Source organism: Trichothermofontia sp., from assembly GCF_053493415.1.
The window spans coordinates 1-50,467 of the sequence record NZ_JBRCAD010000032.1 but is presented as its reverse complement, the minus strand read 5'-3'; the positions used below and the strand labels follow the sequence as shown (position 1 = coordinate 50,467).

General features: G+C 54.3%; 50 protein-coding genes. 34 read left to right on the top strand and 16 right to left on the bottom strand.

Annotated features, from left to right (window positions below; translation table 11 throughout):
* Positions 1-242: 242 nt before the first annotated feature.
* Positions 243-1,886, bottom strand: a complete 1,644-nt coding sequence (locus ACWIUF_RS03280) for a bifunctional pantoate--beta-alanine ligase/(d)CMP kinase (RefSeq protein WP_448570784.1) — start codon at positions 1,884-1,886, stop codon at positions 243-245.
* Between the two features lie 102 nt (positions 1,887-1,988).
* Here ACWIUF_RS03280 and gatA point away from each other — a divergent pair, with 102 nt between their 5' ends.
* The 3 genes from gatA to ACWIUF_RS03265 all read left to right on the top strand — a co-directional run bounded on the left by gatA (position 1,989) and on the right by ACWIUF_RS03265 (position 5,274).
* Entirely contained in the window at positions 1,989-3,440 is a 1,452-nt protein-coding gene (gatA, locus tag ACWIUF_RS03275) for an Asp-tRNA(Asn)/Glu-tRNA(Gln) amidotransferase subunit GatA (RefSeq protein WP_448570783.1), read from the top strand.
* An 84-nt stretch (positions 3,441-3,524) separates the two neighbouring features.
* Entirely contained in the window at positions 3,525-4,814 is a 1,290-nt protein-coding gene (locus tag ACWIUF_RS03270) for a glucose-1-phosphate adenylyltransferase (RefSeq protein WP_448570782.1), read from the top strand.
* A gap of 280 nt (positions 4,815-5,094) precedes the next feature.
* Positions 5,095-5,274 carry a hypothetical protein gene (locus ACWIUF_RS03265; RefSeq protein ID WP_448570781.1) on the top strand — a complete coding sequence of 60 codons (180 nt, stop codon included), beginning with the start codon at positions 5,095-5,097 and terminating at the stop codon, positions 5,272-5,274.
* Between the two features lie 18 nt (positions 5,275-5,292).
* Here the strand turns inward: ACWIUF_RS03265 and ACWIUF_RS03260 are convergent, their stop codons facing one another.
* Positions 5,293-5,865: a Uma2 family endonuclease gene (locus ACWIUF_RS03260; RefSeq protein ID WP_448570779.1), complete on the bottom strand. Its 573-nt coding sequence runs from the start codon at positions 5,863-5,865 to the stop codon at positions 5,293-5,295.
* A 100-nt stretch (positions 5,866-5,965) separates the two neighbouring features.
* On the opposite strand from ACWIUF_RS03260, the gene ACWIUF_RS03255 reads away from it, so the two are divergent.
* Complete coding sequence (locus ACWIUF_RS03255; protein WP_448570778.1) at positions 5,966-6,175, top strand: hypothetical protein; 210 nt, start codon at positions 5,966-5,968, stop codon at positions 6,173-6,175.
* 20 nt (positions 6,176-6,195) lie between these two features.
* Here the strand turns inward: ACWIUF_RS03255 and ACWIUF_RS03250 are convergent, their stop codons facing one another.
* The 3 genes from ACWIUF_RS03250 to ACWIUF_RS03240 all read right to left on the bottom strand — a co-directional run bounded on the left by ACWIUF_RS03250 (position 6,196) and on the right by ACWIUF_RS03240 (position 10,988).
* The gene (locus ACWIUF_RS03250) at positions 6,196-6,777 is read right to left on the bottom strand and encodes a thioredoxin family protein (RefSeq protein ID WP_448570777.1); all 582 of its coding nucleotides are present in this window, start codon (positions 6,775-6,777) and stop codon (positions 6,196-6,198) included.
* Positions 6,778-6,814: 37 nt separating this feature from the next.
* Positions 6,815-8,122 (bottom strand): carboxyl-terminal processing protease CtpB, encoded by a 1,308-nt coding sequence (ctpB, locus tag ACWIUF_RS03245; protein WP_448570775.1) that lies wholly within the window; start codon positions 8,120-8,122, stop codon positions 6,815-6,817.
* A gap of 289 nt (positions 8,123-8,411) precedes the next feature.
* On the bottom strand, positions 8,412-10,988 hold the full coding sequence (locus ACWIUF_RS03240; RefSeq protein WP_448570774.1) for a single-stranded-DNA-specific exonuclease RecJ: 2,577 nt from the start codon (positions 10,986-10,988) through the stop codon (positions 8,412-8,414).
* Between the two features lie 327 nt (positions 10,989-11,315).
* On the opposite strand from ACWIUF_RS03240, the gene ACWIUF_RS03235 reads away from it, so the two are divergent.
* On the top strand, positions 11,316-12,221 hold the full coding sequence (locus tag ACWIUF_RS03235) for a hypothetical protein (RefSeq protein ID WP_448570773.1): 906 nt from the start codon (positions 11,316-11,318) through the stop codon (positions 12,219-12,221).
* Positions 12,222-12,272: 51 nt separating this feature from the next.
* On the opposite strand, the gene ACWIUF_RS03230 is transcribed toward ACWIUF_RS03235, so the two are convergent.
* A complete protein-coding gene (locus tag ACWIUF_RS03230; protein ID WP_448570772.1) occupies positions 12,273-13,013 on the bottom strand; it encodes a histidine phosphatase family protein in 741 nt (246 codons plus the stop codon).
* 219 nt (positions 13,014-13,232) lie between these two features.
* On the opposite strand from ACWIUF_RS03230, the gene ndhM reads away from it, so the two are divergent.
* Positions 13,233-13,568, top strand: coding sequence for an NAD(P)H-quinone oxidoreductase subunit M (gene ndhM / locus ACWIUF_RS03225; protein WP_448570771.1), 336 nt, complete (start codon positions 13,233-13,235; stop codon positions 13,566-13,568).
* Positions 13,569-13,587: 19 nt separating this feature from the next.
* On the opposite strand, the gene ACWIUF_RS03220 is transcribed toward ndhM, so the two are convergent.
* Complete coding sequence (locus tag ACWIUF_RS03220; RefSeq protein WP_448570769.1) at positions 13,588-14,991, bottom strand: UDP-N-acetylmuramoyl-tripeptide--D-alanyl-D-alanine ligase; 1,404 nt, start codon at positions 14,989-14,991, stop codon at positions 13,588-13,590.
* 732 nt (positions 14,992-15,723) lie between these two features.
* Between ACWIUF_RS03220 and ACWIUF_RS03215 the strand changes: the two genes are divergently transcribed.
* From ACWIUF_RS03215 to ACWIUF_RS03170, 10 genes are all read left to right on the top strand, one after another.
* Positions 15,724-17,007 carry a hypothetical protein gene (locus ACWIUF_RS03215; RefSeq protein WP_448570768.1) on the top strand — a complete coding sequence of 428 codons (1,284 nt, stop codon included), beginning with the start codon at positions 15,724-15,726 and terminating at the stop codon, positions 17,005-17,007.
* A gap of 410 nt (positions 17,008-17,417) precedes the next feature.
* Positions 17,418-19,055, top strand: coding sequence for an acetolactate synthase large subunit (locus tag ACWIUF_RS03210; protein ID WP_448570766.1), 1,638 nt, complete (start codon positions 17,418-17,420; stop codon positions 19,053-19,055).
* 291 nt (positions 19,056-19,346) lie between these two features.
* The gene (gene ppk1, locus ACWIUF_RS03205) at positions 19,347-21,509 is read left to right on the top strand and encodes a polyphosphate kinase 1 (RefSeq protein WP_448570764.1); all 2,163 of its coding nucleotides are present in this window, start codon (positions 19,347-19,349) and stop codon (positions 21,507-21,509) included.
* A gap of 469 nt (positions 21,510-21,978) precedes the next feature.
* Positions 21,979-23,049, top strand: coding sequence for a chlorophyll a/b binding light-harvesting protein (locus ACWIUF_RS03200; RefSeq protein ID WP_448570762.1), 1,071 nt, complete (start codon positions 21,979-21,981; stop codon positions 23,047-23,049).
* A gap of 222 nt (positions 23,050-23,271) precedes the next feature.
* Positions 23,272-23,535, top strand: coding sequence for a hypothetical protein (locus ACWIUF_RS03195; protein ID WP_448570761.1), 264 nt, complete (start codon positions 23,272-23,274; stop codon positions 23,533-23,535).
* 99 nt (positions 23,536-23,634) lie between these two features.
* Complete coding sequence (gene fldA / locus ACWIUF_RS03190) at positions 23,635-24,147, top strand: flavodoxin FldA (protein ID WP_448570759.1); 513 nt, start codon at positions 23,635-23,637, stop codon at positions 24,145-24,147.
* Positions 24,148-24,271: 124 nt separating this feature from the next.
* Entirely contained in the window at positions 24,272-25,777 is a 1,506-nt protein-coding gene (locus tag ACWIUF_RS03185; protein WP_448570758.1) for an ABC transporter ATP-binding protein, read from the top strand.
* A gap of 169 nt (positions 25,778-25,946) precedes the next feature.
* Positions 25,947-27,401: a bifunctional orotidine-5'-phosphate decarboxylase/orotate phosphoribosyltransferase gene (locus ACWIUF_RS03180; RefSeq protein WP_448570757.1), complete on the top strand. Its 1,455-nt coding sequence runs from the start codon at positions 25,947-25,949 to the stop codon at positions 27,399-27,401.
* A 128-nt stretch (positions 27,402-27,529) separates the two neighbouring features.
* Positions 27,530-28,315, top strand: coding sequence for a Uma2 family endonuclease (locus tag ACWIUF_RS03175; protein ID WP_448570756.1), 786 nt, complete (start codon positions 27,530-27,532; stop codon positions 28,313-28,315).
* A gap of 184 nt (positions 28,316-28,499) precedes the next feature.
* The gene (locus ACWIUF_RS03170; RefSeq protein ID WP_448570755.1) at positions 28,500-28,817 is read left to right on the top strand and encodes a hypothetical protein; all 318 of its coding nucleotides are present in this window, start codon (positions 28,500-28,502) and stop codon (positions 28,815-28,817) included.
* Here ACWIUF_RS03170 and ACWIUF_RS03165 read toward each other — a convergent pair.
* On the bottom strand, positions 28,792-31,461 hold the full coding sequence (locus ACWIUF_RS03165; RefSeq protein WP_448570754.1) for a TolC family protein: 2,670 nt from the start codon (positions 31,459-31,461) through the stop codon (positions 28,792-28,794). The two genes, ACWIUF_RS03170 and ACWIUF_RS03165, sit on opposite strands and share 26 nt — an antisense overlap.
* A gap of 474 nt (positions 31,462-31,935) precedes the next feature.
* Between ACWIUF_RS03165 and ACWIUF_RS03160 the strand changes: the two genes are divergently transcribed.
* The 4 genes from ACWIUF_RS03160 to ACWIUF_RS03145 all read left to right on the top strand — a co-directional run bounded on the left by ACWIUF_RS03160 (position 31,936) and on the right by ACWIUF_RS03145 (position 36,214).
* Complete coding sequence (locus ACWIUF_RS03160; RefSeq protein WP_448570753.1) at positions 31,936-32,874, top strand: NAD-dependent epimerase/dehydratase family protein; 939 nt, start codon at positions 31,936-31,938, stop codon at positions 32,872-32,874.
* 272 nt (positions 32,875-33,146) lie between these two features.
* On the top strand, positions 33,147-34,628 hold the full coding sequence (locus tag ACWIUF_RS03155; RefSeq protein ID WP_448570752.1) for a family 10 glycosylhydrolase: 1,482 nt from the start codon (positions 33,147-33,149) through the stop codon (positions 34,626-34,628).
* Positions 34,629-34,868: 240 nt separating this feature from the next.
* The gene (locus ACWIUF_RS03150; RefSeq protein ID WP_448570751.1) at positions 34,869-35,546 is read left to right on the top strand and encodes an alpha/beta hydrolase; all 678 of its coding nucleotides are present in this window, start codon (positions 34,869-34,871) and stop codon (positions 35,544-35,546) included.
* Positions 35,547-35,566: 20 nt separating this feature from the next.
* Complete coding sequence (locus ACWIUF_RS03145) at positions 35,567-36,214, top strand: alpha/beta hydrolase (protein WP_448570750.1); 648 nt, start codon at positions 35,567-35,569, stop codon at positions 36,212-36,214.
* A gap of 157 nt (positions 36,215-36,371) precedes the next feature.
* On the opposite strand, the gene ACWIUF_RS03140 is transcribed toward ACWIUF_RS03145, so the two are convergent.
* A complete protein-coding gene (locus tag ACWIUF_RS03140) occupies positions 36,372-36,629 on the bottom strand; it encodes a hypothetical protein (protein ID WP_448570749.1) in 258 nt (85 codons plus the stop codon).
* A gap of 181 nt (positions 36,630-36,810) precedes the next feature.
* On the opposite strand from ACWIUF_RS03140, the gene ACWIUF_RS03135 reads away from it, so the two are divergent.
* The 3 genes from ACWIUF_RS03135 to ACWIUF_RS03125 all read left to right on the top strand — a co-directional run bounded on the left by ACWIUF_RS03135 (position 36,811) and on the right by ACWIUF_RS03125 (position 41,017).
* The gene (locus ACWIUF_RS03135) at positions 36,811-37,290 is read left to right on the top strand and encodes a universal stress protein (protein ID WP_448570748.1); all 480 of its coding nucleotides are present in this window, start codon (positions 36,811-36,813) and stop codon (positions 37,288-37,290) included.
* 246 nt (positions 37,291-37,536) lie between these two features.
* Positions 37,537-38,166: an SRPBCC family protein gene (locus tag ACWIUF_RS03130; RefSeq protein ID WP_448570747.1), complete on the top strand. Its 630-nt coding sequence runs from the start codon at positions 37,537-37,539 to the stop codon at positions 38,164-38,166.
* A 283-nt stretch (positions 38,167-38,449) separates the two neighbouring features.
* Positions 38,450-41,017, top strand: coding sequence for a sugar phosphate nucleotidyltransferase (locus ACWIUF_RS03125; RefSeq protein WP_448570745.1), 2,568 nt, complete (start codon positions 38,450-38,452; stop codon positions 41,015-41,017).
* Here the strand turns inward: ACWIUF_RS03125 and ACWIUF_RS03120 are convergent.
* The 4 genes from ACWIUF_RS03120 to ACWIUF_RS03105 all read right to left on the bottom strand — a co-directional run bounded on the left by ACWIUF_RS03120 (position 41,014) and on the right by ACWIUF_RS03105 (position 42,421).
* Complete coding sequence (locus ACWIUF_RS03120; RefSeq protein WP_448570744.1) at positions 41,014-41,223, bottom strand: hypothetical protein; 210 nt, start codon at positions 41,221-41,223, stop codon at positions 41,014-41,016. The genes ACWIUF_RS03125 and ACWIUF_RS03120 overlap by 4 nt on opposite strands.
* A 353-nt stretch (positions 41,224-41,576) precedes the next feature.
* A complete protein-coding gene (locus ACWIUF_RS03115) occupies positions 41,577-41,795 on the bottom strand; it encodes a hypothetical protein (protein ID WP_448570743.1) in 219 nt (72 codons plus the stop codon).
* Between the two features lie 27 nt (positions 41,796-41,822).
* A complete protein-coding gene (locus ACWIUF_RS03110) occupies positions 41,823-42,170 on the bottom strand; it encodes a type II toxin-antitoxin system RelE/ParE family toxin (protein WP_448570742.1) in 348 nt (115 codons plus the stop codon).
* The gene (locus tag ACWIUF_RS03105; protein ID WP_448570741.1) at positions 42,167-42,421 is read right to left on the bottom strand and encodes a hypothetical protein; all 255 of its coding nucleotides are present in this window, start codon (positions 42,419-42,421) and stop codon (positions 42,167-42,169) included. Before ACWIUF_RS03105 ends, ACWIUF_RS03110 begins: the two co-directional genes overlap by 4 nt.
* A gap of 61 nt (positions 42,422-42,482) precedes the next feature.
* Between ACWIUF_RS03105 and ACWIUF_RS03100 the strand changes: the two genes are divergently transcribed.
* Together ACWIUF_RS03100 and ACWIUF_RS03095 are read left to right on the top strand one after the other, a co-directional pair.
* Positions 42,483-42,686, top strand: coding sequence for a type II toxin-antitoxin system HicB family antitoxin (locus ACWIUF_RS03100; RefSeq protein WP_448570740.1), 204 nt, complete (start codon positions 42,483-42,485; stop codon positions 42,684-42,686).
* Between the two features lie 14 nt (positions 42,687-42,700).
* Complete coding sequence (locus ACWIUF_RS03095) at positions 42,701-42,907, top strand: type II toxin-antitoxin system HicA family toxin (RefSeq protein WP_448570739.1); 207 nt, start codon at positions 42,701-42,703, stop codon at positions 42,905-42,907.
* A 270-nt stretch (positions 42,908-43,177) separates the two neighbouring features.
* Here the strand turns inward: ACWIUF_RS03095 and ACWIUF_RS03090 are convergent, their stop codons facing one another.
* Complete coding sequence (locus ACWIUF_RS03090; RefSeq protein ID WP_448570737.1) at positions 43,178-43,375, bottom strand: heavy-metal-associated domain-containing protein; 198 nt, start codon at positions 43,373-43,375, stop codon at positions 43,178-43,180.
* Between the two features lie 99 nt (positions 43,376-43,474).
* Here ACWIUF_RS03090 and serS point away from each other — a divergent pair, with 99 nt between their 5' ends.
* On the top strand, positions 43,475-44,749 hold the full coding sequence (gene serS / locus ACWIUF_RS03085; protein ID WP_448570736.1) for a serine--tRNA ligase: 1,275 nt from the start codon (positions 43,475-43,477) through the stop codon (positions 44,747-44,749).
* A 230-nt stretch (positions 44,750-44,979) separates the two neighbouring features.
* Here the strand turns inward: serS and psbN are convergent, their stop codons facing one another.
* Positions 44,980-45,111 (bottom strand): photosystem II reaction center protein PsbN, encoded by a 132-nt coding sequence (psbN, locus tag ACWIUF_RS03080; protein ID WP_448570735.1) that lies wholly within the window; start codon positions 45,109-45,111, stop codon positions 44,980-44,982.
* 93 nt (positions 45,112-45,204) lie between these two features.
* Here psbN and psbH point away from each other — a divergent pair, with 93 nt between their 5' ends.
* From psbH to ACWIUF_RS03055, 5 genes are all read left to right on the top strand, one after another.
* The gene (gene psbH, locus ACWIUF_RS03075; RefSeq protein WP_448570734.1) at positions 45,205-45,393 is read left to right on the top strand and encodes a photosystem II reaction center phosphoprotein PsbH; all 189 of its coding nucleotides are present in this window, start codon (positions 45,205-45,207) and stop codon (positions 45,391-45,393) included.
* Positions 45,394-45,637: 244 nt separating this feature from the next.
* Positions 45,638-45,982: a TatA/E family twin arginine-targeting protein translocase gene (locus tag ACWIUF_RS03070; RefSeq protein ID WP_448570733.1), complete on the top strand. Its 345-nt coding sequence runs from the start codon at positions 45,638-45,640 to the stop codon at positions 45,980-45,982.
* A 42-nt stretch (positions 45,983-46,024) separates the two neighbouring features.
* Positions 46,025-46,699 (top strand): aminoacyl-tRNA hydrolase, encoded by a 675-nt coding sequence (gene pth / locus ACWIUF_RS03065; protein ID WP_448570732.1) that lies wholly within the window; start codon positions 46,025-46,027, stop codon positions 46,697-46,699.
* Positions 46,700-46,947: 248 nt separating this feature from the next.
* The gene (locus ACWIUF_RS03060; RefSeq protein WP_448570731.1) at positions 46,948-47,292 is read left to right on the top strand and encodes a hypothetical protein; all 345 of its coding nucleotides are present in this window, start codon (positions 46,948-46,950) and stop codon (positions 47,290-47,292) included.
* Positions 47,293-47,310: 18 nt separating this feature from the next.
* A complete protein-coding gene (locus ACWIUF_RS03055) occupies positions 47,311-47,574 on the top strand; it encodes a DUF3146 family protein (protein ID WP_448570729.1) in 264 nt (87 codons plus the stop codon).
* 127 nt (positions 47,575-47,701) lie between these two features.
* Here the strand turns inward: ACWIUF_RS03055 and ruvX are convergent, their stop codons facing one another.
* On the bottom strand, positions 47,702-48,139 hold the full coding sequence (ruvX, locus tag ACWIUF_RS03050; protein ID WP_448570728.1) for a Holliday junction resolvase RuvX: 438 nt from the start codon (positions 48,137-48,139) through the stop codon (positions 47,702-47,704).
* A gap of 323 nt (positions 48,140-48,462) precedes the next feature.
* Here ruvX and ACWIUF_RS03045 point away from each other — a divergent pair, with 323 nt between their 5' ends.
* From ACWIUF_RS03045 to ACWIUF_RS03035, 3 genes are all read left to right on the top strand, one after another.
* A complete protein-coding gene (locus ACWIUF_RS03045; protein ID WP_448570727.1) occupies positions 48,463-48,723 on the top strand; it encodes a hypothetical protein in 261 nt (86 codons plus the stop codon).
* A gap of 265 nt (positions 48,724-48,988) precedes the next feature.
* Entirely contained in the window at positions 48,989-49,885 is an 897-nt protein-coding gene (locus ACWIUF_RS03040) for a septal ring lytic transglycosylase RlpA family protein (RefSeq protein WP_448570726.1), read from the top strand.
* A gap of 318 nt (positions 49,886-50,203) precedes the next feature.
* On the top strand, positions 50,204-50,467 hold a 264-nt coding region (locus tag ACWIUF_RS03035), incomplete at its 3' end, for a hypothetical protein (RefSeq protein ID WP_448570725.1).

Below are 50,467 nucleotides of genomic sequence, written 5' to 3'. Positions count from 1 at the left end.
CAGGCTTAGTTTTGCGGTGCTTAGTTTTGCGTGCTTAGTTTTGCGTAACGGCTGCTTCGCGGGAAATTAACAGCCTCAACTCCAACCTGAAAACTCAAAACCCAAAACTTTCGCCTGCCTCTCTCCTCTCTCCTCTCTGCTCACTACTCTTTAACCAATGGGACGATTATGACACTGTGCTAGGGACCCAACTCAAGCGATTCTTGGGCAAAGATGCGATGTGACTCTCTAGATGTGACTCTCTAGGGGAGACGCTCTGCAAAGGTACCGAGACCTTTCTCGCGATAGAGGCTGACGATCTTGTCTACAACGGCTTCAATGCTGAGATCGTCGGTGATCACTTCGATCGCGTCGGCGGCTTGGGTCAGGGGGGCAAGGGTGCGGGTGCTGTCGAGGTGATCCCGCTGGGCGATCGCCTGTTCGAGTTCAGCTTGGGAAAGCTGGGCTTGGCCTTGACTAAGCAATTCCTGGTAACGGCGGCGTGCCCGCTCCTGGACGGAGGCGGTGAGGAAGATTTTTAACTCGGCCTGGGGAAAGACGTAGGTGCCCATATCCCGGCCTTCGGCGACGATCCCCCCCTGTTCGGCATAGCGTTGTTGCTGCTGGACGAGAAAGCGACGCACGGCAGGTTGGGCGGCGATCGCCGAGACGTGGGCCGTCACCGCTAAGCTACGGATGGCCTGGGTCACATCTTCACCGTTAATCATCACCGTCAGTGGCCCGGTCGGCCCCCTGCCCAGCTTTTCAATCGGGTGGGCCGGGACCAATTCAATCACACACTGGCTCACGGCTTCGGCGATCGCGGCCTCATCATCCAGCGCTATCCCCGCTTGCAGCACTAACCAGGTCACCGCCCGGTACATGGCCCCCGTATCCAAATACATCAGGCCCAAACGATCGGCCACCTGCCGCGTCACCGTGGATTTCCCAGCCCCCGCCGGTCCATCGATCGCCACGATCGGTTTCCGGGCATAGAGCAATTGATTATCAATCAGGCGGGTAGTCCCTAGATAGGCGGCGACCCCCAGGAGACCCTGGGTTGTGACCTCAGTCAGGGGAGTGAGGGTTTGGGGATGAACGAGTTCGGCGTATTCCAAACGGAGATCAGGTACGGTACTCATGGTTTGCTTAACGGTGTGGATCAGGGGGGCAGCTTGGCGTTCGCCGGCGCGAAATTGGGTCACGGCGGCTTGCAGGCTGCGGTAGAGTCCGGTGGCGTGTTCCCGTTCTGCCGGGGTGAGGTACTGGTTGCGGGAACTGTAGGCCAGTCCCGATGCTTCGCGCACGATCGGACATCCCACAATATCAACGGGAATATTTAAGTCGGCCACTAATCGCCGGATAATCGCCAACTGTTGGGCATCCTTTTGGCCGAAATAGGCGCGATCGGGCTGCACCAGTTGTAAAAGTTTGGTGACGATCGTCGCTACGCCCTCAAAGTGACCGGGACGGTGGGGACCACACAGCACCGCCAACATAGCAGGTGGCGGCACGACCTGGGTGTAAGCGCTGCGATCGCGGGCGGCGACACCCAGCAATTCCGAGGGAGAGGGGGCAAAGATCACATCAACCCCCAGTGTTTCGCACAACTGCTGATCGGCCTCTAGGGTTTGGGGATAGCGATCGAGATCTTCCTGGGGACCAAACTGCAAGGGGTTGACAAAAATACTGACCACTACCAGCCCATTCTCGCGACGGGCTTGGGCGATCAAACTCTGGTGTCCCGCGTGGAGTGCCCCCATCGTTGGGACTAGGCCAACTTGGGGGTCATCGGGGTGCAATGCCTTTGGCGCATCAGGCCCTGGCGCAACCAGGGAGAACAGCTTCCCGGCCCGGTATTGGTCCAAATAGCACCGCAGGGCGGCGATCGTGGTAAATAGACGCACGGATTTTCCTAACTCCCCGATTATGTAGTCTACAGGTCCCACTACCAGTACCCTAGATCAAGACTGGAGATTCAGACTAGCGACTGAGGTTGAGGTTAAGGCATGGCATCCATCCGCGAACTGCATCAACAATTGATCACCAAAGAACGATCCGCCGTTGAGATCGCCCAGGACTATCTGGCGCGGATGGAACGCCTGGAACCCCAGCTACACGCCTTTCTGCAAGTAACCCGCGATCGCGCCCTAGAACAGGCCCAACGGGTGGATGCCCAAATTGCCGCTGGTGAAGAAATGGGTCTACTGGCGGGGATTCCGATCGGGATCAAGGACAATCTGTGTACCCTGGGGATTCGTACCACCTGCGGCTCTAAGATTCTGGAGAATTTTGTGCCCCCCTACGAGTCTACGGTAACCTCGCGTTTGGCAGCAGCAGGGGCGGTGATGGTGGGGAAAACGAATCTCGATGAGTTTGCAATGGGAAGTTCTACCGAGAACTCGGCCTACCAACTCACTGCCAACCCCTGGGATATAACCCGTGTACCGGGGGGATCATCGGGGGGATCGGCGGCGGCGGTGGCTGCTGGGGAATGCCCGATCGCCCTGGGGTCCGATACGGGGGGATCAATTCGCCAACCGGCCTCCTTCTGTGGCGTGGTGGGGCTGAAACCGACCTATGGGTTGGTATCCCGCTATGGGTTAGTCGCCTATGCCTCGTCGTTGGATCAGATTGGTCCCTTTGGGCGATCGGTGGAAGATACGGCAATTCTGTTGCAGGCGATCGCGGGTCATGATCCGAAGGATTCCACCAGCCTAAACATTCCCATCCCTGACTACACCCAGTTCCTCACCACCCACCTCACGGGTAAGAAAATCGGCGTGATCCGGGAAACCTTCGGCGAAGGGCTAGACCCGGTTGTGGGGGATGCCGTTCAGGCAGCCTTGCAGACCTTGGAAAAATTGGGAGCCACCGTCCAGGAAATCTCCTGCCCCCGCTTCCGCTATGGCTTACCCACCTACTACATCATTGCTCCGTCCGAGGCATCGGCGAACCTGGCCCGCTACGACGGCGTGAAATATGGCTACCGCACGGCGGACGCGGAGAATTTGCTGGAAATGTATATGAAAACCCGTGCCGAAGGCTTTGGGGCGGAGGTGAAACGTCGGATCATGATCGGCACCTATGCCCTGTCGGCGGGCTACTACGATGCCTATTACCTGAAAGCCCAAAAGGTGCGGACCCTGATCAAGCAGGATTTTGAGCAAGCATTTGGCCAAGTGGATGTGCTGGTCTGCCCCACGGCACCCACGACGGCCTTTAAGGCGGGGGAGAAAACCAATGATCCCCTCAGCATGTACCTATCGGATTTGATGACGATTCCCGTTAACCTGGCTGGGCTGCCGGGGATGAGCTTGCCCTGTGGGTTTGACGATCAGGGGTTACCGATCGGGTTACAAATCGTGGCCAATGTGCTACGGGAGGATCAAATCTTTGCCGTGGCCTCAGCCTATGAAAACGCGACCGAGTGGCACTTACGCACCCCGGCATTGGACTAAAACGGGCATTCTGTCGGCGGGAGATCTTGTCAAGGGTACCTAACCATCAGACACTAAACATAGCTGTGACCGATGAGGTAAGGCGTGAAGAGAGTACTGGGAATCATTCTGGGCGGCGGCGCAGGGACCCGCCTTTATCCCTTAACCAAACTCCGGGCAAAACCCGCTGTGCCCCTGGCAGGGAAATATCGTTTAATTGATATTCCAGTTAGTAACTGCATTAATTCCGATATCCTGAAAATCTATGTCCTGACGCAATTTAATTCGGCATCGCTCAATCGTCACCTGGCCCGTGCCTATAACTTTGCGGGCTTCCAAGAGGGGTTTGTTGAAGTCCTAGCGGCGCAGCAAACCACGGAGAATCCCGGTTGGTTCCAGGGCACTGCCGATGCGGTGCGTCAGTATCTCTGGCTCTTCAATGAATGGGATGTGGATGAATACCTGATTCTGTCGGGAGATCATCTCTACCGCATGGACTACCGCCACTTTATTGAGCGTCACCGGGAAACCAAGGCCGATATCACCCTGTCGGTGGTGCCGATCGATGAACGGCGGGCCTCGGATTTTGGCCTGATGAAAATTGATGCCAATGGTCGTGTAGTTGACTTTAGCGAGAAACCGAAAGGGGAAGCGCTGAAGCAAATGCAGGTGGATACCACTGTTTTAGGGCTAACGTCTGAGCAGGCACGGCAGCAACCCTACATTGCGTCGATGGGGATTTATGTCTTCAACAAGGACGTTATGAACGACCTGCTGAAGCGCTATCCCGATCAAACGGATTTTGGTAAGGAGATTATCCCCGCCTCGTCGGACACGTACAATTTACAAGCCTATTTGTTTAATGGCTATTGGGAAGATATTGGGACGATCGCGGCCTTCTATGAGGCAAATTTGGCCCTGACCCAACAGCCCCAACCGCCCTTTAGCTTCTACGATGAAAATGCGCCGATCTACACGCGATCGCGCTTCCTGCCACCGAGCAAGTTGTTAAACTGCCAGGTCACGGAGTCGATTATTAGTGAGGGCTGTATCCTCAAGAATTGCCAGATCAGCCATTCGGTCCTGGGGGTGCGATCGCGGGTAGATGCCGACTGTGTGGTTGAAGATGCCCTGCTCCTAGGGGCCGACTTCTACGAGCACTATGCGGAACGGCAACGCAGCTTGGCTGAACGACGGGTTCCGATCGGCATTGGCGCGGGTAGTGTGGTGCGGCGGGCGATCGTGGATAAGAATGCCCGCATTGGCAGCAATGTTCGCATTATCAATAAGGACCACATTGAAGAGGCCGATCGAGAGGAATTGGGCTTTATTATCCGCAGTGGCATTATTGTCATCCTGAAGAATGCCGAAATTCCTGACGGGACAGTGATTTAAATTAACTGTCTGGAGACAGCCGAGACGGTAATTCTGTAAGGTTTGTAGTGCGTGGCTTTAGCCTGTAACGACTGAAGTCGTTACTACGAACGTTGCGCAACTTGATGTTTACGGTACTAGCTCCCCTGGGTTTCCCTGGGGAGTTTTTGCTTTAAACCCAGGTAGGGCAGACTGAAGGCAGGCGATTAGCGGCAATTTGCGATGACCCTGACGACTTAGAAACTCACCCTGGCCGGAATACCTCGCCTACTATGACGGTACCGACAATCGCTATGAACGGGTGGCAGGTGAATTAAAATTCACAACAACCGTAGATTTGGTCGATCAATGTGTCACGATCTGTGTACTTGAGGAAGGCAGTTATACGGACTTTATCTTCATGGGCGATACCACGATCGCAGCTCCCATCTTCCCCAATCTACAACTTACAGCAGCCCAAATTCTCGCAGGTCAGTGTTAAGAAATGAATTTTAGTAAGCTAATGACCAGCCCTTAAAATTTGCCCAGCGGTTAGCTGTAAATCTGGATAAAGGGGAGACACCATTCCCTCATCACCCCGGAAAACCTGATCTTCGTATAACCCATCGACCCATCGCAGAAGGGTGACCTTAGCCGCGATCGGATCAATAATCCAATATTCAGGAATATTACGACCCGCATACTCAGTCCGTTTATGGCGGTAATCCCGATTTTCCTGACCCGGACTCACAACTTCAACCACTAACAAGGGTGGGGGCATATCATGGGTAATCGGGGATTGTTTTCGACCCTCTAGGGCAGCGACAGTTGCCTCGGACAGCACCATTAAATTGGGTTCGCGGACAGTTGCTCTTGAGCCACTCACGGCAATCTGAGTTTTGATAGCAATCTGCTCTTCAGGAATGCCTAATTTGAGCAATTGGGTTAGCAGGAAGATAGCAATTTTAATATTCAGGCGGCTCTCCGGTGGCATAGGCACCCGTTTTCCATTGACCAGTTCATAGCGGGTATCGGTGCCATCGTCATAGTTGAGATATTCCTCAAGGGTCATGGGTGTTGTCGCGATCGTCATAGGCAGGCCACACCAATGGGAATACCCTGATCATAACAGCGTCATGTTTGGGATAGGATGAATTGCAGCTTGAGTACCGATTCCAGATTTGACAGTCTGTATGCATGATGGCAGTATCGCGACCCTGGCGGAAGTTCTTGCCCACTATGCCGCCGGGGGACGTACCCTTCATCGCGGCGACTATGCTGGCGTGGGTCGGGACAGTCCCCTGAAAAGTTCATTTGTACAAGGCTTTACCTTAAGCACAACCGGACAAGTAGAGCATACTGAAGGTACGCAAATGACCTTCCTGGCTGGCATTAAACCCTAGGGAAATTTCTCGCCGATTAACTAACCGTAGTAATCCGGTTCATTCCCCGGTTTCCACTTAATATTGCAGCCAATACTCGGCTTTTGTTCCGCAGAAACAGGTTCACCCTTCAAAACTGCCGCGATCGCCCCCCGCAGATCAACCCCATTAACGGGCTTGTCATTTCCGGGCCGACTATCATCCAATTGCCCGCGATACACTAGCCGCCGATCGCCATCAAAGAGGAAGAAGTCTGGGGTACACGCCGCCCGATAGGCTTTTGCCACTGCCTGCGTCGCATCGTAACAAACGGGAAATGTAAACTCCAAGCGTTCTGCCATTGCCTTCAGGTGAGCGGGATCATCCTGGGGATAGTTGTCAATATCGTTTGAAGAGATGGCTACGATCCCCAAGCCCTGACTGCCGTAGTCCTGTCCAATCCTAGCCAGTTCCGCCTCCACATGTTTCACAAACGGACAATGCTGGCAGATAAACATCACCAACAGCGCCGGACGATCGGCAAAGGTAGCCAACGAAATCGGGCGTCCCGATATCGTATCCGGGAGTTGAAAATCGGGTGCTGCCACACCGAGGTCAAGCATGGTAGACGCGGTTCTAGCCATAGATCCTCATGGGTTGGAGACTGAACGCCGGACTGGCCTACTTAATCGCTACGGGGACCGTTACCCCACGGGCCGAGAGTAGCCGCACTGCCTGACTATATTGGGGATCACGCGGGGTACCTAACAGTTGGGGTTCTGAGGACAACTGCCGCCGCTGATCCTCCGTCAGATTAATGGCAATATCCGGCGTAATCCCCTTCTTGCTGATGTCGGTGCCGTTCGGTGTGTAGTAGTGGGCGATCGTCACTGCGACCCCCGATCCATCCGACAGCCCATGCACCGACTGCACTAGGGCCTTGCCAAAGGTTTGGGTCCCAATGACCGTGGCCCGCTGGTTATCCTTCAGGGCACCCGTCAAGATTTCACTAGCACTTGCCGAGTTGCCGTCTACCAGAATTGCCAACGGCAGATCCGTAAGCGCTGTCCGGTTGGCCATGATCCGTTCATCGTGGTTTTCCCGATCGACCGTTTTGACGATCGCGCCTTCCTTCATCCACATGCGGGCAATTTCAATACTGGCATGGAGCAACCCCCCCGGATTCCCCCGCAGATCCAGTACAAACGCCTGCACATTTTGGGATTCTAGATTCCGAATCGCCCGCCGCATTTGATCGGCGGCATGGGCGTTAAACTCACTCAGGCGAATATACCCAATGCGCTGCCCCCCCTCTTCCCGCAGGGTATAGCGCACCGTGGGGAGTTCAATTCGAGCACGGGTGAGGGCCACCGAGAAAGATTTGCCGGCTTCCCGCTCAATGACCAGTGTCACCTGTGTCCCCACGTCCCCCCGGATTAACTTGGCGGCAGCCTCCGCAGTCATGCCACGGGTAGATTGGCCATCAATCGCTAGAATGCGATCCCCTGCCTGTAGGCCCGCCCGGATGGCGGGGGAATTTTCGATCGGCTCCGCCACCTGAAGCACCTGCCGTGTTTCATCCACCTCCAAGCGCAACCCCACCCCCGACATTTCCCCCGCGGTTTGACTGGTCAATGCCTGGTATTGGCTGGGAGTCATAAATCGCGTGTAGGGATCACCCAATTGCTCCAGCGCCTTGTTGAGGGCCTCATAGGCTTGCTCCTGGGAGGTATAGTTGCGGCTGAGGAGTTCCTGGCGGGTACGCTGCCAATCCACCTGGTTAAAGTTGGGATCAACATACTCGCGGTTCACAATTTGCCATGCTTCATCCAAGATCGCCTTGGGGCTGTCTTGCAGTTCGGTGGGGGCAGCATAGCTGGGACTCGCCAACCAAAGCGAGACGGCAGTGGTCGCGATCGCTCCACTGGCGACGGCAGCACTCAGGAGGGCAAGACGAGAAAGGCGCGGAAAGGTGACAACGTGGTTCATGGAAGTCCTGGCAGTTGAATTGAGAAGGGGATGTTTGGGGTTTGGCGCAACCCGTGGCCCTCATAGCCGAGGCAGGCGTTGCCCAGGCGAATGCTATTTGGGGGAGCCAGTTGCGATTCTGGGGAGGAACAACGTTTGCTTAGCCAAGCTTGTGTGATACTTTAGCGAATTTTTTTAGAAGGTGTTGGGTCTATTATGTAACAATTCATAACCTTTGGTTTTAATTATGAAAAGTATGGAATTTGCTAAGGCGGGCTTGGTTCTGCTCCTATTGAATCGCACGTGGGGTCTAAAAGTTCCCGATCGGGGCCAGATTCTCGGCTGTCCCTAAGGGCGTGTCTGGCCGTGACGGCTCCGGGCGGAGAGATCCCTGCAACATTTGGGTGGCCATTGCCTGAATGGTTGACCACGGGGCTTGATAAAAATACCGTTGTCGGAACTGGTTTTCCTGAAAAGCCGTGAAAAACCGATCGATCGCGGCCCGAATGACGACCTCTGGTTGTCGTGCTTCGGCTGACCACTGGAGCACGATCGCAGGGGCTGTCCCGGCGATCGCAGTCCCCGTCTCCATCCCCCCCTCGGTGACTCCCTCCCACTGAAATCCCAAGGTGATTAAAGCCCCTAGCCCGGTTGACAAAACCGGTAACGGGATGCCCAGCGCCTCTGCCCAAGCGGCGAGTGTAATGGTTTTTTGAGTACGGGCCAGGTACTTCGCCATGCCTAGTAGTTGTGTCCAAAGGGTTGAGGGTGGCACCGCCGTCGGGGCGGGAAATGCGATCGCCAGGGGCCGCTCCGTCGCAAGTGCCTGGGCTAGCCAGGGAGCCAAGTCCCCCCAGTGGTTGGGGTAAGTCGTCACCACTAGCGGCGCGATCGTCAAGGGCATCGGTTCCGGAACGCCCGCCCGCCAGTCTAGTAACCAATCGCTTCCCCCCATGCCGTGCCTTGCTGCGGTGTTTAGGCCAGAGAGGGCTGCCATTGGGGCTGAGGTTTCTGGGGCTGAGACGACCCGCAGATCAATCAGCCGGAAGTGATAAGCCTTGTGCTTGGCATTAAAGTCCAATTCCCCAACGACATCGCAGCGATCGGATGGTAGGTCGCTCACCGCATGATCCCACCAAACCCCTGGAAATCCCGCTGTGGTGGTGGCATCTCGGATGAGAAATTCCGTTTTGAGATAGCGCAATTTTTGGCCTGTTTGATCTTGAATATGGGCGTTCCGGGTTTGTTCAAACCAGACATTTTTCAACAACAAACGGGGGACGGGATTCCCCATGCCACAAGGTTCTAATAACTTAAGCTCCTGAAACAAGCTTTTGCCTAAATCAGCTACCGTAACCGTTAGGTCAACCATCAACCTCGGCTTAGGGGGGGTAATCATTTGCTGGCGCAATTGTTGGTTAATGGCCTCCGTAAACAGGGGCAAATTTTCCACGGGCAAGGCCAGACCAGCCGCAAAGGGATGCCCCCCAAAGCTCGTCAGCAGGTGGTCTTGGCCTTTGACCAGTTGATAAAGATCAATCTGATTCACCGAACGGGCTGACCCACGGGCGAGGGGAGCAGAATTTTGAATTTTGAATTTTGAATTTTGAATTTCTGAACCTTGAATTTCGTCGTCGCTGCTCTTGCTGGCAGGGGGGGTGGGAGCGAGGCTGAAGAGAATGGTCGGGCGTCCGGTTTGTTGAGCCACTTGGCTGGCAACCAACCCCAGAATACCCACCGGCCAGTCCACTTCCGCAAGGACAATCACATGGGTGGTGGACAGGTCCAAGTCAGCAAGCTTGACGATCGCCTGTTCCAGAATATCTTTCTGGAGGGCCTTACGGCGGGTGTTCAGGAGTTCCGCTTGCTCAGCCAGTGCATAACCGCGATCGCGATCGCGGCTGGTGAGCAATTCCACACAAAAATGGGCATCGCCCTGGATACGGCTGACGGCGTTAATGCGGGGGCCTAGGCCAAAGGCAATATCGGTCGGGCGATCGCCCGTGCGGCAGCAGAGTTTGAGCAAACGGTGAACCCCGGGACGACGACTGGGGTCCTGGCTGTGGGTTTGCAGAGCGGCGATTCCCCGCTGGGCCAGATAGCGGCAGTCTCCCTTTAGGGCCACCAAATCGGCAATCAGGCCGATCGCGACGAGATCGAGGACATCGGTTAGGGGTTGGGCGTCCCGATCAGGTAGGGCTTGATAGAGGGCTTCCAGCAATTTATAGGCAACTGCGACACCGGATAAATGGGCTAGGGGATGATCCGTGGGCAGGTTGCGGGGATTGACGATCGCCACCACCGGCGGTCGTTCGGCGGGGAGGGTATGGTGATCGGTCACGATGATCTCGATCCCCAGGGTTTGGGCATACGTGATCTCCGCCCGGTTAGTGCTGCCCGTGTCACAGGTGATGATCAGACGACAGCCGTGATCGGCCAGGGCATCCAAACCCGATCGCGATAGCCCGTGGGACTCGTGTAGACGATTGGGAATGTAGTAGTGTAATTGTCCGGGTTGGGGGAAAAGGGGACGTAACCCCTCCCACAGCACTGCCGTTGCCGTCACCCCATCCGCATCAAAATCTCCCCAGATCGCCACGGTCTCCTGCTGCACAATGGCCTGCTGCAGGCGGGCGACCGCCCGTGACATCTCTAACCCAAATTCAGCGGGATTTGTGGGCAGATAGGCATGGGGGTCAACAAATTGGGCAAGGGCACTGGCTGTCTGAATGCCGCGCTGCCAGAAGATTTGGGCAACAAAATGGCCGGACGCAGCCCCACGTGACCCCTCCGATGCGATCGGAATATGGGTCCGCACAGCTTGGACAAACCATGTGGGCGGTTCAACCGGAGTGACCAGTTGCCATTGGGGAGGGGGAGGAGACATAGCCCTATTGTGTGCTAAAGTGCCCCAGAATTGAGGTGGAGAGTCACCCAATTGGCCGCATGACTTGTAGCCAAGCCTGGAGTAAGATAGATTTTTGTTACGGCAATGGGCAGAACTAGGGAGAGTTTGGTATAGGATTCAGTCGTCACTGCTGGTCGTTAGTCGCGATCGGAGCTACGGTAATCCGAGCTGCTGTCACTCACCGCCGCTCACTCCCCTCCTAGGCTATCAACATCGCCCCATTGAGTAAGCAACCTGACTCTGTCCACCCCCACCCTGTTTTATGGACTCCCTGAATGAATGGTAGATATCGCAGCTAAAGGCAAGATGGTTAATTCATCCGAGGGCATCGCACAGCAAGCGCGGCAGGGGAGCGTGGCCGCCATCATTCAAATTCTGAATGAACGATTGGCGGTTTTCGGAGTGCGGACGCGGGCGATTTTTGCCGATGGGGTGTTGCAATTGCTCTGTGAGGCGGCCACTGTAGACCAGTTGGCGCAGGCTTCTCTCGTTAACCAGATCCGCGAGATTCTAGAAGCGATCGCGCCCCGCAATATTCGTCGGGTCAACATCAACAGCCGCCTTGCACGGGAGCAACAACTGCTCTGGTTAGAAGAGATCAGCCGTGATCCAGAGAACCAATTGCTCTGGTCAGAAGAAATTACTCTGCGCAAGCCTAACCCGATCGTCCTCTGGCTGGAAGATCTCAAGACACCTAAAGTGTCCGCTTCCCCCCTGTCTTCTGCCCAACCCATCCCGCCTCACTACCACCGCAATCACTATCCCTTCCGGCGAGGGCTGCTAGGGGGAATCGGTATCACCCTACTCCTGGGGTTAGGGGGGTGGGCCATCTGGCAATGGCGGCCCCCATCCCGCCTCGCGACGCGATCGTCCCCCCCCGCGTCTGCCCCGACTGTGACAACGGCAGTGACAGACCAGCTATTAGCCCCAGCTCCGAATCCGGCCCCCGCGATCGTCCCCCCGACTGATCCCTTTGCCGACGCGGTTCGCATTGCGGAACGGGCCACTGCCGAAGGAAAAACGGCTCAACTCCCAGCCCAGTGGTTAGAACTCGCCGCCCGCTGGCAACAAGCCTCGGATCTGATGGCCACCGTGTCCACCCAGGACCCACGGTATACTGTCGCCCAGGATCGCACCCAACGGTATCGCCAAAATAGCGAACTGGCGTTGCAAGAGGCCCAGAAACGCCGCGCTGCACCGACTCAAAACTAAACTTTCAACCTCAAGCCCCAAACCTCAACTCCCAAACCTCAGCACAAGGCGCTAACCGAGGTGCCGACAATCGTTAAAACGGTGAATTTGCCAAAGCTCCGTATTAAAGCGCTGGTTTTCATCCGTGGCATACCAACGGTTGCGATCGAGCCAAAATTCAAACAGGGCGGTATTTTTCGCATGAAGTCGCCAGGAGCGATCACAGTTCATCAGCGCGGCGATCAGGTGTTGCAGAATCCAACTGTGGGACACAATCCAAATGCGATCGTCATCCGTATGCCGACCCAGTAACCGCTGGATAAATTGCTGTGCCCGATCGCGGGCTGTGGTTAAACTTTCCGCTTCCGGAATCTGAATCCAGTCCAGGGAAGCCCCTAGGCGTTGGCAGAGGTCAGGATACCGGTGCTGTGCCTCTGCCCAGGTCAGTCCCATAAAAATCCCATTCTGAAACTCCATCAACTCATCCGCATACTCCACCGGGATTGGGGGACAGAGCCCCGGTTTGGTGCCACTGTCTAAGGGGGGAGCATCGGCACTGTCAATCAAATCACTCACCGCCGCTGGCAGGGGAGCCGTTTGGAAGTGGTTTAGCAAAATGGCTGCCGTTTGTGCTGCCCGCTTCAACGGACTGCTATAGATATAGGTGGGAACCCAAGATTCGGCCAGCAGACGTTGAGCTAGGCGTTCCGCCTGACTCTCCCCCTCCACAGAAAGGGCAAAATCAGCATGTCCTTGCATCCGCTTCTCCTGATTACCGATCGACTGGGCATGGCGAATAAATAACAGTTTCATAGTCATTCCAATTAAGCGATTCAGCCTACTCACGGCAACAAGAAGCGATCGTGACCGTCATGGGTACCCCGCACAAGGACGGCCTTATGGTTAAGGGTAAGTAGATCCACTTAGGGGCGGGTAGCATCGTCCTGAAGATGTTCCCGAAAAGATCGGCAACAAAGAGGGTACTGGGAACTTACAATAAAACCTAGTTCACCTTGCGTCATTACACTTGCCATGCTGCTGAAGTCCACAACTCGCCATATCCGCATTTTTGCCGCCGAAGTTCAAGACGGCGAGTTAGTTCCCAGCGAGACTGCCCTTAGCTTGGATATTGATCCAGACAACGAGTTCAACTGGACCGACACGGCACTGCAAAAAGTCTATCGTCAGTTCGATCAGCTCGTCGATGCCTACGCCGGACAAGATCTCACCGACTACAATCTGCGGCGAATTGGTTCCGACCTGGAACACTTTATTCGTGCCCTCCTGCAAAAGGGGGAAATCTCCTACAACCTTAACTGCCGTGTGCTTAACTACAGCATGGGCCTCCCCCAGGTTGCGTCAGAGTAAAGGGTCCGTCGCGTTGAGCCTAGGGAGCGAAGTCTTCCACGGTGGGAAACCAAGTTTTAACCTGGTCAACCACTTGATCGAGCGCTACCGCTCGTGAGGCTTTGAACAATAGGCGATCGCCCGGTTGGATCAAGGCTTGCAGGCGGGCAAGTAAGGCCGATGCATCCGGAAATGCCTCCGCCACGAGGGGAGCCGCTCCCTCGGCCAGGGCAGCCGCCTCTGGCGGATCGGCCAGGATGAGGAGGTGATCTAAATTCAGGCGCTGGACCACCTGACCAACCTGGCGATGTAAGGGCACTGACCACTCGCCCAACTCGCGCATGGTGCCCAGAACCGCAATCCGACGCTGCCCAGGGGTTTGGGCCAGCAGGTGTAATGCCGCTGTCATCGACTCCACCCCTGCATTGTAGGTTTCATCCAGCAACACAATATCCGGCTCCAGGCAATAGCGCCGTCCTCGTCCTCCCGGTAACTCCACCGATATGCCCGCTTGCAGGGGGGCGAGATCTAACCCTAGGGCATGGGCTACCGCCAGAGCAGCCAGGTAATTCAAGGCTTGGTGTTGGCCGGGGAGGGGAACTGGGAATTCCAACCCTTGCCACTTGAGGGTATGGGCTGGGGTCAATTCGGCCCGGAAGTTGCCCGCCGTTAGCCCATAGCTGAAGACCGTCCCTGACCAAACCGTTGCTGCCGTTGCCATCAGGCGAGGATTATCGGCATTGAGGATCGCGATGCCAGTTGGGGGTAAGGTACTCAGCAGTTCACATTTGGCTTCGGCGATCGCCTGCTCCGACCCTAACCGCTCGATATGGGCTGTCCCAACATTGGTAATCACGCCCACATCTGGACGGGCAATCTCACCCAAACGGGCAATCTCACCCCGCCCGCGCATCCCCATTTCAATGACGGCATAGGCGTGTTCGGGGCCCATCTGCAAGAGTGTTTTCGGTACGCCAATCTCATTGTTGTAGTTGGCCTGGGACTTGAGGACCTCGCGATGGGGCGGGGTGCCGATCGTCCGTAATACCGCCGCAATCAGTTCCTTAGTGGTTGTTTTTCCCACCGATCCTGTGACAGCGATCACTGGAATTTGCCAGTGCATACGCCACCATTGGGCTAGGGTCTGATAAGCGATCAACGTGTCTTTAACCCGTAGCAACGGCACTTGGGGCTGGGGCAAAGGGGGAAGGTTAACCGCTGCATCTACAATGATGGCAACTGCGCCTCGCTCCTGGGCCAACGGGATGAATTGGTGGCCATCAAAGGTTTTCCCCTTAAGTGCCACAAATAGTTCACCAGGCTGGAGACTGCGGCTGTCCGTTGAAATACCCTTGATCCCGCTTTCATTTCCTGATACAAGATCAGGGGCAATGGGCAAGTTAAGCGCCTGCTGGATATCTGCGAGGGAGATCTGACCAGTCATACGATCGTCCATGGACCTAGGTAAATACAGCATACTTAACGGAGGGAGAGAGGGCGTTACACACAATCTTCATTAAAAAGGGGAAGTTGAGCCGGGTATCTTCATGGCTACTTTACACAAGTACGGGGGTGTCACCTGAAGTTCAACAATAATAGTACTAAAAAGTCCGTGGTTGCTCCGATGTGCCTTGGTAATCAGTGACTCCTACCGTTGGGAGTCAAATTCCCTTAAGCACCGGGCTAGAGGGATTCAGCTAACTCTAAGGTCCAGCTCAACCCGACAATCCGACCTGAGCAACACCCCGACTCAGCTCAACCTAAGCTCAACGGTGAAACACCACCAATACTTTATCTTTTCATTAGTTTTTGGTATGTAATTATGCTTGACAGACCTTGCCTGCTAAATTAATTAGAAAACTTTAAGCGACCAGTGAAGGCGGTGTGGGAAGGCGTTGTGGCCCCGGCATCATTTAAGAAAAAATATTAGACCCATCAATGAGGTAAATCGGGCACTACCATCCGTAATTTTCAATTCGTCTGTGTAACCCTTTAATAGTCCCTAGAAAAAGTGGCTAGGTAGGGATGTATACTGGAAGAAGTACGAGCTTTTCCACTCAGCTTGCTGGGCCTCGTTTAAGACCCGAATCCTGACAGTTTCTGCATCATGGAGCATGGCCAGTCTAAGTCCCGATATCTGGCATTAAGAGCGAAGGCGTAGGAGCGTGTAATCCAAGTGGCTACTTTGTTTGAACAACACTATCGGCAAACTACGGTGGATGAGCAAAAGTTATATGATCATCTACTCTATTGGTCACAGTTGGAGTCGCCAGCCCGCCTGATTGAGCGCTTCCGGACATTGTTCCTGGGCAGTGGCAATTACCCTGATATGGAAGTTGCGGCTGCTCTTGAGCGCATCGTGAGTTCCCGCGAAGTCAACCAACGGTTTCACTTCATCATTAACCGTTGCTGTCACATCTTAATTAACCGCTGGCAGATGCAGCCCCAGCACTTTGCGGCCATTCCTGAATTGATCTCCCTGTTCGAGCAGCCACCGGGTAATCCACGCGCTGGCCTGTATCGCTCCCGCTCTGCCCGTCGCCTGCAAGAGTTGATCCAACACTTTCTCCAAACGGAGCAATATACAACCCTGAAGCGGTTAGCGCGGGTGATGAGTCAGGCGATCGAAGCCCGCAATGGGTCGCGGTCCCTTGGCACGCTGATCCAGCGTTATCCCTATCTCTACCGCCATTGTCTGCTGAGCGAAGACAGTTCCTACGAACAACAGCAGGTTATTGATCAGCTTGAACAGCAGCGACAACGACAGTTTGAGGTAGATCTCTCCAGATATGTCACCTATCAAATTCGGCGGGCCTATCCCGCCTCTAGGGATAAGGCCAATGCGACAAACTTGATTCGACCGGTCAGTAACCCCACCCTGCTGAACGATCGTGAACTTTACTTAGCCCTGAAGCAATTTGTGGGTCGGGTGGATAGTGGCTATAGCTACCAGGAAATGGCTCGTCATTTTACCGCCCATAGCTCCCAGATCCAGACCTACCGGGCTTTCAAGGAGGATTTCTATCGCTACATTACCTCCTCGATCGCGGCGGAGTATGGTAAGCGCCAGTTTTACAACCAACTGTATGGCTATCTGCAAAATACCCTACCCCAGAGCGACTCCCAACGTCCTAGCGACTTCCTAGTGGTGCGGACCTGTAGCCAACTGTTGAACTTTCTGGTGGTTGAAAGTGCGAATCAACCCCAGCACTATGTGTTTGTGGACCTACTCTCGAATCTAGGTCCAGCAGCGACCACTGGCTTGCTGCTCAAGATTATCCTCGTTTGCCGCAAGGTCAAGCCCTACCTAGAGAAGCGGTTCTCAATCCTCTTCAACCACTACGAAAATTTTGATGACGATGCTGTCCAGTGGTTAGTCAAGGCATTGGAAAATATGAATCTAGCCCTGACAACCAATTTTGGTGCGATCGATCTGTCCCTGATTAAGCGGATTGTTTAAGGTTCCAGCCATCTGGCTAGGGTGGCCCATCAATCATTGGGGTGCCCGATGCTGCTGAAGCCTTCCCCCCTGAGCTACTCAACGGGGACAACCGGCAACTAGCCATGTCACGAAAAGCTGAAAATCAGGGCCAACTTTCCTCGGCAATGTTCCGTATTTTTGCTCAAGCTGGAAGGTAGGAAGACGCGCTGGACGAGTTGGGTCATGATGCTGTTGGCAGACGCTGCGATCGGCGGACGAGTCAGAGACAGGCTGTCTCAGGAGTCCGTGGATTTGGGGTCGAGATTTTTCTAGTGCTGGTGAGGCTACGGCATTCCCAGGGCATGCTAGGAAAAGGGGTGGCTCACCAATTGTCAGGCGTTGTCAAGGTTGGGATTGGGGATGCCAATCATTAAATGGAGAATAGCCCTATGAATACCGCTGAGTTGCTTGTGCGCTGTTTGGAGAACGAGGCCGTTGAGTATATCTTTGGCCTGCCGGGGGAAGAAAACTTACAAGTACTGGAGGCGATCGAACAATCGTCGATCCAGTTTATTACGACCCGCCATGAACAGGGGGCAGCCTTTATGGCTGATGTCTATGGCCGCCTGACGGGGAAGGCGGGGGTGTGCCTCTCGACCTTGGGACCGGGGGCAACGAACCTGATGACGGGAGTGGCTGATGCCAATTTAGATGGGGCACCGCTGGTGGCGATTACGGGACAGGTGGGGACCGATCGGATGCATATCGAATCCCACCAGTACCTCGATCTGGTGGCTATGTTCAGCCCGGTGACCAAGTGGAATACCCAGATTGTGCGGCCCAGCATTACGCCAGAGGTGGTGCGACGGGCCTTTAAGCGGGCACAGACGGAAAAACCGGGGGCGGTGCATATTGACCTGCCGGAAAATATTGCGGCGATGCCTGCGACTGGAGAACCCCTGAGGCGGGATGAACTGGAAAAAACCTATGCGGCCTACCAGAGCATTAATCGGGCGGCCCAACTGATTTGCCATGCCAAAAATCCCTTGATTTTGGCAGGGAACGGGGCCATCCGTGCCCACGCCAGTGAGGCCCTGACCGAGTTTGCCACCCGCCTGAATATTCCCGTCGCGAATACGTTTATGGGTAAGGGGGTCATTCCCTATACCCATCCCCTTGCCCTGTGGACGGTGGGGCTACAACAACGGGACTATATTAGTTGCTCGTTTGATCAAACGGATCTGGTCATCGCGGTGGGTTACGACTTGATCGAGTACTCGCCTAAACGTTGGAACCCCAATGGGGAGATCCCAATTATTCACATTGGCGCAACCCATGCCGAAATTGATAGTAGCTATATTCCCCAGGTGGAAATTGTGGGGGATATTTCCGACTCGCTGGTGGAGTTGTCGCGACGGGCCGATCGCAGTGGCAAACCTGATCCGGTGGGTCTGCGGCTGCGCAGCGATATCCGTGCTGACTATGAGCAGTATGCTGCCGATGATGGCTTTCCAGTGAAGCCGCAAAAACTGATTTATGACCTACGGCAGGTGATGGGACCGGAGGACATTGTAATTTCCGACGTGGGGGCACACAAAATGTGGATGGCCCGCCATTACCATTGCGATACGCCCAATACCTGTTTGATTTCCAATGGCTTTGCGGCGATGGGGATTGCGATTCCTGGCGCGATCGCGGCGAAACTGATCTACCCGCAGCGTAAAATTGTGGCGGTGACGGGGGATGGAGGGTTCATGATGAACTGCCAGGAGTTGGAAACGGCGCTGCGGGTGGGTACTCCCTTTGTGACGCTGATTTTCAACGATGGTGGCTACGGGTTGATCGAGTGGAAGCAGCAGAACCAATTTGGGAAATCGACTTTTGTTAAGTTCGGTAACCCGGACTTTGTGCGCTTGGCGGAAAGCATGGGGCTTAAGGGTTATCGGGTGGAGGCGGTAACGGAGTTGGTGCCGGTTTTGAAAACGGCTTTGGCTCAGGAGGTCCCGGCGGTGATTGATTGTCCGGTAGATTACCGGGAGAATCTGCTGTTCTCGCAGAAGTACGGGGATTTAAGTTGTGCGATTTAGGGGAGTGATTGAATCCATGCCGGACTGAACCACTAAGGCACCAAGGTCACTAAGGTTCGCAAAGTTTGGGGTTACCTTTGTGTCTTCGTGTCTTGGTGGTTTTTATATGGGGTCTGGTCGCAGGGATGAGTTCACGCCTGTTAAATTAGGCTTAAACATCCCGTGTTTAAGTAGCCTCAATGACTGAGTAACAACGGACCTGTGGTGGTAGGCGAGGTGTGAGTGTGCTGGTGGTAGGCAAGATGCTTATCCCCCAAGTCTGGTTTTTTACCTTTTTATAATGACCTGATTATGCCCAAGACCCAAAAAACCGCGATCGCGAATAAGCTGAGCCAAGGTAACTATTTATTAAATCGGGAGTTAAGTTGGCTGGAATTCAATGGTCGCGTCCTGCATGAAGCTAAGGATGAGCGCAATCCGCTGTTGGAGCGTCTAAAATTCGCTGCAATTTTTAGTGCGAATCTTGATGAATTTTTTATGGTCCGCGTTTCTGGGCTGATGGAGCAGGTGGATGCGGATGTGCGTAAGCTGACCCCGGATGGACGATCACCACAAGAGCAGTTGGATGAAATCCGCGATCGCTTAAGCCAGACGGTTACAGAACAGCATCGCTATTTTGAACAGGAATTACGCCAGAAATTAGTTGAGGTAGGGGTTCATCTGCTCAACTATATTGATTTGAACCAGGAACAACGGGGATATCTCCGCCATTTTTTTGAAGAACGGGTATTTCCAGTCCTCACACCCCTTGCAGTCGATCCAGCCCACCCCTTCCCGCGTCTTTCCAATCTCAGCTTGAATCTGTTAGTCGTGGTGCAAGATCCGGAAACGGGCAAGGAACGTATAGCACGGGTTAAAGTGCCCAATATTTTGCCTCGCTTTATTAGTTTTCCCCCACAATTACAACAGCATGGCGAGGATTGTGTCTGGGTGGGGGTGCCCCTGGAGCAGGTGATCGCCCATAACCTGGAGTTTTTATTTCCGGGGATGAATATCCAGGAATATTACGTGTTTCGCATTACCCGTGATGCTGATTTTCCCGTGCAGGAAGATGAAGCGGATGATTTATTATTGGCGATCGAGCAGGAAATTAGTAAGCGACGACTCGCCGGGTTTGTTGTGCGCCTAGAGGTGCAATCTGCCATGCCTGATCACCTGCGAACTGGATTAATGCACGAATTAAAGGTGGGTGAGCAGAATGTTTATTCCCTGGAAGGCTTACTGAATCTTAAGGATTTAATGTACTTCCTTACCCTGCCCCTACCTGATCATCAAGATCCCCCTTGGGCACCTGTGGTTCCGCCCCGGTTTCAACGGTTTAGTGAACTGGAAAGCAGTCATGAATCCCTAAGCCCAGAGGATACGGAGGCATTTTTTGCTATTATTCGCGAGGGGGATATTCTGGTTCACCATCCCTACGAATCCTTTGCCGCATCTGTCCAACAGTTTATTACCTGTGCCGCCTATGATCCCCAGGTATTAGCGATTAAAATGACCTTGTATCGGACTTCTGGCGACTCTCCGATCGTCCAGGCTCTCATTGCTGCTGCGGAAAATGGCAAACAAGTTGCTGCCCTCGTTGAGTTAAAAGCTCGCTTTGATGAGGAAAATAATATTAACTGGGCGCGGCAATTAGAAAATACTGGAGTGCATGTTGTTTATGGTGTGGTCGGTCTGAAAACCCATACCAAGACTATGTTAGTTGTGCGTCAAGAAGGCGATCAGATCCGTCGCTATGTTCATATTGGTACGGGGAACTATAACCCTAAGACGGCAAAGCTCTATACCGATTTAGGTTTACTCAGTTGTCGTGAGGAATTGGGAGCCGATCTGACCGATCTGTTCAACTACCTCACGGGATATTCCCGTCAACACAGCTATCGCCAGCTACTCGTTGCCCCGGTCAATATGCGCGATCGGATGTTGGCCTTAATTCAGCGGGAAATCGATCAGGTCCAACAAGGCTATTGCGGGCGAATTATTGCCAAGATGAACTCTCTGGTGGACCCGACCATGATTGCTAAGTTGTATGAAGCCTCCCAAGCGGGCGTTGAGATTGATCTCATTATCCGAGGAATCTGCTGTCTACGTCCCGGTGTCCCAGGGGTCAGCGATCGCATTCGGGTGATGAGTATTGTTGGGCGGTACCTAGAACACTCGCGGGTTTTCTATTTTGACAATAACGGCGATCGCGAAGTTTACATTGGCAGTGCCGACTGGATGCCGCGCAACCTCGATCGCCGCGTCGAAGCCATCACCCCGATCGCCGATCCGGAATTAGCTACCCAATTGATTGATCTGTTGCATCTCATGCTGGCCGACAACCGCCTTGCCTGGGATCTGCAACCCGATGGTAGCTACCTTCAACGCCACCCCCAACCGGGCGAACCCGAACGCAACTCCCAAATGCAACTGATGGAGCAGGCCGAGCAAACCCTGAAGCAACGTCTCTAAAGAGCTGCCTAGCCCCTAAGCCCCTAGGTTTGGTGAAGGCTTCAGCGTCCCAATCTGGATCAGCCAAAAGGTGCCCAGTCCTGAGCGATCGGGCCAAGCCTCCGCTTGACTCCAATCAAACAACCCAGAATTTGCTCAACGGATTGGCGCTAGTCTTGGCTCTAATAATTGATTAAATATAGCGATTTTATAAAAGATTGCTCCAGAGCTGCATCCCCTGCCTCGTCTATCCTAGACAAGTAATTATATAGTTCATATATACCAAAAAGGCTGTAGATTATTCCTTCCTGCAAAGCCTGAAATTCCTATCATGACTGGCTTTTACTCCTTTAGCATGGATTGATTCAGAACCAGAGAGTACGGTTCCGTTTACATTTCTTTATATTTTAAGATTGACAACTATTGTGATTAAGCCTAAATTGAGACCAGGTACTTATTGAGAATAATAATCAATAAGTGAGCCTTGACCATGAACTATAACGAGCTAACCAAACGTATGCAGACTTACGATAATCCGAAGGTCAAGTATGACTGGTGGGCAGGGAATGCCCGGTTTGCCAATCTTTCCGGTCTTTTTATCGCGGCTCATGTTGCTCAAGCTGCCTTGATCGTTTTTTGGGCCGGAGCGATGACACTATTCGAGATCTCGCGGTTTGATCCGAACCGATCGCTGGGGGAACAGGGGTTGATCCTGCTCCCACACCTCGCAACCTTAGGGTTAGGCATTGGTAAAGGCGGTCAGGTTGTGGACACCTATCCCTACTTTGTGGTTGGGTCTGTTCATTTAATTGCGTCAGCCGTGCTGGGTGCCGGTGCGATTTTTCACACCATCAAGGCCCCAGAGGATCTCAAAACAGCCGATGGACAGGCGAAGCGTTTTCATTTCGAGTGGACTGATCCCAAGCAGCTAGGACTGATTTTGGGGCACCATCTGATTTTTTTAGGGTTGGGTGCTCTCCTATTAGTCGGTAAGGCCATGTACTGGGGTGGGCTATATGACGCAGCCAGCCAAACGGTGCGGGTAGTGACGGAACCAACCCTGGACCCGCTAACGATCTATGGCTATCAAACGCATTTTGCCAGCGTGGATAACCTCGAGGATTTAGTGGGGGGGCACATCTATGTTGGCATCATGCTGATTGCGGGGGGGATTTGGCATATCTTAGTTCCTCCCCTGTCTTGGGCGAGGAAGGTACTGATCTTTTCGGGTGAGGCGATTCTGTCCTATGCGCTGGGGGGAATTGCCCTAGCGGGTTTTGTGGCGGCCTATTTCTGTTCAGTGAATACACTGGCCTATCCTGTAGAGTTTTATGGCCCGGTTTTAGAAGTGAAGTTAGGGATTAGTCCCTACTTTGCGGATACAGTCCATTTGCCGATGGGTGCCCATACTCCACGTGCTTGGTTAGCGAATGCCCACTTCTTCCTGGCATTCTTCTTTTTACAAGGACATTTGTGGCACGCATTACGAGCGATGGGATTTGATTTTCGTCGGGTTGAAAAAGCCTTGAGTGCAATGGAAACCGTCCAGACAAAAGCTTAGTTTGCAGTACCAGTAAGCAGCTATTGAATGGATAGGAAATTATAATAACATATTCTATCCATTCATTCCTTCTTAATCTCTCGTGCTTTAGGTTATTTGCTTTCGTGTTTGACTTGCTAGTTTTTTTTATTAAGCATGAATTGTATTTGTTGTTCTAGTCAGCTACTCCGTTACATTGGCTCCGAGGGCCTGTACTGGTATTGTCGTGAATGCCACTTTCAGGTGCCGATTCCATCTGTTAAACCCGAAATTACGACATCTGCTTCTCTAGCGCACCCTAAATCTACAACTCAATCTATAACATCTAACTTGATCACCGATTATGCCGCTATGGCTGATGCTCATCATCAAGATGTTTCTGATGCTGATGTGGCTTTAATTAATGGACAATGCCAACAACAAGATAAGCGACAATGTATTCGACCAAAACTCTGGATTTATATCCCACATTACCCAGGAGAAAAATCGCTTAAAAAATCTGCTTGATGTTAGGCTTCTCCAATAGGCAATCAGTTGATCGGTCGGTACTATTAAGGTTCAAGAGAAATCTAATTTAGTTCTGACGATGTAATTGTAGGAGTCAATATGGCTAAAATTGGTCTATTCTACGGTACTCAAGCAGGGACAACAGAAGCGGCGGCTAAGTTAATCCAGAAAGAGTTTGGTGGTCCTGAAATTGTTGATCTACATAATATCGCTGAAGCCAGTGCTAGTGACTTTGAACGTTATGAATGTATTATCATCGGTTGTCCAACCTGGGATATTGGTAATCTTCAGAGTGACTGGGAGTATTTTTCTAATGGGCTAGATACCATTAGTTTTATTGGCAAGAAAGTTGCTTATTTTGGCGCTGGCGATCAGATTGGTTATACTGATAATTTTCAGGATGCAATAGGCATCTTAGAGGAAAAAATCACAATTCTAGGCGGAATAACCGTTGGCTATTGGCCAGCAAATGGTTATGATTATAGTGCTTCAAAGGCGGTCAAAGATGGAAGGTTTGTTGGTTTAGCGATCGATGCACATAATCAATTCGAGTTAACCAATATTTGTATTAAAGCCTGGGTTGCTCAACTTAAGCAGGAGTTTGATGTGTAGAGGACCGGTACAGATCTCCTGCTGTGTTTGAGTCATCCCCGATCCCACAGCTAGCGATCGCTAAATCAGTCATAATTTTTAAGAATAATCTCCCTAGCCCCTAGCCAATCCGAAACGATCGCCCATGCAGGTTGAACTGATTGACATTACCAAACGCTTCGGTCCGGTGCTGGCCAACGATCGGGTTTCCCTGACCGTCCCCGCAGGCAGTATTTGCGGCCTCCTCGGCGAGAACGGTGCCGGTAAAAGTACCCTGGTCAAGGTCCTGAGTGGCTTTATCCGGCGCGATGGGGGCGAGATCCGACTCAACGGGCGAGTCGTTGCCATCCGTTCCCCGGCAGACGCGATCGCGGCGGGGATTGGGATGCTCCACCAGGACCCCCTGGACTTTCCGCCCCTGTCTGTCTTAGAAAACTTCTGCATCGGACAAACGGGACCCTGGATCCTGTCGCGTCGGGCGGCGCGTACCCAGTTGCGTACCCTCGCCGACTCCCTAGGCTTTATCCTTGACCCCGATCGCCCCGTTGCCAGTTTGACGGTGGGGGAACGGCAGCAACTTGAACTCCTGCGCCTCCTGGCCCTTGGGGTCCAAACCCTGATTTTAGATGAACCCACCACCGGGATCTCAGCTAGCCAAAAACAGGCGTTGTTTACCGCGATCCAGGCACTCGCCAAGACCGGGCGATCGTTGATCCTGGTGTCCCATAAACTAGCGGACGTGCAGCAACTTTGTCACACGATCACCGTCATGCGCCAGGGGCAGGTCGTCGGCTCCCGAACCCTTCCCTGCCCGACAGCGGATCTGGTCAGCCTGATGTTTGGGCGTGAGTTGGCCCAACCCACTCCCAAATTAGCTTCCAGGGGCGAGTCAAGCCAACCGATGCTTCAGTTACAGGACCTCATTTGGCAAGACCCCCCCCTAGCCCTTCAGATGCCTGACTTGCGGGTCCAACCGGGGGAGGTGATCGGGTTAGCTGGATTAGAGGGGAGTGGCCAGCGATCGTTCTTGCTGCTGTGTGCTGGGTTACTGGCAGCACAGGCGGGCACCCTACGGGTGAATGGCGTTGATCTGACCCACCAACCCTACCGAGCCTATCAACAGGCCGGGGTGGGTTTCCTCCCTGCCGATCGCCTCAAGGAGGGGTTAATCCCAGGGCTGTCAATTCAAGAGCATGTGGCGGTCCGGACGGCTGCACAACAATGGTTTGTTAACTGGCGACAGGTGTTAACGGCAACCCAGGAGGCGATTGCCCGGTTCAATATTCGCGGACGCCCCAGCACACGGGTGGAAACGCTCTCCGGCGGGAACCAACAGCGTACCCAACTGGCTCTGTTACCCACGCCCTTGAACCTGTTGCTGATGGAACATCCAACCCGTGGCCTAGATATGGAATCCTCCCTCTGGGTGTGGCAACAATTGTTAGCGCGGTGCCAGACGGGGACAGCCATTATCTTCACGTCGTCGGATCTGGATGAGATTGTCCAGTACAGCGATCGCATCCTCGTGTTTAGTGGCGGACACGTGTCGGCTCCCCTGAAGACGGCTGAAGTCACGATCGCCACCCTGGGCCACATGATTGGGGGACAATTGCCGCCCCCAAGCTACGATCCCGCAGCGGTCACCGCCTAAGCTCCGTAACCGGGTTTGGTTGGCTATCCCCTATCGCTGTGGGTGCCAACCACACGGTGTCCCCTTAGCGATGCATTCCTTGGCGATGCCTGGCGATGCATTAAAGTAATGGGAAACTAATGGGAAACTAATGGGAAACAGGCCGCTAGGGTAGGGCAGGTAACCGCCAATGGATTTTTACCAAAAACTGACGCAGGCGATCGCGACCAACCAGACCTTGCTCTGCTTGGAACTTGATCCCGACTTGGAGGACCTGCTGCCAGACCCCACCGCGATCGATTCTCTGGCCACCGTGCGGGATTGGCTGCTGACCGCGATCGCGCAGTCTGCGGAGTGGGTGTGTGCCTATCGGCTGTCCTTGGGGTACTACCAAGCCTGGGGGGCCGCAGGGCTGGACCTGTTGCAAACCGTTTTACAGGCCATTCCCCCCCACCTGCCCACGATCCTGGATGCCAAATATGCGGACCTGGAAACCAGTACCCTGTTTGCCAGTACGGCATTTGCAACCTGGCAGGTAGATGCGGTGACCCTCAGTCCCTATGCGGGACAGGATCAGGTGGCCCCATTTCTGGTCTATGCCGATAAGGCGGTGTTTGTTCTCTGCGTGACAACCAATCCCTCAGCGGCGATTTTGCAAGCCTTCCCCCAACCGGACCAGGCGTTCTATCTCCATCTGGTGCAGGAAGCGCAAAATTGGGGACCGCCGGAGCAGTTGGGCCTAGAGGTGACGACGATGACCCCGACCTTGTTGGAGCCAGTGCGGGCGATCGCGCCGGAACGATTAATCCTCTCCACTGGCACCGATTGCCTCGATCGCTGGCGGGCCAAGGATGCGGCCTGGATGCAGGGCTTGGTTGCGGGGTTGGATGCCAATGGCGAGAATCTGTTGATCTCGATTCCTCCCGATCTCTTGCTGGAACCTACGGCCCAGACCACCATTCAGGATTTTCGCCAAGCGGTGAACCAGGTGCGGGAACAGAGATCGCAAAACTCGCCCAGTTGCCAGGTGTGGCTACCGGATGTCTGCTTGGTTAATCCCCAACCCCACCAGGATTTAATTCTGCAACTCTACGACATTGGCTGCATCCTGTTTGGCGAGTACGTGCAGGCATCGGGGGCGACCTTCCCCTATTACATTGATCTGCGCAAAATCATTTCCCAGCCGCAAATTTTCCACCAGGTTGTGAGCGCCTACGCGACCCTCATGAAACCCCTCCAATTCGATCGCATCGCCGGTATTCCCTACGGCTCCCTGCCGATCGCCACTGGCCTAGCCCTCCACCTTCACTATCCCATGATCTATCCCCGCAAAGAGGTCAAGGCCCACGGCACCCGTCGTATGGTAGAAGGCCATTTCCAAGCGGGGGAAACGATCGTCGTCGTGGATGACATTTTGATCAGTGGCAAAAGCGCGATCACAGGCGCCCAAAAGCTGCAATCAACGGGCCTTGTTGTTAACGATATTGTCGTCCTCATCGACCACGAACGGGGGGTGAAGGAACGGCTCCAAGCGGCGGGCTACCATGCCCATGCGGTGATGACCCTTACAGAAATTGCGGAAACCCTATATAACAGCAGTCGCATTACGATCAGCCAGTACGAGGCCATTCTCGCCTCAGAATAACCATTCGGCATCCGCATTCGGTATCATCACACAACTCTGGGATGCTTCCTTCCTCTATGTCCAGATCCGCGTCGCCAATGCCCCGGCCCCCTTTGATAGACTGAACACATCCCTCTTACCCAATGCCCATGTCTGCTGCCCTGCCAGACACCCCCCCAATGACTGGACTCCCGGCACCTACGGCCCTAAGTGACACGGGAGACCTACCGCCTTGGGTGGTCCTACCGCCCACTGACCTGGATAGTGACGAACCGGAATTGGAAAGTTATCAGCATCTCCAACAACTCCTGTTGCTGCTCAAATGCCTAGACTGGCTCTGGCGCGATCGCACGGACTACTTCGCAGCGGGAAATCTCACCATCTACTACAGCGCCCGTAAACTCAAAACCGAGGATTTTCGCGGTCCCGATTTCTTTGTGGTCCTGGATACGGAAAAACGCCCCCGCAAAAGTTGGATGGTCTGGGAGGAGGAGGGCAAGTACCCTAATGTCATTGTGGAACTCCTGTCCTACTCAACAGCGAATCAAGACCGTGGCTCGAAAAAGCAAATCTATCAAGATATTTTCCGCACACCCGATTACTTTTGGTTTGATCCCCATAGTTTAGAGTTTGCCGGATTTCATCTGGTCAATGGGGTCTATGCCGCGATCGCACCGACGGAGCAAGGGTGGCTCTGGAGTAAGCAGTTAGGGCTATACCTAGGGGTGTACCAAGACCAACTGAGGTTTTTCACGTCGGCTGGTGAGTTAGTCCCGACTCCAGAAGAGTCGGCCATACAAGAACAACAAAAGGTGGAACAGGAGCGTCAACGGGCGGCAGCCGAACACCAGCGAGCCGAACAGGAACGTCAACGCAGTGCTGCGTTGGCTGCTAAACTCCGGGAACTGGGCATTGATCCCGATGAGATTAGCTAGCCCAAACCAGCTCCCCACTCTCCAACGTTCCCCTGGCTAAAAGCACTTGCTAAAAGCACTATACTGAGAACCGGACGATTCGACCGACTGAAGGCGAAGGCACTCGGTTCTTTTGACTGCGTATCAATTTATTACGTGTCAACTTATTGCGTGTCAACATTGCGTATCAACAGGCATTGCCGCTGTGAAATATTTTTTCCTCTCCGAAGGCTGGATTTTGGGGCGTGTGTGGGAATTTGGGGGCCTCTGGAATGAGGCCGCATGGCGACGGCCTCCCGATATTCGACGACTCGATCTCTACATTCGAGAAGACGAGGAAACCCTCTGGCTATACCGGGCTGAGGATGCTGTCCTGATGGTGGAAGTGATGCCCGATCCTCAGCACCAGGAAGAGGCCCACAATTCGCCGACGATCGGCAATGTGGTGCTCAAACGCCTGATTACGGCGGATCAGGCGATCGAACGCTTAGCTGCCGCTATGAACCACTCCCACCCCCATTGATGATGGGTGTACCACTGCCCTCATTGATGCTTTGCGATTCAGCGATCGGTAAACTCACTGCCCGTTCCAGGGTTGCCAGGGAGCGGTTGTAGTTAATCACGGCTTGCAGCAGGTTGCCCCGCGCATTGGTCAAGTCCGTTTCCGCATCAATTACTTCTGTTTGGGTACCCACCCCGGCTTGGAACCGCAACCGCGCTAGCCGTAGGGCTTCTTCCGCTTGATCAACGGCTAGTTTAGCGGTATCGATATTTTCAAAGTTGGAGAGGAGGTTGGAGTAGGCTCGCTCAACTTCAAAGCGAATTTGGTTACGAATATCGGAGAAGCCGACTTCCGCGATTTCAGCCTCGATCGCTCGCTGTCTGGCTCGTGCCCGCGCAGCCCCCCCATCATAGAGCCGCCAATCTAGTCGTACCCCTACCGTATTCCCATCGGTAAACCCAATGCCATCATCCAGATTTTTGAGGACATCATAGTCAGCGAAGGCACCGATCTGGGGTAGGGTGGCGGCTAATTCAGCGCGGCGCTGCTGGCGGCGCAATTCGCGTTCTGCTAAGCGCTGTTCTAGGCCAGGGCGGTTTTCGTATGCCTGGATAATCGTTTCCTCAAGCGGGATGCGCCAAGTGCCCGCCACTTCCACACGGCTACTGGCCACGAGGTTTACGGTTTGGGGCACGTTTAATTGTTGGGAGAGTTGACGACGGGCCACCTGTTGTTGGGCGAGGCGATTGGTCAGATTTTGTTTTTCATTGGCCAATTGGACTTCTGCCCGCAGGACATCGAAGCGGGTGCCCACCCCGGCCTGGAATTGCAGTTGGGCATCCCGCAGACTTTGTTGGGCACTGTTGACAGCAGCCTCGGCAATACGCACCTGGGCATCGGCTTCTTGCAAGTCAAAATAACTATTGCTGACATCCAGAATGATGACGTCGGTTTGCCGCTTGACCTCCAGTTCACTGATCCGCACCTGTTGGCGGGCAGCCCGGATGTTTGCCATGCGTCGCCCAGAGGTAAAGACGGCCCAGTCAATGCCAATCCGCCCAGTAAAAGCGCGAGTTACGGTGTCGGCAGTCCCCAAGAGGTTGTTTAAGGGATTGGCATTACGCGCTCGGATACGGTTGGTTCGCTCAGCGCTGGAGGAGTCTACCCGTTGCAGGACACTTTGGAGGTTGACGGTGGGATGCCATGCTGCTTGGGCTTCGCGCAGTTGGGCACGGCTGCGATCGAGGCGAAGGCGAGCGTCTTGGAGGGGCAGGTTATTACTGAGGGCCTGCTCAACGGCCTGTCGTAGATTAATTGGTTGGGTAAGCTGAATTTGCACCTCCTCCGGTTTATCGGGTAGGTAGAGCAAATCTGGATTGGGGTTGAGTTCAGGGATGGGTCCCTCGGTATTGGTATAGGGATCGTTGACGGACACGGCTTTGGGGGTGATGGCCTCCGCGCGATCGCCCGCTTGCGTGTCTTGCAGTTCACGGGCCTCCGGCAACTCTGCTTGCGGGGTGGGGGTAGCCGCAGTCAGGGGGAGCGAAGTGGTGGCCTCTAGATCAGGGGTATCGGCCCCAGTGTCAACTTCCGCATCATCATTAGCCTCTGCCTCGGTGTCAACCTCCACCCCGTCACTAGTTTCTACCTCGGTGTCAACCTCCACATCGGCGCTAACTTCCACAGGGGTATTGGCTGGGGTAACCTGGGCAGTCGTTTGGGGGGTAAGGGAGGAGGTAGCTCCAGCGATCGCGACAGATTCAGGCGATCGGGCAGCTTCTAATTCCGTGTCCGTATCCGTGTCGGCATCGGCATCAGCATTAGCCTCAGCGTCGATATCGGCAGCGACGACTGCATCATCTGTGTCAGCGTCGATATTGGCATCAGCATTAGCCTCAGCATTGATATTGGCAGCGACGACTACATCATCCGTGTCAGCATTAGCATCGGCATCGGCATTGCTATTGATATCGACGACATCGGTATCTCTATTCGCTGCAACTTCAGGACTCGCCTCTGGAGCCATCCCCTCTGCATTTGCGGCCTGCTCTGTGTCTTCAGCATTTGCCAAGACGGCTCCCGGTTCAGTAGCTTCCAGTCCTGCTTCAGTCCTGCTGTTGGCTGTAATTACCCCAGGTTCACCCTTGGTGGCACTGGCCTCAGCATCAACTTCTTCAGATCCGACGGCTTCAGCGTCAATACCCCTTTCAGGATGGCTATCAGTAATACTTTCAGCGTCAAAAACACTTGCAGCACTTTCAGGACTTTCAGCGTCAACGGTAGGCAAAGTGACCTTATCCGCGATCGCGACCAGACTCAGGGGAGCGTTAGGCACAGAGGCAGCGAACAGGGAGGGAAAGATCGGCAACGGGGGGGCTGATGCTGTCCCTAGGGTCGGTGGCACCTGATTGAGTTGGGGCGTTATCAGGGCCGTGAAAGCAGTCGCCGGGGCTGCTTGCGTGGCGGTTAGGAACTGAACAGACCCCAAGGTGCCGGGGGCGTTAGGGGACGGAGACCCAATGCGAACAGACCGTAAATCCAATGCTTGGAACTGGGGGGCCACCTCTGGCGCGATCGCCTGCGGATTGCCCCAGACGGCTGAGGAGGACATCCCCAGCGTAATGGCCGTCCCCACACCCACTGTTAGTAACTGAAACGTTTGCATAAGGCTCCCACTTCATTCCACGTCATCTGTGCGCCATTGGTGCCACAAACTCACCCTAGGGACACACCTGGCTCAAAACACCAGTATTTATCATGGTTGGCTGCCCCACTTCAGGAGGGTTGGCGCTAACGCTGCTGATATTAAGCAACCTTAAGAAGAATACTGGTTTGTCCCCAACTTGCCAATAACCCATCCGGTGTAGACATCCTCGCCATCGGCTGTAGACATCCTCGCCATCGGCTAAAAGCCAGACCGCTGGTTTCCGGTTTTTCCGACCCTAGTCAGTTGGTTTCGCGATTTCTCTTGGAAGACGCTGGGCGAACGAGCCTGCTGCCAGGGACACTCCCGTGCCGATAATGGGAAGGGCGAGGGTTTCGGTGCCTCACGTGGGTGCAGACAGGAACGCTCTCCATACTAAACGATGTCCATGCTGGCATTCAAAGTACGCATACAGGTTAGATAACGGTCAAGATCATGCGGATTTTAATCATGGGGGGGACCCGCTTTATTGGGGTCTATCTGAGCAAGTTATTGGTTGAGCACGGGCATGAGGTCGTGCTGTTTAATCGGGGGAATCGTCCGGCCCCGGTGGCGGGGCTGCGGCAAATCCAGGGTGATCGCACCGATGCTGCCCAACTCCAGGCCGCATTAGCCAAGGAAAGCTTTGATGCGATTTACGATAACAACGGCCGGGAGCTGAGTGATACCCAGCCCTTGGCCGATCTCTTCCACGGCAAGGTCCAGCATTTCGTTTATATGAGTTCGGCGGGGGTCTATTTGCCGTCGGACCAGATGCCCCATCGGGAAGGCGATGCGATCGATCCCAACAGTCGCCACAAGGGCAAACACGAGACGGAGACGTACCTCCAGGCCCAGGGACTCCCCTTCACCGCTATTCGCCCGACCTATATCTATGGTCCCCAAAACTATAACGACTTGGAAGCCTGGTTTTTCGATCGCATTGTCCGCGATCGGCCTATCCCTATCCCCGGTAACGGCCAGCACTTCACCCAATGGGGTCACTGTTATGACCTCGCGTTGGCAATGGTGGCCGTGTTAGGCAACTCCAAGGCAATCGGGCAAGTGTATAACGTTTCGGGCGATCGCTATGTTACCTTTGACGGGCTGGCCCGTGCCTGCGCGATCGCGGCGGGTAAGTCCATCGAAGATTTGCGGTTGGTCCATTACGATCCCAAACAGTTTAATTTTGGCAAGCGAAAAGCCTTCCCCATGCGCGTTCAGCATTTTTTTGCCTCCGTCCAAAAGGCAATGACGGAACTGAACTGGCATCCCCAATTCGATCTGATCTCGGGTCTTCGCCATTCGTTCCAGAATGACTATCTGGCATCGGGACGGGAACAGGCCGCGATCGACTTTTCCGTAGATGATGAAATCTTGCAACAGGTAGGCTAGCCTGTAGCCTCAACGTCTTGTGGGGTAGGCCGCCTGCCTGCCCCGGCAACAACCGCATTGACGTGACAGCCGAGACGGCTATTCCACAAGAGATATCAGCCCAACAATCTTGTGGGGTAGGCCGCCTGCTGCCCTAGGCAGATCTCTGAATTACCGTTACCCCGCCATCGCCGTTACGCTGAATAGCCGTTACGCTGAATAGCCGTTACTATGAGGGCGCAATTTCATCCAGCTTTCTCTGCCCTCTGCCCCATTAGGGAGAACGTTGTAGAATGGCCCACCCCCCCCTAGCGTCGTCCCCTGCCCCTGGATGGCAATCGTATTTCGCCAGCCTCCTGGTCATCGCTAGCCTCGCTGGTCCGGGGTTTCTGCTGAGTGCCCAAGCCCGGAGCGGGGGGACCTGTGTGTTGCCTAGTGCCAGTATTGCGGAAAAAGAGCGGTTGCGGCAGGCTGCGATTAAAGGGGGGCGGGATGCCGAGAAGCGCTATGAGGAGATCGTACGGCAACAGGCCAATCAGTTGCAGCAGTGCCGCGATCGCACTTGGCCGAAAAATCAAGCCCTGTGGCTGCGGCTCTATGCCTGTGATACCCAACCGGGGCAATTGGAGGCCCTGCTGGATGAGGTGGTCAACAAGGGCTATAACCAGGTCTATGTGGAAGCCTTCTACGATGGCCAGGTTCTTCTCCCGCTGAATGAGAATCGCACCGCTTGGCCCTCGGTGATCCGTAATCCCCAGCAAGGTGATGTGGATTTATTGGCCCAGGCAATTCACAAGGGGCGACAACGGGGCCTGAAGGTCTATGCCTGGGTCTTCACGATGAATTTTGGCTATTCCTACGGCCAACGGCCCGATCGTCAGCGGGTCCTGGCCCGCAATGGCCAAGGTCAAGTCAGCCTGCAACTGCCGGATAATACGGATCAAGCCTTTGTCGATCCCTACCATCCCCAGGCCCGCCAGGACTATACCCAAATGCTGCAAGCGGTTCTGCGGCGACGACCGGATGGGATTTTGTTTGACTATATTCGCTATCCCCGTGGAACTGGGGCAGCCTCGATCGCCACCAAGGTGCAGGATCTCTGGGTCTATGGCGAAGCCTCCCAGTCGGCCCTGCTCCAACGCGGGCAGAATAACCAGGGGCGCGAACTGATCCAGCAGTTTCTCCGCAAAGGCTATATCACTGAAGGGGAAATCACCGCCGCCCGGACCCGTTTCGCCCAGGAGCCAACCCCCCTCTGGCAGGGGCGCGACGCCACCCAGGCCAAAACCCTGACCCCGCCTAACCAGGCCCAACTGCAACGGGACCTGTGGATTTTAAGTGTTTCCCATGCGGCCCAAGGGGTGGTTGATTTCCTCACAATGGCGGCTCAGGTCGCCCAGCAGCAGGGGATTACCGCCGGGGCCGTCTTTTTCCCCACCGGTAACCAGGTCATTGGCCAGGGGTTTGACTCGCGCCTGCAACCCTGGGATCAGTTCCCGGCCCACCTGGAATGGCACCCCATGTCCTATTCGGTGTGCGGCAGTGGCAGTTGTATCGTTGAGGAGGTCCGCCGAGTTCTCAGCCTGACCACAGGAGCCAGTGTCCGTCCGGCCCTTGCGGGGCGTTGGGGTGAATCCCAGGGGAACCGACCGAGCCTAGAGGTGCAAATGCAGGCCCTCCAACGGAGCGTTCCCCAGATTGAGACGGTGAGCCATTTTGCCTATTCCTGGCAAGAGCCAGAGTCCGATCGTCGTCGTCGTTTTTGTCGGAGTTAGGGGTGATTAGGGATTGGCGTTCGAGGTTGATCGTTCGGAGCCAGACTGAGGGGCCGATGTTAGCTACCCGCGCCACTGTGTATTTACTGTGTATCTTAAGATTGCGATCCGTTGCTCCCTTGATCAACTCCTGTAATGTGTAGGTTAGGTGTTTTTGGAGTAACGCGCGTGAAGAGGCCGTTCCAGCTTTCATTCCCATTCCCTGCCTTGTTTTTAGGGGTGGGTGTCAGTCTTGTATGCATGACCCCCAGCGCTGAAGCCATCGATCAGGTACGGCTCCAGTTTCGCGATCGCGCCACCACGGTTTCGATCGGCGAACTGAGAAGCTTCGTGCGGGGCAGTGCTGCGCCCCAACAACTCTTAGATTTTTTCCAAGCCACCGGACAGCGGGCCGACGCCGTGCGCAACCTACTAGGGGAGCAGATTACACTGGGTACTCGGGCCGAACGCTTTTTAGAAACCTCCACAGGGCAGTTTGTGATCCTGCAACTCGATCGCCTGATTGCTGGCTCCGATCGCCGCACCCAACTGGAGTCCTTACGCACCGCTTTGCGGGAAACCATTACCAATGACAATCGCCTATCCATTCTCGAATTATTAGAAAACTATCCGGAATCGACCGTGACGGTTGACCTCAATGGGCTAGACCCGATTTACAATCGCATTAGTGGTTTCATCAATCGCGTTGAACCGGCCTTAGAAGCCGTTAAAAGCTTTTTACAGGATCTCATTTGCGAGTGTCCCCAGGAAAGCTCGTCCGTGCTGCCGCAACCGGGCCTCCTCGTGGCGCAGGCTGAAATGGGTAAACCCAGTGTGTGTATGAATCCGGCGGGGGAGATTGTGCCGTTGACGACAGCCCAGGCACCCACAACTGCTGCGGTGCTAGCAGCTCCCCTCCTTGAACGCAGTCAGCCATAACGCCTTTGCACGGGAACACCATGTTTTTACGAGATTTTTTGGCATCAAAGCGGGGGTTAACCGCCTCCCGCTGGTTATGGTCCACGCTAGCGGCGGGCTTACTGGGTACATGTGTGAGTGTCCTGGCTCCTGGCTCGTCGGCGATCGCTGCCGATCGCATCGTGTTCACCTATGGCCCGATCCGGCAAGCCGTCACGATTCAGGAGCTAGAGACCCTAGCGGAAACAGGGCAAGCCACGGGCGGGTTGCGTTTTCTACTCGGAGTAGCTGGTGTTGCGCCGGAATCCGCGCAACGGGTACTCACCCATGAGGTCGGCGCTAGCCTGTTGTTTTTGGATCGGGCACTGAACTCAGTTCCCGGCGAATACCTGCTCTTCCAGATGGGCTACATTTTCCATACCCCGGCACGGGTGGACAACATCCAAGCCCTGCGATCGGCCCTCGTCCTCTCAGCGGTAGACAAGAACAGTGTCAGCCTCTTGCGGTTCTTCCAAAACTATCCCACCCAAGATTTGATGGTGGACGGGGTACAGCTAGCCCGCACCGCACGGGAGATCAGTAGCTTTGTGGCCCGTGTGGGTGAAAAGGCCGAAGTGCCCTTAGCCGCAGTGCGCAATTTCCTGGATGGGATTGTCTGCGAATGTGAATCGCCTTCCCCATCCCCCTAATGTCTCCCCCAGAACCGATCGCCCGTAGGGGCGGGTTGCCGTCCAAGGTAAACCCGCCCTCGATAATCCTGGTAAACCCGCCCTCAAGGGCCATCTGGGTTGCCGTCCAAGGTTAGCTCGCCACCAATCCTCTGGGTAAACCCGCCCTCAATTCCCCTTACCATTTCAGGAAAGCCGCTTCCTGCCCCTGTTCACGGCGGATTTGGCCATCGCGCTCGAACCAGTGGATGATTTGCTGAGGGGTGAGATCCGCGATCGCCATCTGTTCATCCTGGGCAATTTGGATGAGCAAGCGCAGCGACGAGATCGTCAGGCGTGCCAGAAATTTCTCATGGGAAGAGAGCAGGGCCGCATCGACCTGGGTGGCTTCCTCGATCGTTAGAAATTGCGCATTTGATGCTGGCGTCTCATGCATAGCGATTTCTCTGGCACTGCAACTCGCTTTTGCTAATTTTAATAAATTTCCGGGCAACCTTATTGCTTTGGCTTAGAGTAGGGGCAATCGGCTGTATCGGCACAGCCAGCCGTCCCATCGGCTTCACGTTCGCGCAGCGTCTCTGCCCAAAAAGCGAGTCTTTAATAAAGGGTCTCGGACAATGTTTAAGAAAATCCTTGTTGGTTTAGATAATTCCACCGCCAGCCAGCTTATTTTTGAGCAGAGCCTAGAGTTGGCTAAACTCAGCAATGCTACCCTGATGCTCCTGCATGTTCTCCCCCCCTTTGGGGAAGATTACCCGCCCCCGGTCTACCCGGAACCCGATAGCATCTACTCCGCCGCCCATACTGAAGCGCTGAAGAGCTATATGGATCAATGGCAAACGATCGAGCAAACGGGCCTGGATTATCTTCGTGCCCAAACTGAGAAAGCGACTGCCCTAGGGATTCCCACCGAGTTTAGTCAAAACGTGGGGGACCCTGGCCAATTGATCTGCAAGATTGCCCAAAGCTGGCGTGCCGATCTGATTATTATCGGGCGGCGGGGGCGATCGGGGTTAAGCGAAATGCTGATGGGGAGTGTCAGTAACTACGTGCTGCACCACGCGCCTTGCTCGGTCCTCACCATTCAAGGGCAGTAGGGGCAATGGCGCGAGAGCTTCGCGACGCCGCAGGCAAATCGTTACCAGTCATCCACACGGGTGATACCCTACGCCAATGGCCGGGGCCAAGATGAGATTTTGGTAAATTTGTTGCTTCTCTAGGGAGGGACGGGTACCTTTATAGGGAGTGAGACACACGCCTTGAATTGAAAACTTAAGCCTGACTGCTTGAACCGCGTCGGTTTCTTGCGAGGCTCTGTCCGATAAACCCAAGTGTGGACAAGCATGGTCGCAACCCTATCAACCCGTACTGCCGTAACCTCGACCGACAAAACGACTGTCACTACTGTCAAGCCTGGGGTTAGTGCAGCCCCGATTCAATCCCGCCTTCAGCTTGATGCCAACTGCCTGAAATCCCTTATCCAAGGCGAGATTGTTACTCAGCCCCATACCTATTCTGACTGGGGGGGAGCCGTGACCGCCTGGGCCTATCTCCCGCTCGATCACGCCCAAGTCTGGCACCACATTACCAACTATTCCCGGTGGCCGCAGTATTTCCCCGATGTTACCCGTAGTGAGGTACTGGGCGTGGTGGAGGCCGGAGTTACCCGGAAACGGCTTTATCAGACAGCCCAAAAATCCTTCTTTCTGTTAAATATCCAGGTGGAAGTTGTTCTGGATGTTCTTGAACAACCGGAGGCGGGGGATGCCATTGCGTTTCGGCTAGTGCGGGGGAGCTTCCGAGATTTTGCGGCGGATCTCTCGCTGCATCCCTATCAACAAGGGACTATCCTGGGCTATCGGGTCCAGGCGACGCCCACGATTCCGGTGCCGAGTTTGTTTATCCAGCAAGCTATGCAGATGGATCTGCCCAATAATATGCGCCAGATGCGCCGGGTGATGTGCCAAGGATAGCGATCGTTAAGATACTGATCTAAATTTAGATTCACCTTGTTGTGAACCCCAACGGCACCCGGATACGAAGGTACCTCAAGCCCTTTGTGTTTTTGGGTGTCTTGATGTCTGGGGGGGTACCGCATGGGGCGATCTTCCAATCGTGGGCGTATCTTTAGACGCCGATCGCAGGTTGACTTTTAGCTCAGAATGAAGTTAGTGCTTCCTTCCCTACGGCTCCAGCCAGAATGCGGTTATGGTGAAGGAAAGTGGTACGGTCACTGCGAAGGAGGAAGGAGGTGCTATGCGAGCAGTACTCATGGCCGGTGGTTCTGGTACCCGGTTGCGGCCCTTAACCTGTGATTTGCCCAAGCCGATGGTGCCGATCCTGAATCGTCCGATCGCTGAGCATATCATTAACCTGCTCAAGCGCCACCAGATTACTGAAATTATCGCTACTCTCCATTACCTGCCCGATGCCCTCCAGGATTATTTCCAGGATGGGAGTGAGTTCGGGGTTCGTATTACCTATGCGGTGGAAGAAGATCAACCCCTGGGAACGGCGGGGTGTGTGAAGAATATCGCGGAGTTGCTAGATGATACGTTTCTGGTGATTAGCGGGGATTGCATTACAGATTTTGACTTGCAGTCGGCGATCGCGTTTCATCGCCAGCACCGCTCGCGAGCGACCCTGGTGTTGACCCGTGTCTCGAATCCCCTGGAATTTGGGGCCGTTATTACTGATCAGAAAACGGGGCAGATTCAACGGTTTTTGGAAAAGCCGTCGGCCAGTGAGGTCTTCTCTGATACGGTGAATACGGGCATTTACATTCTGGAGCCAGAGATTCTCCAATATTTGCCCTCGCACCAGGAATGCGATTTTTCTAAGGACTTGTTTCCACTGATGTTGGCGAAGGGGGAACCCATGTATGGCTATATTGCCAATGGCTATTGGTGTGATGTTGGCCATCTGGAAGCCTATCGCCAAGCCCAGTTTGATGCCCTACACGGGCGAGCGCACCTAACCCTTGCCTACTATGAGCGATCGCCGGGACTTTGGGTGGGCCAAAATACGGTGATCGATTCCCTCGCTCAAATTGAAACGCCCGTCTTGATCGGCAGTAATTGTCGGATTGGCGCCCGGGTTCATATTGACGCGGGGACTGTCATTGGGGATAACGTCACCGTTCATGCTGATGCCACCCTCAAGCGTCCCGTGATCTGGAGTGGCTGTGTCATTGGGGAAGAGGCCAATCTGCGGGCCTGCGTGATTGCGAGGGGGACACGGGTCGATCGCCGTGCCCAGGTGCTAGAGGGGGCGGTGGTGGGGGCGTTGTCGTCGATCGGTGAGGAAGCCCAGATCAGTCCGATGGTGCGGGTGTGGCCTAGTAAGCGCATTGACTCTGGGGCGATCGTCAACCTCAACCTGATTTGGGGTAGCACTGCCCGCCGTAATCTCTTTGGTCAACGGGGCGTGAGCGGTCTCGCCAATATCGATATCACGCCGGAGTTTGCCGTGAAGTTGGGGGCGGCCTACGGCTCGACGCTGCGCCAGGGTGCCCATGTCACGGTGTCGCGGGATCAGCGCAGTATTTCCCGAATGGTGTCGCGATCGCTGATTGGGGGCCTGATGTCGGTGGGGGTGCATATCCATAACCTCCAGGCGACGGCACTGCCCTTGGCGCGATCGGTCGTGCCGACCCTGGCCGCTGTGGGGGGCATTCATGTACGCATTCACCCCGATCGCCCGGATCATATTCTGATTGAGTTTTTTGACCATAAGGGAATTAACATCACCAAAGCTAAGGAAAAGAAGATTGAGGGAGCCTATTTTAAAGAAGATATGCGCCGTGCCCAAATCCATGAAATTGGCACAATGGTTTATCCCACCCAAGTCATTGACCTTTACAGCCAGGGGTTTGAACGAAATCTCGATGTCGAGGCGATTCAGCGGGGGCGATCGAAGATTGTGATTGACTACGCCTATGCTGTCTCTGGGGCCGTCTTACCCCAACTCTTGGCGAAATTTGGCTGTGATGCCGTAGTCCTTAACGCCAGCCTGCACCAAACAGGGCCGACCCACACGGAACGAGAGGCTCTGCTCAATCAGTTAGGCCATGTGGTCGAGGCACTGAAGGCGAGCTTTGGCGTCCAGATGGCGGCCAACGGCGAACAGTTGGTGCTCGTGGACGAGATGGGCATCGCCATTCGCGGCGAAACCCTGACCGCCCTGATGGTGAATATGGTCCTAACCCAGCATCCACGGGGAACGGTGGTCGTGCCGGTTCATACATCAAGCGCGATCGAGCAGATTGCCTATCGCCACGGTGGCAATGTTATTCGGACCAAAGCTAACCCCACCGCTTTGATGGAAGCTTGCCAGACCAATCCCAACGTCGTCCTGGGGGGCAGTGGTGAGATGGGCTTTATTTTCCCACAATTGCATCCCGGCTTTGATGCCATGTTTTGCGTCGCGAAATTGGTGGAAATGCTGTCGCTACAGGAGCAGCATGGGATGGGTGGGGCCGCCCGTGCCCTCGGCCAAATGCGGGCGGATCTGCCCAATGTTTACCATAAGAGTTACACCGTGCGTTGTCCCTGGACGGCGAAGGGATCGCTCATGCGCTATCTGGTGGAAACCCATCCCGCTGCTGATATTGAACTAATTGATGGGGTTAAGATTTTTAGCCCCAACCGCGATAGCTGGATTCTGGTTTTGCCGGATGCGGGGGAACCGCTGGTACACCTATTTGCGAACAGTGCCGATCGCCATTGGGTAGATGAAATCCTACGGGAGTACCGGGCACGGGTGCAGGAGTTTGTGGATGCCGAGCAAGGCATTACCGAGGTGCGAGAAATGATCGAGCTTTAGTCCACCACGCGTACAAAGCCCATCTGGAGGCGGGTGGCCACGGCTTGAACTGCGGCTAATTCTTCCACCGTGAGGGGAGTTTCCCAGCGGCTGGCAGCCAGTAATTGCTGCTTGGCTTCTTGCGTGATCTTGCCCGTGCGTAAAATCTGCTGAATGACGGTCTGAAATTGGCTGCGGGAGAAGGGTGTCGTTGTCACGGCTTGCATGCTCTGCCTCCTGAACAGCGTAGATGCAATGGAATGCCAGATTGGGATCTAGCTTAACCAGTCTGCCTAGTGAGGGGCGTCCCCCGAAGGTGTCACCCGATCGGGCGGTTGTGCGATCGGAGGGAGCTACGCAGCAGGTGTGTTTAGCGTAGGCGCGGCAAGTCCAGGGTGAGCAGAGCAGTTATATGGCCCTGCTCACGGGTATGCTGTCCTGAGGGGCAAGGGCAGGTTTCACGAGATTGGTCGAAGTTGAATATGTAAAATACGACGGCAGTTATTCATAAGGGAGTCGTTGGTGACCCGATCGCGGCGAATCAATGCTGACGCTGTTGAGCGCATTTTACGAAAAAATATTAGCTGTTATTAGATTCAGCATTGAGGTTAAGGGTGTTAGGATTTACCTGCACGCCCTGACGGGGGCTTTCTAAAATATCAAACCCTAGGGCGCGACAATGTGACTCAGCCGCTTGGGAGTAAGCATGGAGGTCATTATGATATTGTTCAGCAAGTTGTTCACGAATGTGATGAATTTCAGCAATGATGGAATTATGCGATCGTTGGGTAATATTCATAGAAAAAATTTACATGATGCGTGCAAGTTAACTGAGATCGGAATTATCTGGAGTTTCTCCAAGGGTCCGTTGGGTCGCATATCGAATATGTAAAATACGAACAATAGCAACTTCTGGCCCTTCTAAAAGGGTAAACAGGATACGGTAGGCGGTGCGTCCTTTACCATAAAGTAGTTGCCGAATCTCTTGACTAAAATAATCATTTTCTCGTGCTAAGGGGCATCGCTTTGGCATCTGGGCTAGGGAGGCGATCGCTTGCAATAATCCTGAATACCATTGGCTAGCTCTTTCAGGAGAAGTGACTTGGGAGAGTCTTAGAAAAGCACTGTCAGCCTCAGCCTCAGCTACACTGGAAATTTCAATTTGATATTTCATGAATTAGCTGGCAGGTTATATTTCTGGCGTTGTTCTTCGGCAAAGTCCTGAAAGGGGCGAAACTTGCCGCTTTCAAAGTCCGCTAAGCCTTGCTGAATACCTGTAATTGCTTCTTCAGAGTCTTGAATTTCCCACGCCAAGGCATTGGCTAGCAACTCAGAAGCAAGCTGGCTAATATCTTGACCTTGCTGAGCCGCCTTGCTCTGAAGTAGGGCCTCTAGTTCTGGACTCAGAGTGACAACAATAGTCATAGATTTTCGTCCTTGGAAGGTTTGCTATAGTGTAAATATCTTTAACATAAAAGACAAGATTATGAAATGGCGTGTCGTTCTTGAGCCTGATCCGGAAACACAAGAGTGGGCAGTCTGGTGCCCAGAGTTACCAGGTTGCACTTCAGCGGGTATGACTGAGCAAGAAGCACTTCAGAATATCCAAGAAGCGATCGCACTTTATTTACAACCCGATACGCTCAAGCTGACACCAGCGTCAATTATTCGTGAGGTAGTCGTTGGATGACCCGCTTGCGACGAATGAATGCTGACGCTGTTGAGCGCATTTTACGCAAATATGGATTTGAATTGGTTTCCCAAAAAGGTAGTCATCGCAAATGGCGAAATTCTGACCAAGTGGTACAAGTGACTGTTCCCTCTCATCAAGGGCGGGATTTACCTCTTGGCACTCTACGCAACATCATGATTACAGCAATGATCCCAGAGGAAGAGTGGAATTCTCCGTAAGTCACGGTTAACTCAGTTTGACTAATAGACGCAACTCTTCGTTTACTAACTTCAAATCTGGGAAAATGGCCGCAACATAAGGATCAATCTCAACGTAAGTGTAGCCTTCAGCATTGCTTCAGTCTCCTCTAGGATAATAGCTTTGTTAGTCAGGAGGGCAAAGTTTTATCGAGTATTTTTGACATCCAAATAGCGATCTTTATCTGAAGGCTAATTGAAGGCTAATCAAGGGGTTTCAGAATAGTCAAGATGGCCTTGTAAAACTTAATGTCAGGCCGGTTCGTGACCAGCGGCGACGATCGCGGCCCGCAAATCCACCTCCGAAAGCATCGTTTCCACCGTCAACTGCTTCGTACTGGGATCGCCCGCTACCATCGCCGTCGGATCAGCCGCCTGGATCACCGAGGTAATGGTGTTCACACAATGCTCACACGCGATCGTAGGGACCTGCACTTGAAACGTCGCCATCACAGCCTCCTAGGGTCTAGATCATCTGCTGTTCATGATTGTCCATGATTGTCCATGATAACGGTATCCTAAGGGGTGACCTTGTGGGACAGACCAACAGTGCTTGATCTCAAACTGATTCGGGAAAATCCAGCCTTCGTACAAGAACGGCTTCAGCGCCGGGGCGACTACGACCTGCAACCCCTCCTCGCCCTGGATCAACAGCAACGGGACCTGGAACACCAACGCACCCAACTCCAGACCCGCAGCAACGAGATCGGTAAACTCGTCGGCCAAAAAATGAAAGCCGATCGCGATGATCCCGCCATTCCCGCCCTCCGGGACGAAGGCAACGCCATCAAGGCCCAACTCAGCGACCTCGAACCCCGCGAAAAAGAACTTAAGGCGCAAATCGAAAGCTTGCTGCTCACCTTCCCCAACCTGCCCAGCGACACCACCCCCCAAGGCACCAGCGAAGATGACAACGTGGAAGTGCGCCGTTGGGGCGATGAGTATATCCCCCCACCCGACGCCGATATCCTGCCCCACTGGGAAATTGGCGAACAATTGGGCATCCTCAATTTTGAACGCTCTGTCCGCATCGCCCAGAGCCGCTTTGTTACCCTGATCGGTGCTGGAGCCGCCCTCGAACGTGCCCTGATCAGCTTCATGCTCGATCGCCAAATTGCCGCAGGTTACACCGAAGTCCTCCCCCCCCTGTTGATCAATAGCCAGACCCTCACCGCCTCCGGCCAACTACCCAAATTCGCCGACGAAAGTTTTAAGTGCGATCGCGACGACCTCTGGCTCACCCCCACCGCCGAAGTCCCGATCACCAGCCTCTACCGCGACGAAATCCTCAGCAGCGAAGATTTACCGATTTACCACTGCGCTTATACCCCCTGCTTCCGCCGCGAAGCCGGTAGCTACGGACGCGACACCCGTGGCCTCATCCGGCTACACCAGTTCAGCAAAGTCGAACTCTACAAACTTGTCCATCCCGACACCTCCGCCGATGAGCACGAACGCATCGTCGCCAACGCCGAAGCCATCCTGCAAGCACTGCAACTGCCCTATCGTGTTATCGAACTCTGCACCGCTGACCTGGGGTTCTCCGCTACCAAATGCTACGACCTCGAAGTTTGGCTTCCCTCGGCTGGCAAATATCGCGAAATCTCCAGTTGCTCCAACTGTGGCGACTTCCAGGCCCGACGCGGTAATATCCGCTTTAAGGAACCGGGCAAAAAAGGTACCCGCTACCTCCACACCCTCAATGGTTCTGGCCTCGCCGTCGGGCGGACAATGGCCGCGATCCTAGAACTGTACCAACAACCGGATCGCACCGTCCGCATCCCCGAAGCCCTCCAGCCCTACCTCGGTCGTGCCATCCTTTAATCACCCAAATTTATAACCCGTAGGGGCGGGTCGCACCCAGATCTAGGCCGCAGACCAGTAACATTGATAGACCCGCCCTATTCTTGCGAGGTCGATCGCACCCAGATCTAGGCCGCAGACCAGTAACATTCATAGACCCGCCCTATCCCTGGAGGGCAGGTTCATCAAGATTAGCGTTGTGTGTTGCAGATTCTGGTGCAACCTGCCCCTACGCTCGGACGATCGCGCCCTTAGTCCTCATGTTCCTCATAGGGGTCCCGCAGATCCTTAGATGGAGGGCCAAAGGCAGTGTAAATGGCATAGCCCGTAATGGCCAGCAGGGCAATGCCGATCGAGACGCCAAGGGTCAGTGCAGGTTCCATAGAATTTAGGGAGTGAATCGGACGTAAAGGGTGTACCAATCTTATGATAGATTACAGAAAGTTAATCGCTCTAGAACAAACAACGGATTAATCATGGCACAGCGGACTTGGCTTGGTGACGTTTTAAGACCTCTTAACTCCGAGTACGGGAAAGTGGCTCCTGGTTGGGGTACCACCGTCCTAATGGGGACGTTTATGGTCCTCTTTCTCGTCTTCCTGCTGATTATCCTGCAAATCTACAACGAATCAATTGTCCTCGAAAGTTTTGATGTTCGGTGGTAGGGATAAGCTGACTAGGATGTATTTGTCCTAACTTCCTTGCAAGCAATATTTCCCGGTTTTGCCGGGATTTTTTGTTCTCAATCTAGATTTAGTAGGGGGCAGTCGGCAGAAGTTTGGGGCGAAGAGAATGTGACCAAACTAGCTGGGATTGCACCATAATGATATTGCGCTGTATTGAGTTCTATTGAGATACGCGTTTTGTTTGAGTGACGGATTCCGATCGTCAGCATAGGAGAAGCGCAGTATGAATATTTTTGGGATTGGCCTACCGGAAATGATCCTGATCTTTGTGGTGGCCTTACTGATTTTTGGCCCGAAAAAACTGCCAGAGATTGGTCGATCGCTGGCGAAGACCCTGCGTAGCTTCCAGGATGCTTCTAGGGAATTTGAGACCGAATTAAAACGCGAAGCGGCTGAGCTGGAGAAAGCGACCCGCCAAGAGCCGATGGAAGCCAAGCTAGAGAAATCCCCCCCACAAGCCCTATCCCCGGCGGCTGTCGAAGCCAATCCTGGTGATACGCCTGCAACCGAGGCGACGATCGCGGATAGCCCAATTGCCAACCCCTCCCAACCTTCCCAGCCCAGTTAGGCTAGCTGCACGCCCTCAGATGTTGCCGCGATCGTACTATCTATGACTGTCCACTCCTCTGACACTGCCCCTGCCCTGGTGATTCCCCAACTGATTGTGGGACTGGGTAATCCGGGGGCAAAGTATGACCAAACCCGCCACAATATTGGCTTTGCCGCGATCGATGTCCTTGCCGATCGTTGGCAAATTTCCCTAAGTGAAAACCGTCGGTTTCAAGGCTATATCGGTGAAGGCTGGGGACCCCAACGCCGCAAAATCCGCCTCCTCAAACCCCAAACCTATATGAATGCTTCGGGTCAGTCGATTCGGGCCGTGATGGATTGGTTTAAGTTGCCGCCCCAGTCCGTTCTGGTTGTCTATGACGATATGGACTTGCCCGTGGGTCGCCTTCGATTGCGGCTCTCCGGGTCAGCCGGTGGGCATAATGGGATAAAGTCCACGATCGCCCATTTGGGTACTCAAGACTTCCCGCGTCTACGCATTGGGATTGGCGCACCCAAAGGCCACCCCGTCGATCGCGATGCCGTCTCCCATGTTTTAGGACGTTTTTCCAGCGCAGAAACAACCACCATGAAACAAGTTCTGGCGCAAGTTGCGGCTGCGATCGACCTCAGCCTGACCGCAGGGGTTGCCAAGGCCATGAGCCTGTATAATGGCACCACTATTGCTACCCTAGAATTAGAACCGTCTGCCCGCCCAGAGTCAGCTTCCGTATAAATACTCGGTGTTAATCCCGTATAAATACTGGGCATGCACTCAAGCAATTTTGCCAACTTCATGATCGTTTGTATCTGTACTGTTGAGCCAAAAAGTGGGCATTCTAGAAGATAGAATGCTCAGGGCCAAGCACCTACTATCAAGAAGTCACGCAGGGCTAGCGGTAATTAGCCATAGCCTATTGATTTTTAGTACAACCTACCCATGCTTGGAGGGGGTGCTGCTGGGAGCATCCTACTTGCCTAACTATGTTTGATCAATACCTACGCCGTAGCAGCCAGCTATCTGGTTTGACCCATCCGCTTGATACCCCCACCCCTAACCTACTGCTTGGGGATATGCCGTGCCCCGTCATCGACCAACGGTTAGTCATCAATTGTCACATTCGCCTGCCGGATACCCCGAAAGCCGTCAGCGCCGTTTGCTACAACGGGGATTACTACAGTTATGTTCGCCTATATCCAAATGCGGAAGCCGCCAAGCGGGGCGTCGATCGGTTGCTGGGTCTAGGCAACACGGTCATCTTGACGCAGGTCCGGAAGGGGCTTGTATTATGGGTGCTGGAGCCGGATGCCCGCCTGGCTCACAAGTAACCCCGCTAACCGCCTCCCGTGAGCTTCCGTCATCCCCCGGCCACAACTGCCTATGTGCGTATCACGCAACACTCCTGGCAACAGGGCAAAATTGTCGGCGAAGTCAGGGCTAGTAATTTTGAGTGGCAATTTCAATGGCATTTCCGCCGGGGGGCACTGTCCGTTGAACCCTCCCTGGGGCGTGCTCTCATCCAAGAACCCCTCAGTCGCTTTCTGGAACAACGGGACTATCAATTGGAACCAGGCGGCGACTATTCGTTTACCATCCGAGCCACGTTCTAAGGGAGTGACGAATCGGTTAGGTGTTTGGGCCGTAGCGATTACTGGTGGGTGGCTCATCTCAGGTGGCAACATCTAAAATCTAATCAGCACCACGGCTACCAAGCTCAAAAGTAACCCCGTACTTTGCTTATCCCGATCGTGGGTTCAAATAGCGCTCAATGAGCAGAATAGCCACAATATCATCGATCGGACGGGGAAGCGATCGCACGCTTTGGGGCAGTAGGCGAGCTAATCCTTGCGGGGGATACATCTGCCAGTAACGATCGCGGGCTTCTAGGGTGCTGTAGCGTTCATCCACGGGTACGATCGGCACAGGTGGGACGAGGGCAGTCGCTAATTGTTGTTGCCAAAGACGAGTGCTGGTCTGATCGCCAATCACAATCTGGGTGAAGGGGTATTGCTGCTGTAGGCGCTGGACCGTGGCGATGGCCTCACTGGCCGCAACAACCTGGTGATAAGGCACTTGGCGATCGGCGGTCATCACCGCAATGCCACACTTGTCCCGCCCTGGGTCAAAACCCAATAGGCAGGGTGCGGATTCTGGATACACCTGATGTTCCGACATGGGCTGTAGATGGCCTGTGATTGCAATCGGTGGGAATTCCTGGTCACGCTTAGGAATTTGTCATGCCTAAGGCTCAGGGTGAGCGAGACGAATCCGTGCAGGCAGTCGGTCGCGAGCCGCTCTTTTTAAGCTTGACGCTCCACTAGCGCTGGTGCTTGCTCCCACCGATAAGAATAGCTCCCTTGCTCAGGCATTTCTACACCCTCAGCGCGGCTGGCCTCGATCCGCTCGCAACCCCGATGACGCCTGTTCCATAACAGCTTGCTTTACTTTTAGCGCAAAAACGTAATAATTTGAAGTAAAGAAGTGTAACAGCACCGTTCATGGCTAAACATACCCAAGCACATCTGCCCCGCACGATCGATAAACGACTCCCACCTCCCTTAAAGGAACGCACCCGGCAACAAATGGAGTACTACATGGGGGCCAAGCTGATCGAGATTGGGGTTGACCCCAAATCAGCTATTTATCGCTGGTCGATTGAGGACAAGGGAAGCCAGGAAACCTGGACCTATAGTGCCTACTGGGGGGATTCCAAGGAAAAAATTCTGGCAGCCGAACAGCAACAAGTGTCGGTGGATTAAGGCCCCCATCGCATGGGTATGGATAACAAGAGTTCCTGCTGTTATTGGGATGCGGGGCATTCCTAGTGTTCCTCAGCAATTGCCTATGGCCGCCAAACCTACCTACCCTAGACCTATAGCTTACCGATCGCGGGGGGTACCCCCCCCAGTGCGCCAACCCCGACGGGAGAGACCCAACTCAAGAGGACAATATGGTAATATATGTTACGTTTTGCGACATTCTTTGAAGCTTGACAGTCCTCTCAGTTGGAAGGTTGCATCTGTCATGTTGTTTTTTGGACTGGTCTGGGTGACTTCCTGGACCAACTGCTGGCTCCTGCCCGGCCCGATGCCCTGGGGAGCGATCGCCGATTCCCAGGCTCAGGACTGCCGGGGGTCCCTGACCCAGTGGTTAACTGCCCAGGTACCACCCCTGCCACGGGGGTTTGGCGGTTCCCCAGAGTTAAGGTTACCAGCGGCGCAGAAGGTAGGGGTACGCCGAGTGGGGCACCGTTGGGCATCTGATCGCCATAGCTTTCAAGTTTGGGTTGGCCCAACTCTGATTGCCACCTTACCCAACCGCACACGGGCAGAGAGTTTAGCAATGGGCGTGCAGCAGCTTTTGCGAGATGCGCACCTGAGTCCGGCGGCGATCGTGCCAACCTTGGTGTCGGGTCAGCCGGCGATCGAGCATCGTCAGCGGGTTTACCTGATTCTGGATACGGAATTTGCGGCTGAGCTAAACCGGAGTGCCGAGCTAACGGTCATTCGCTGGGTGAATCAATTACGGGTGGCTTTGGCGGCGCCGCCCCTGTCCCTAGCCGTTGCCCAGGCCCATATGTATAGGCTAAGTGAAACCGCAGAAACCCTATCGGGGTTAGCGTCCTGGTATGGTCCCTACTTTCATGGACGGTTAACGGCGACTGGAGAAGCGTTTGACCAAACCGAATTGACGGCAGCCCACCCCTCCCTTCCCTTTAATACCTACCTGAAGGTTACCAACCTGGACAATGGTAAGGCCGTGATTGTGCGCATTAACGATCGCGGTCCCTATATTGACGATCGTAGTCTGGATCTTTCCCGCGAAGCGGCCCGCCAACTGGAGAGCGAAGCCACGGGCGTTGTCCCCTATCATGCCGTCATTATGGAGCCAGTGCAAGATACATTTATCGCCCAGCGGTAAATGTAGCGTGAATCGGTACCAGCCTAGCCATGAGCTAAGCCATTGCATCGGGGTGTTGCCGGTCCCTAATGGGTTGAATGCCATTGTGGCTGGCGCTTCCACGTGAGCCGACTTGCCCTCCCCAATGCCGCATACTCCCCTGGGGGCAGATTTACGAGGATCACGATCGTGCGGACTCTGCTACTACGCGCCATCGGAAGACTCTAGTGGCTACAACAAGGCTGCATGGGGCCGGATGCCCAGGCTCCAAGGTACCTGTTAAGACTTGACGACTAGCCTAGAATGAAGATGAATTGATCAGTTGCTCAGTTTGACTGAATGAATGGAGTAAATGGATCGCCAGCCGCACCGACTCCTAGGCCCTCGCTAGCTGAGCCACCCCTTCAGTTGCCAGACACCATTCAACCACACGGGGTGTTGTTGGTGCTTGATCGGGCTGCTGATACCATTCTCCAGGTCAGCCAAAATGTCCACCTTCACCTGGGCCTGTCCGCTCCACAGTTGGCGGGAGCACCACTCACCACCCTGCTATCCCCGACGCAGATCGCGGCTATCCGTCAGGCAGTCCCCCCACCCTTGGCC

Bases quoted from the DNA above. Each gene is read 5' to 3' on its own strand.
- gatA (WP_448570783.1), top strand. From the start codon at position 1,989: ATGGCATCCATCCGCGAACTGCATCAACAATTGATCACCAAAGAACGA.
- ACWIUF_RS03260 (WP_448570779.1), bottom strand. From the start codon at position 5,865: ATGACGATCGCGACAACACCCATGACCCTTGAGGAATATCTCAACTAT.
- ACWIUF_RS03255 (WP_448570778.1), top strand. From the start codon at position 5,966: ATGCATGATGGCAGTATCGCGACCCTGGCGGAAGTTCTTGCCCACTAT.
- ACWIUF_RS03250 (WP_448570777.1), bottom strand. From the start codon at position 6,777: ATGGCTAGAACCGCGTCTACCATGCTTGACCTCGGTGTGGCAGCACCC.
- ctpB (WP_448570775.1), bottom strand. From the start codon at position 8,122: ATGAACCACGTTGTCACCTTTCCGCGCCTTTCTCGTCTTGCCCTCCTG.
- ACWIUF_RS03240 (WP_448570774.1), bottom strand. From the start codon at position 10,988: ATGTCTCCTCCCCCTCCCCAATGGCAACTGGTCACTCCGGTTGAACCG.
- ACWIUF_RS03235 (WP_448570773.1), top strand. From the start codon at position 11,316: ATGGTTAATTCATCCGAGGGCATCGCACAGCAAGCGCGGCAGGGGAGC.
- ACWIUF_RS03230 (WP_448570772.1), bottom strand. From the start codon at position 13,013: ATGAAACTGTTATTTATTCGCCATGCCCAGTCGATCGGTAATCAGGAG.
- ndhM (WP_448570771.1), top strand. From the start codon at position 13,233: ATGCTGCTGAAGTCCACAACTCGCCATATCCGCATTTTTGCCGCCGAA.
- ACWIUF_RS03220 (WP_448570769.1), bottom strand. From the start codon at position 14,991: ATGACTGGTCAGATCTCCCTCGCAGATATCCAGCAGGCGCTTAACTTG.
- ACWIUF_RS03210 (WP_448570766.1), top strand. From the start codon at position 17,418: ATGAATACCGCTGAGTTGCTTGTGCGCTGTTTGGAGAACGAGGCCGTT.
- ppk1 (WP_448570764.1), top strand. From the start codon at position 19,347: ATGCCCAAGACCCAAAAAACCGCGATCGCGAATAAGCTGAGCCAAGGT.
- ACWIUF_RS03200 (WP_448570762.1), top strand. From the start codon at position 21,979: ATGAACTATAACGAGCTAACCAAACGTATGCAGACTTACGATAATCCG.
- fldA (WP_448570759.1), top strand. From the start codon at position 23,635: ATGGCTAAAATTGGTCTATTCTACGGTACTCAAGCAGGGACAACAGAA.
- ACWIUF_RS03185 (WP_448570758.1), top strand. From the start codon at position 24,272: ATGCAGGTTGAACTGATTGACATTACCAAACGCTTCGGTCCGGTGCTG.
- ACWIUF_RS03180 (WP_448570757.1), top strand. From the start codon at position 25,947: ATGGATTTTTACCAAAAACTGACGCAGGCGATCGCGACCAACCAGACC.
- ACWIUF_RS03175 (WP_448570756.1), top strand. From the start codon at position 27,530: ATGTCTGCTGCCCTGCCAGACACCCCCCCAATGACTGGACTCCCGGCA.
- ACWIUF_RS03165 (WP_448570754.1), bottom strand. From the start codon at position 31,461: ATGCAAACGTTTCAGTTACTAACAGTGGGTGTGGGGACGGCCATTACG.
- ACWIUF_RS03160 (WP_448570753.1), top strand. From the start codon at position 31,936: ATGCGGATTTTAATCATGGGGGGGACCCGCTTTATTGGGGTCTATCTG.
- ACWIUF_RS03155 (WP_448570752.1), top strand. From the start codon at position 33,147: ATGGCCCACCCCCCCCTAGCGTCGTCCCCTGCCCCTGGATGGCAATCG.
- ACWIUF_RS03150 (WP_448570751.1), top strand. From the start codon at position 34,869: ATGACCCCCAGCGCTGAAGCCATCGATCAGGTACGGCTCCAGTTTCGC.
- ACWIUF_RS03145 (WP_448570750.1), top strand. From the start codon at position 35,567: ATGTTTTTACGAGATTTTTTGGCATCAAAGCGGGGGTTAACCGCCTCC.
- ACWIUF_RS03140 (WP_448570749.1), bottom strand. From the start codon at position 36,629: ATGCATGAGACGCCAGCATCAAATGCGCAATTTCTAACGATCGAGGAA.
- ACWIUF_RS03135 (WP_448570748.1), top strand. From the start codon at position 36,811: ATGTTTAAGAAAATCCTTGTTGGTTTAGATAATTCCACCGCCAGCCAG.
- ACWIUF_RS03130 (WP_448570747.1), top strand. From the start codon at position 37,537: ATGGTCGCAACCCTATCAACCCGTACTGCCGTAACCTCGACCGACAAA.
- ACWIUF_RS03125 (WP_448570745.1), top strand. From the start codon at position 38,450: ATGCGAGCAGTACTCATGGCCGGTGGTTCTGGTACCCGGTTGCGGCCC.
- ACWIUF_RS03120 (WP_448570744.1), bottom strand. From the start codon at position 41,223: ATGCAAGCCGTGACAACGACACCCTTCTCCCGCAGCCAATTTCAGACC.
- ACWIUF_RS03115 (WP_448570743.1), bottom strand. From the start codon at position 41,795: ATGAATATTACCCAACGATCGCATAATTCCATCATTGCTGAAATTCAT.
- ACWIUF_RS03110 (WP_448570742.1), bottom strand. From the start codon at position 42,170: ATGAAATATCAAATTGAAATTTCCAGTGTAGCTGAGGCTGAGGCTGAC.
- ACWIUF_RS03105 (WP_448570741.1), bottom strand. From the start codon at position 42,421: ATGACTATTGTTGTCACTCTGAGTCCAGAACTAGAGGCCCTACTTCAG.
- ACWIUF_RS03100 (WP_448570740.1), top strand. From the start codon at position 42,483: ATGAAATGGCGTGTCGTTCTTGAGCCTGATCCGGAAACACAAGAGTGG.
- ACWIUF_RS03095 (WP_448570739.1), top strand. From the start codon at position 42,701: ATGAATGCTGACGCTGTTGAGCGCATTTTACGCAAATATGGATTTGAA.
- ACWIUF_RS03090 (WP_448570737.1), bottom strand. From the start codon at position 43,375: ATGGCGACGTTTCAAGTGCAGGTCCCTACGATCGCGTGTGAGCATTGT.
- psbN (WP_448570735.1), bottom strand. From the start codon at position 45,111: ATGGAACCTGCACTGACCCTTGGCGTCTCGATCGGCATTGCCCTGCTG.
- psbH (WP_448570734.1), top strand. From the start codon at position 45,205: ATGGCACAGCGGACTTGGCTTGGTGACGTTTTAAGACCTCTTAACTCC.
- ACWIUF_RS03070 (WP_448570733.1), top strand. From the start codon at position 45,638: ATGAATATTTTTGGGATTGGCCTACCGGAAATGATCCTGATCTTTGTG.
- pth (WP_448570732.1), top strand. From the start codon at position 46,025: ATGACTGTCCACTCCTCTGACACTGCCCCTGCCCTGGTGATTCCCCAA.
- ACWIUF_RS03060 (WP_448570731.1), top strand. From the start codon at position 46,948: ATGTTTGATCAATACCTACGCCGTAGCAGCCAGCTATCTGGTTTGACC.
- ruvX (WP_448570728.1), bottom strand. From the start codon at position 48,139: ATGTCGGAACATCAGGTGTATCCAGAATCCGCACCCTGCCTATTGGGT.
- ACWIUF_RS03045 (WP_448570727.1), top strand. From the start codon at position 48,463: ATGGCTAAACATACCCAAGCACATCTGCCCCGCACGATCGATAAACGA.
- ACWIUF_RS03040 (WP_448570726.1), top strand. From the start codon at position 48,989: ATGTTGTTTTTTGGACTGGTCTGGGTGACTTCCTGGACCAACTGCTGG.